The following is a 57,671-nucleotide window of genomic DNA, read 5'->3' as shown; positions in this document are numbered from 1 at the left end:
TCCTTACCCGCAAGGCCGAACAGGTACCGGCGCTGGTCCTCGTCGAGGTGAAGGGCCTCCGCCAATGACTCCAGGACCGGAGCGGACGCCGGCAGTCGACCCTGTTCCAGGCGGGTGTAGTAGTCAGTGGAGATCGCTGCCAACTGAGCGACCTCCTCCCTGCGCAGCCCGGCAACCCGGCGCGGGCCCGAGCTGTCGGGCAGGCCGACGGCACGCGGGCTCAACTCCGCCCGGCGCGCCTTCAGGAAGTCGCCCAGCTCATTGCGATTCGTGCTGCTGCTCATACACCCACTCTCCCACCCGGCGCCCCGCTGCAGGGAGGGAGAGTTTCTTCCCCGGATGCTTTCCTCCCCGGAAGAAAGCTTCCCCTGTACGGCTGGTGGGCGGCTGCAAGCCTGGTCGCGTTCCGCCGACTCGACTCACCCGTGGTGGACACGGCAGGAGATCCGGCGTGCGCCGAGAATCGGAGGAGGAAAGCCGTGCAGAACATGATCGCGAGGAATTCCCGTCTTCTTCCTGCGGCAGCGTCGGACGAGGACAGGACGACGAAGCCGGAAACCGATCGGCGTTTCTTCGCCTTCGACGCGATCGGTACCCGGTGAAAAATCGAGACCCCCGATCCCCTGTGCGCCGGGCTGCGCGAGCAGATCCTGGAGCGCATCGACATCACGTACGACAACGCGACGTCCCGGGCGCTTGCCTCCTCGCTTCCGGTGACGGTGCAGAGGAGCGACATGCTGGACCGGGAGCTGTACGGCGGACCGCCCGAACCGCTTCCCACCGCCGAAGGTGACCGGCAGACCGACTACCGGGCCGGCCAGCTGGTGTACTGGCCGCCCGGCCCGGGCCTGGCCGTCTACTACGAGCATGCCGGCCCATCTGTCCCGGGCCCCGGCATGGTGGTGCTGGGCACCATCGACTCGGGCACCGACGCCTTCACGGGCCACGACGGCTCCGCCGAATTCACCATCGGCCGCGCCGACTGATCCAAAGGCGCACAGCCGGCACCGGCAGCCGTTCCAAAAAAGGGGGGAAGGATCCCTCCCAGGAAGATTCCCTCCTCTTTTCGGGCGGGTAAACCGGTGCCAGTCTGGATGACGTGGCAACGAGGCGGCCCGACGGGAACGCCGGAAAAAACACTCCGGCGAACGGCCGGCATCCATCGCCAAGGAATTCTGTACATAATCCGGCGTGCGGCGCCGGAAACGCTTTCCAGTCTTTCCTGGAGAACGGAGAAGAAGAACCGGCCATGCAGCACATCAAGCTGAGGGATCTCGACGTCTCCCGTATCGGCCTCGGGGCCATGGGAATGTCCGACTCCTACACAGGCGCCGGATCGGACGACCCGGAGTCGATCCGCACGATCCACCGCGCTCTCGACCTGGGCGCCACCTTCCTGGACACCGCCGAGAGGAATACGGGCAGCTCATCGACAACTGACCGTCACCCCCCCGGCCCCGGAATCGCCCTACCGATCCGGGCAGGAATGGAGCTAAGTAATGCCGCAGGAACCGTCCGCCGCGCAGAAGTCCATCGGCGACGTCACCCCCAAGCTGGCCGATCTGACCGACAAGGTCCTCTTCGGCGATGTGTGGGAGCGCGCGGGCCTCTCCCCCCGCGATCGCAGCCTGATCACCGTCACGGCCCTGATCGCCCTCTACCGCAGCGACCAGCTCGGCTTCCACCTCGAACTCGCGATGGAGAACGGGCTGACAAAGGAAGAGCTGAGCGAGGCCATCACCCACCTGGCGTTCTACGCCGGATGGCCCAACGCAATGGGCGCCGCCGGCCGGCTCAAGTCGATCCTCTCGGACGCTGGCCAACCAACCACACGCACAAGGAGCAGTTCTTCATGAGGAAGGTCGTTTTCGTTACCGGTGCCGGACGTGGTCTGGGTACCGACATCGCCCGCCGAGCCCTGGCCGCCGGTCACCGGGTGGTGGCCACCGCCCGTGACCCGCAGAAGGTGCTCGACGCCCTGGGCGGTGAGCGGGAGGACCTGCTGGCCCTGTCCCTGGACATCACGAGCGCGGATGCCGCCACCGCCGCGGTTCAGGCGGCCACGGACAAGTTCGGCCGGATCGACGTGCTGATCAACAACGCCGCGATGTTCCAGGCCGGGTACTTCGAGGAGATCTCCGACGCCCAGATGCGGGCGCAGATCGAGACGAACCTGTTCGGCCCGATGAACGTCACCCGCGCCGTCCTGCCCGTCATGCGCAAGCAGCGTGCCGGTCACGTCGTGACGATCTCCTCGCTGGCCGGTGTGATCGGCCAGGAGTTCTGCGTCGCCTACGCCGCGTCCAAGTTCGGCGTCGAGGGCTGGATGGAATCCCTGCGCTTCGACCTGGAGCCCTTCGGCATCCGGACGACGATCGTCGAGCCCGGCTTCTTCCGCACCGAACTGCTCGTGGACGCCTCCACCAGCTGGGCGCAGGACTCGATCGAGGACTACGCCCAGCGCACCGCGGAGACGAAGAAGATGTGGCAGTCGATGAACGGGCAACAGGCCGGCGACCCGGCCAAGCTCGCCGACGCCCTGATCGAGGTCATCGCCCTCGATGAGCCGCCCCTGCGGTTCGTCGCCGGTGACGACGCCGTACCCGCCATCGAGGCCAGGGGCAAGGAGATCACCGACCAGGCCACCGCTTCACGCGCCCTGGGCACCGGACTCTCCCACGACAACGCGGCCTGATGGTCCCGGTATCCGAGGGCTGGAGCAGGCGCACCGTCCTGCACGGCGCAGCCGCTCTGGCCGCAGCGGTCCCGCTCTCCACATCCTGCCCCCCGGTGCGCCACCCCCTCCCCGATCCAAGGAGAACCCGCAATGGAATTCGTCAAGCCCCAGCCCACCGGCAAGGGACCGGCCAACTGGTTCAACGGTGACGTCTGGTTCGACGTCATCCACGCCGGCCAGGAACCCTCCCGCATCCGCGCCAACATGGTCCGCTTCGCCCCCGGCGCCCGCACCGCCTGGCACCACCACGCCGTCGGCCAGACCCTCCACGTCACCGCCGGCACCGCCCTGATCGGCACCCGCGACGGCACCGTCTACGAAGCCCACCCCGGCGAGACCGTCACCTGCCCACCCGCCGAGGAGCACTGGCACGGCGCCACCGAAGACCGCTTTATGCAGCACATAGCCCTCTGGGACGGCATCGCACCCGACGACGACCGGCCCGAGACCACGTGGCTGGAGCACGTCACCGACGCCCAGTACGACGCCGAGCGCACCCGCAGCAACCACTGACCCCGCACACCCTCACGCAAAGGGAGCCCCCGCTCATGCCCGAGACGATGACCGCCCTGATCGGCGGCACCGGCCCTGACTGGACCGTCCGCCAAGTCCCCGTACCCCAGCCGGGCCCCGGCCAGGTCCTGGTACGCAACCGTGCCGTGGCCCTGAACAACGCCGACGTCTCGATGCTCGCCGAGGCCGACCCCACCGCAGGGGGCACGGGCAAGGAGTACCGAGCCGGGTACGAGTTCGCCGGTGTCGTCGCCGCCGTCGGCGACGGCGTGGCCACGCCCGTCGTGGGTGACCGGGTGATGGGCACGACACCGGAAAGCTTCGCCCAGTACGTCCTGGCCGACCACCGGCACATGGTGTCCATCCCCGCCGGTCTCGGGTACGAGGACGCCTCGGCCCTGCCCACCGGCCTGCTGACCGAGCACGGCGCCATGATGACCGGCGGCTTCCGGAAGGGGCAGTCGGTCCTGATCACCGGAGCCACCTCCAGCATCGGCCTGATCGGCGTACAGATCGCCAAGGCCCTCGGAGCACGGCAGATCATCGCCACCACCCGCTCGGCCGCCAAGCGGGAGCTGCTGGAAGGCGCGGGCGCCGACGTGGTGGTGGTCACCGGCGAGCAGGACCTCACCAAGGCGGTGCTGGACGCCACCGGAGGCGACGGCGTCGACCTGGCCCTGGACCATGTCGCCGGCCGGACGTTCGCCGACTGCCTGCCGGCCACGCGCGTCGACGGTGCCGTCGTCAACATCGGACGCCTGGACACGGCCACCTCGACCATCGACATCGACGCCCTGTCCTACCGGCACCTGCGCGTGTTCGGGGTGTCGTTCGGCTTCACCCGAGCCGCCGAACTCGGCGCGGTGCTGTCCGCCGCGGTCGACCAGGTCGGTCCCGCCATCTCCGAGGGGCACGTGCGTGCCCTCAGGGACAGCACCTACAGCCTGGAGGACGCGGCTCCCGCCGCCGAGCGCCTGCGTTCCCACCAGGCCCACGGAAAGATCGTCCTGACCGTGGCGTGACACCGGGCAGACGCCGGCCGGGACAGGGGCGAGCCCCCTGTCGCCCTGAACACTCGCAGTCAAGCAGCCGGACATCACTGGAACCGCTGCGTGCCACGGGAGAGACGGCTCCCGGGCACGCAGCGGTCAGCAAGCACATCGAGAGCCGATGCGGCCCTCGTCCACAGATGCGGATGCGTCAGTCGGCCATGGCCTTCGTCATACGCGCCCCGGTCATCGTGACCGACTCGGTTTCGGAGTCGCTGTGGCGTGAAGCCCAGTTCTCGAGCGCTGTCCGGCACGCGTGGTCCAGGTGGTGCAGGCCTGAGAGGTCGAGTCCGATCGGCCGGTCCTGGGGCAGCTTCTCCAGACTGTCGAGAATCTTCGGCAGCCGCAGGAAGGTGGCGTTGCCGGAGAGGTACACCTGAAGTGGGCCGGCCCCCTTGTCGACGACCTCCAACTCGATGTGTGAAGCGGTCCAGGCGGTCTTGGCGACGGATAGGGCCAGGCCGATCAGAACGCCTTCGAACATGTTCACCGTGACGATGGAGACGGCAGTCACGACGAGGATCAGTGCCTCGCCCCGGTGTTCACGCCACAGGGCCCGGATCGCGCGCAGCGGGATGAGCTTCCAGCCCGCGTGCACGAGGATGCCGGCGAGAGCGGGCAGCGGAATCAGCGCGAGAGCGGACGGAAGCAGTGCCGCGAAGAGCAGCAGCCATACGCCGTGCAGGACACGGGAGGCCTTGGTCCGCGCACCGGCCTGGACATTGGCGGAGCTGCGGACGATCACCGCGGTCATCGGGAGCGCACCCAGGGCACCGCACACGGCGTTGCCCGTTCCCTGAGCCATCAGTTCCTTGTCGTACTGAGTACGCGGTCCGTCGTGCAGCCGGTCCACGGCCGCAGCGCTGAACAGCGACTCGGCTGAAGCGATCAGTGTGAACGCCAGCACAGTTCCGAGCGCGCTCACGCTCACCATCTCACCGAATGCGTCGAGCCCGGGAGGCTGGATGGCGCCGAGCAGGCCCTGCACCTCCACCGTGGCGACCGGCAGGTCGAGAGCAAGGGTGGCGAGCGTGGCCAGCGCCACGGCGGCCAGCGCGCCCGGAACGACCTGCACCTTCTTGGGCGTCCGCCTCCAGAGCACCATGACGCTCACGGTCGCGGCTCCGAGCACCAGCGAGGTGAGCGCCGTGGTGTCGCCGACGGCCTCGATCAGCATCGACGGCAACCCGGCCAGCTTGCCCAGCCCGGAGGCAGGCGCCTCCTGGCCGGTGGCCGCGTACATCTGCCCCGCGATGAGGACGAGCCCGATCCCGGCAAGCATGCCCTCGACGACAGAGACCGAGATGGCGCGGAACCAGCGGCCCAGCCTGAGCGCCCCCATGGCGAATTGCAGCACTCCGGCTACCAGGACCAAGGCGCCGAGCGCCGGCAGCCCGAATTGCCGTACAGCCTCGAAGACAAGCACGGTCAGCCCGGCCGCGGGGCCCGAGACCTGAAGGCTGCTTCCCCGCATCAGGCCGGTGACGAGGCCGCCCACGATGCCCGTGATCAGGCCCAGTTCGGCCGGTACACCTGAGGCGACCGCGACACCCACGCACAGCGGCAGTGCGACGAGGAACACGACGAGCGAGGCGGCGAAGTCCTGTCGCAGGTGAGGGAATTTCATCGAGAAGCCCACGGTGTCCCTCACAGCGCCTGGAAGGAGTCGGAGTGCGCGTCATGGCGGCGTACGGAGCCCGTGTGGACCTCGTAGAACCAGGCGTGCAGATTCAACCTGCCGTCGTCCAGGCGCTGCTTGATGCACGGATAGGCGCGCAGACGCAGCAGCTGTGTCAGCACATGGTTCTGCACGGCCTCGGTCACGGCTGCGTCCTCGACCTCTCCTTCAGGGCACGGTGTCATGTGCGTGAGCCAGTCGCGCACCGCGGGCACCGCGGTCAGATCCTCCCCACGGACCAGTGCCCCGACGGCCCCGCAGTGCGAATGACCGCAGACGACGATGTCCTGGACCCCGAGCACCTCCACCGCGTACTCCACCGTGGCCGCCTCGCTCGTGGGGTGCCCGGAGTCGTGCGGCGGGACGATGTTGCCCGCGGTGCGCAATTCGAAGAGGTCACCGGGGCGGGCGCCGGTGATCAGAGCGGGGACGACGCGGGAGTCGGAGCAGGTGATGAACAGGACCTGCGGCGACTGCCCCGCGGCCAGCCGGGCGAACTCCTCGGGACGCACGGCGGAGCGTATGGCCAGCGAGCGAGCGTGCTCGATGAACGGTTGCATGACAGATGTTCCTCCTGGCGCGCCATCAGGGCGCGTCGGGTGTACGGACGACTACGAAGGCGAATACGGGCACGACGACATGACCCCACGTCGACGCGCGAGGCGGACGTGGCGGGTGGGTCGTCGGGCGCCGGGACCTGCGGGTCAGCTCAGCAGCGGAACACCTGAAGTACTGCGGGAGAATGGGCCGTCGCGGCTCTCAGCTGGCAATGGGAGTGGCCGAAGGCGGGGAGCACGGCCGTCGGAACGCCGAAGGCCGGGGCTGATACCGCCGCGGAACGCGCGCGTGTGTCGTCCAGAACGGGACCTGTTGCGGGGCGGTGCCGGTCACGTGTACGCCGGAGGCCGTGCGGGTCGGCTTCCCCGTGCGATCCGCACGACACGGATTCCTGATCGGTTGCCGCTTCCGCGTAACCGGCCGGGAGCATGGTCGCGTCCGCGTCCGAGGCACCGGCGAGGGACACGGATGTACCGTGCGCGGACGCCGGCTCCGAGAATGACGCGATGAATGGCAAGGCCAGTAGAAATGTGGCGAGAAGCACAAGGAATTGCGCGCGGATGCCCCAGGGGGTTCCAATCCTCATCCGCACCCCCACCGCATCTTGCATACCACCCGAGCCGACCGACTTACCTGCAGAAGACGCTAGCAGAGCAAATCCTTCGCGATGTTAATTCCGTTTTACGGGCATGAGGAGGACCTGCGAAATATTCGAGTATGACAGGTGAATTCAAGCCGGTCGGTTTTCGCCATGCGCAGCGTGGACACCTCAGCGGAATTCATCCGGGGCGTAATTCAACCTGGGGGAAAGTTCTCCCCATGCCGAGCGGACGCTCTGGAGAGGACAGCACGGCCTGGGGTGCCGGCGGACGACGGCGTCCGACGGATGGCTGCCGGGAAGATCTGATGCCTGACGCCCTGCCCTTCCATCGCAGCCGATGTCCTGGCTGGGCCTCGCTCACCACGGTGCCCCGGAACAGCTCGATCAGGTCGAAGTGGCGCCCCAGCAGGACCCTGGTGATCGCGGCCAGCACCAGCTCGGCGCGCAGCCGCGGCCGGTCGACCCCTTCACTTGCACCGCGACCCGGAATGCGGCGAGGACGTCGATGGCAGGACAGGCGTGCCGAAGCGATGCCGCGCAGAATGGGGATATTGACCACCCCGCGCGACCCCTCGGCCCGGCGCTCCGGGCGCAGCGCGGAGCCGGTCAGTAGGAGGTTCATGAGCTACTCCTTCGAGCCGAACGGCGGACTCGGTCCGCGGGGCCGTCCTCAGGCCGCCGCCCGTGTCGCTCTGGCGGTCAACGGCATGGGCAGCTTCACCTGGGACCTGGCCAGCGGCGAGATGCGCTACGACCGCGGCGGCCTTGCCGTGATGGGGTTCAGGCCGGGTGAGTTCGACGGACGTCTCAGCACGCTCGGTGAGCGGATGCTCCCCGTGGAACTGCCCGCGATCGAGGAGCAGGTGGAACGTGCGCTGAGAGAGCGTTCCGGCTTCAGCCTCTACTTCCGGATCCGCCGGCACCAGGGCGACGCGCTGCGATGGACCCACACCCAAGGCCACGTTGTCTGCGACCCGGGGGGACGCCCGGTCCGCGTCATCGGGATCATCCGTGACGCCACCCAGGAACTGCGTGCCGTCGACCAGACCGAACAGCTGCGCATCGCCAGGAACGAGCGACGCCGCCAGGCCGACATCGTGGGACACGTCAGCGACGCCCTCGTACCGACCCTCACCGTCGAGGACGTCGCCGAGGCGCTGACCACCACCCGGCTTCTGGAGCAGATCGGCGCCTCCAGCATCGTCCTGGGCCTGGTCGACAACGGCCGTATGGGACTGGCCGGAGCGAACGGCGTGGCCGACGACCTCATCCGCGACTTCCACCTGTCCCGTCTGAACGAACCCCTTCCCCTCACCGATGCGGCCCGCACCCGGGAGGCGGTCTTCCTGACCGACCGAACGGACTTCGTCGAGCGGTACCCGGCCGTCGAGCCCTACCTGACGAAGTTCCCGCGGGCCGCAGCAGCGGCCTTCCTCCCGCTGATCGCCCACGACACCCCGATCGGCGCCGTCGGGCTCACCTACGAGGGGAGGGCCGGCTTCCCGCAGGACGAGCGGACCGTACTGACCGCGTTGGGCAAAGTCATCGCCCAGTCGCTGCAACGGGCTCTCCTCTACGACCAGGAGCACGAGCTCGCCGCCGGACTGCAGACGGCGATGCTCCCAGGGCACCTCCCCGACGCCCCCGGCCTGACCCTCGCGACCCGGTACCGGCCCACCCGTGCCCGGGGAGGCATCGGCGGTGACTGGTACGACGCCCTCACGCTGCCCGACGGCCGGATCGCCGCGGTCATCGGCGACGTGCAGGGCCACGATGTGACAGCCGCTGCCATCATGGGGCAGCTCCGCGTCGCCCTGCGGGCCTACGCCGCCGAGGGCCACCCACCGACCACCGTCATGGCACGCACCTCTGTCTTTCTGACGGAGCTTGCCACCGACCGCTTCGCCACCTGTCTCATCGCCCTGCTCGATCCACGCACGGGAATGACCTCGATAGTGCGCGCGGGGCACCCGGAACCCCTGCTGCGGCGCCCGGACGGGAGCAGCGTGTGGCTCGACATCCCCGGTGGGCTCCCGCTCGGCCTCGCGGCTCAGGGTGCCCAGCCCGTGTACCCGGCTTCGGAGGCGGTCCTGGAGCCAGGCTCGACGCTCGTGCTGTGTACGGACGGGCTCATCGAGGCCCGCGCGGAAGACATCGACGAGGGGCGCAGTCGGCTCCTCCGGGCCCTGCGCGCCGGGCCTGAGCAACCGGACGACCTCGCCGACCGCCTGCTGCACAGCATGGCCGCCTACACGGGAGGGGAGGACGATGTGGCGCTGCTGATCCTGCGGCGTTCCCGGGGAAGGCCCGTCCCGGCCCCGCAATGGGAGACCGACATCGCGCCCCAGGACCCCGACGCGCTACGGGCGGCACGGCTCGCACTGCGTGCAGCGCTGAGCAGCTGGTCGATGGAGGCCCTCAGCGACACCGCTGAGCTGCTCGCCTGCGAACTCGTCACCAACGCCCTCCTGTACACGGGCGGCGCCACCACGCTGACGGCCAGGCCCGTACAGAACGGCGGGCGAGCCCTGCGTCTGACCGTCAGCGACACGTCACCAGCCTCCCCGCGACGCCGTGCCGCCACGGGACTGCACACATCCGGCCGGGGCCTCATGCTCGTCGAAGAGCTCGCTGACGCCTGGGGGATCGAACCCCGCGGCAATGGCAAGACCGTGTGGTGCGAAATACCCGTCGCCGTGCCCTAGGAGGGCCCTCGAAGCACGGTGGCGCGGCTCACGACCCCACCGGCACACGGCCGGGACGCGCGTCAGGACGGCGTACAGGATCGAGGCGACGACGACGCCTACGGGCGGCGCCAGGTCCCCGCACGTACTGCTGCAGTGTCAGCCCACGGGATCCGGAGGCCGTCAGGCCGCGACGAGTCCTTCCGCGAGGAACTCCTCCACGAACTTCCGTGTCCGACGGTCGAATTCGGTGTACTGCGCCTCCCGCTCGGCGCCGGCGACCGCATCGCCGACCAGCAGATTGCCCTCGGCGTCGATGCGCTGCGGCCGCTCCTCCGCGTCCAGGAGCAGGCCTACGGTGGAGCGGGAGAAGCCGCAGTAGTAGGCGATGCCGTCGCTCAGGTTGGCCTCGAGGACGGATTGCATCGACTCCGCGATGGGGTCGTCGGCGGTGGCGCCGGCCAGGGCCAGCCACAGCATGCGTTTGCCCGCCAGGCGGGGCTTGCTGCGGCCGTAGGCGAACCCGTAGTTCCATACGCGGTCGATCCATCCCTTGAGGAGGGCGGGCACGCTCTGCCAGTACACCGGGAAGGCGGCGACGACGAGATCGGCGTCGAGGATCCGCCGCATGTGGCCGTGCGTTTCGTCCGAGTACGGCTTTTCCCGGTCGCCCCAGTCCGGCTGGTCCTCCACGTTCATCCGCGGGTCGAACCCCTCGGCGTGCAGGTCGAGCAGGTCGATGCGGTATCCGGCGGCCTCGAGCTGGGCAGCCGCGCGGCGGGCGGTGAGGGCGGTGAGGGAATCGCTGCGGTGATGCGCGACGACCACAAGGGCTGTCCTGGTGTCACTGCTGTGCTGCGGCACGGTGTCTCCCGACGGCTCGGTCTGGTGCGGTGAGTCCAGTACAACCGCGGCACCGTAGATGATCCATGGGAGAAACCCTCCAGGACATAGGAGATCGTCTACGATTGCGCTGTGGATCCTCTGAGTTCACTGCTGAGCGGCATCCGGGCCGAGGGCTCGGTCGTCAGCCATGCCGTGCTGACGGCGCCCTGGAGTATCACCTTCGCCGACGCAGCTCCGCTCACCATGGTCAGCGTGCTGCGCGGCGGCGGCACACTGCTGCTGTCCGACGGCACCGAGCGGGTGATCGGCGCGGGTGACACGGCTATCGTCCGGGGCCCCGCACGGTTCCGCCTCGCGGACGAGCCTGCCACTGTCCACCGCCCCCACGCCACGTACGAGATCAACTGCTTCACCGCGGACGCCGCTTGCGCCGGCCAGGAACTCGAGGGCATCCATTGGGGCACCGGCCCGAAGGGAGCGACCGCGCTGATCGTGGGCGCCTACCGCGCCTCGGGGCACCGCCACGAACGGCTCCTGCGCGCCCTGCCGCCCGTCCTGGTCGTCGCCGAGGACGCCGAGGTCTGCGCCTGGCTGGAGGACGCCGCCGCCGATGCCGCCCGGCTCTCCGCCGGTTCGCAGGCGCTGATGGACCGGCTCCTCGACTGGGCTCTGGTCTGCACGCTGCGCACCTGGTTCGACCGGGCGGGTGCCGACGCGCCCGGCTGGTACCGCGGCCTCGCCGACCCGGTCCTCGCCCCCGCCCTGCACGCCTTCCACGGGCGGCCCGCCGAGAGCTGGACGGTCGCGTCGCTGGCCGCTCAGGCCGGCGTCTCCCGGGCACTGTTCGCCCGGCGCTTCACCGAGCTGATGGGCCGTCCGCCCCTCACCTACCTCACCGAGTGCCGCATGGACGACGCCGAGGCACTCCTGGCCGACACCGACCTCAGCATCGCCCAGATCGCCAAGACCGTCGGCTACGCCGACGCCTTCGGCTTCAGCACCGCATTCAAACGCCACAAGGGACTCAGTCCCAGCACGCTCCGCACCACGGCGGCGTGAGTCACGGCACGCGGCCGCAGAGACACGGGCCTGCTTCTCCACCAGGCGAGCCACGGTCACCAACCGGCTCCACGGCCTACTCGCCCAGATCCACCCGCCGCTGGAACGGGCCGGGCCCTGCGGCTGCAGCACCCGACAGTTCTGGCCCTGCTGGAACGGTTCGGGTCCCCGTCGTGGTCCCCGGCGCCTAGGAGGCCGCGCTGATCGTCCCAAGCCTCGCGACCTCGCGCCAGGCGGTGCTCGACAGCGCCAACTTCTGGCCGGGCGGATCTTCAGATCGTTTCCGCCGGGCGGGGCGGGCGCGCGCATACGTACGTGGCCGCGTAGATCGTGGCGGCCTAGTGCGGGCTGTCGGCTCAGCTCAGCAGTCCGGTGTCCGGCCGACAGACCTGGCACGGCTCGATGTCCGGTTCCGCCAGTGCGACCATGGCGTCCTCCCGGGAGATGAGCCCCGCCTGGTCCGGGGAGGTGGTGCAGCCGCCACGGTGCAGCAGCGCCACCGAGGAGGAGCGTTGCGGCTGGATCCTCCACGACATCTCCGCCCGGGCTCGTTCCCGTCGCGCCCGTTCCTGCGCTTCCTGGATCTCCAGTTCACGGATGCGTCGTTCGGTCTGTCCGACCTGCCAGCGCAGCCAGTCAAGGAGGACCCGGTTCTTCTCCAGGTCGCTGATGGTGCCGGAGTGCGGGGTGCCCTCTGGCATGGCTATGCCTCGGGGCCGCATCGAGTCGGCAGCCGAATCACGCCGCACCCTCCGTCCGCCGGCCGCCACCGGTCCGCCGCCGGAGGTCCACCCGGGACGCAGGCGTGCGGCCGGGCGGGGTGGACCAGAACGGGTGCCAGTGGATCCGGACGGACAGGGCGAGCAGACGGCGGCGCAGCTCGGTGGCACGGCGCGGGCGCGAAAGGGCAAGTGCACGGTACGTGTCGTGCCATTCCTGCTGGGCTCGTACGAGGTCGTCGGGGAAGGGGATGCGCTCCATCCACCAATCAGATCGCATGTTCGATTTTCGGCGCCAATCAGACACCCCGGTCACTTCAGCGAGACGCACGTCTTCGTGGACAGCCCTTGAACCGCACGCACACCCGGGTCCCGCGCGGGTACACCGGGCCCGTGTGCCGGTCCCGGCCCCAGGGCGTTTCCACCGCACACCCTCCCGCGATGCGTACACCCAGCCCACCCCACGGGCCGAGGAGCCGCGCTTGTACCAGTAGTGGGCCACAGCCCCCGGCCGGCAGCCAGGCCCCTCCCCCGCACAGTCCCTGGCACGCTTGTCCGCATAGGCCCGAACCGCCGTGGGAGCAGACACCTCAGGGGCGGCGGCCAGGGGGACGAGGACAGCGGCCAGGGCGCAGAAATGATCATTCGTTGCATGGGCGGCTCAACGTGCCTGGCCGTCCCCGCCGTCACGGGCAGAGGGCCCGGTTCACTCGAACTCGTAGCCCCCTGCCGGGCCAGGTGGACCACGAGATCACCGAGTTCCTCACCAGCTGACGGGTGACCGCGGCAGGACGCGGAAGGGCCCCGGCCGCCGGACCCTCAGGTGGTCGGGATCCGGCGGCCAGGGCCTTCCCACACGCGGCTCCGCCGTCAGCGCACGTCGATGAAGTCGCCCGCGGCCGTGGCCGGCGGGGTCGTGGTGGTGCCGGCGAAGGAGTAGCGCCAGTACCCGTCGACCGAGGCCTTCACCGTGGTCTTGAGGTTCCCGACGCTGTCCGTGTTCACCGTCTTCACCGTGGAGTAGGTCGTCGTCCCGTTCCTGCGGAACTGGAGCCGGACCGGCTGGGTGGAGTAGCCGTGGTAGCCGCCCGTTTCCCAGTTGGCACGTGAGAGTTTGCCGGTGACGGTGATCGTCTTGCCCTTGGCCACGGGTTCCGGCGCGGCATTGGCGGTCTGGGCCGAGTCGCGCTGGACGTTCACCGATGCGGCGGCGTGGAGGTCGGTGAGGCTCTTGCCGTTCGCCGACTCCGCCCAGGCCGCGAGCTTCCAGGTGCCCGCCAGCGCGTTGAGACCGAGGGTCCAACGGGGGGAGATGTAGGCGAAGTGGGTCTCGCACGAGGAGGTGGTTGTGCTGACCTTGGTGCAGGTCGCCGGCCAGGAACCGTAGAGCACCCCGTCCGGGGCGTCGTACGAGCCGTGGTACAGGTACATGTCGCCGCTCGCGATGCCCGCCGGATCCGTGGCGGTGAACGTCGCCTTGAACTCCTGGAGCGGCTGGTCGGACAACTCGACCGCCTTGCCGCCGTTGACCACGACCTTCGAGATCCGGGTGGAGCCGATGGTCTCATCGCCCCCGGTCCCCGGCCCTGCGAAGGCGCGCTCGATGGTGCGACGCAGGCTGCCGCCCTGGTCGTCGGTGGCAGTGACGCGCAGCGAGACGTGGGCCGCGGTGGCCGGCACCGTGAGGGACGCCGTGGTGCCGGAGAGCGGCAGAGAGGTCCATGCCGAGCCGTCGACGGAGTACTCGATGCCGGTGACGGACGCTGCCGCCGAGGGCGCGAGGGTGCTGGCGGTGGCGGTGACGGTCACTGGGGTGCCGGCGGCACGGTTCGAGGAACTGAGCCCCGTGAGCTTCACCCGGGTGTCGACCAGTGGCAGTGCGGTCGCCGAGGACGTGGTGCCGGACGTGAACGTCCACTCGTTGCGCACCGTCGTGGACAGCTTCCGGTACGGCACGCGGTGCCTGATTGTCTGTTCCACGGCGTACGTCTTGGAGCCGGAGGGGAGCTGGGCCGCCAGGGGCTGGTTGATCGTCGCCGCGGTGGTCTCCGCGTAGGTCACGCCGTCACCCGTCAGCCGGTAGGAGACCGCCGACCGGCTGTCGGAGCCGTAGTGCCCGGCGGCGTCGCCGAGACCGCCGGATTCGTTCAGCCTGACGGTGTTGCCCCGCCGCTCGGACCCTGTGCCCTCGATCCGGACCGGCTGCAGCGGCGCCGCTCCGACGGTCTCCGCGGGAGCGGTGCCGGCGGCCAGGGTACGGGCCGGGAGCTGCAGGGAGTAGTCGCCGGTTCCGTAGGAGAGGAACCTGCTGTAGGAGACGCCCGGCGTGACGTACTCGGTGACCGAGCCCGCCACGGGCACGGCCGTGCCCAGGTAGACGCCGGTCCACTCCCCGACGTCAGGAACCGTCTGCAGCACGGCGGTGGTCCGGGTGCCTGGAGCATTCACGCGGGTGACCGTCTTCGCGAGCGAGGCCTGCTTCACCGATGCGTACGGAGCGGCGGGCACCGTGTTACGGAAGGCGTGCGTGAGGTCGTACCGGAAGGGGCTCGGCGTGCTCGCGGTGCTGCCCTTGCGGCTGAGTACGTCGTGGATCCGCAGCGCCGTGCCGGTCTGCGAGAACGGGGTGACGTACACCTTGTCCGCACCCGACCCGGCGAATCCGGCGAGCTGGTTACCCGGCACCGAGATCCACACGGCGGAGGACTCGCGGCTAGCCGTCGTGTCGTCGACCTTGATGCCGGTCTCCTTCGCCGCACGCTCGTCGAAGGAGACGGTCGTGGCGGCCGTGCCGACCTTGAAGGAGCGGGTCAGGAGGTAGGACGGGCGCTGCCAGTCGCTGTGCAGCGCCACGGAGAAGTAGTCGCCCGGCGGAAGCTTGACGGACGCGGACGGGCCGACGGCATCGCTGTCGACGGCGTACGACGTCCAGGTCTTGCTGTTCCAGACGTAGAAGCTCTTGGACATCACGTCGGCGTTGGTGATGTTCAGTTTCACGGAATACGTGGCCGCCGCAGCGGGCGTGGCCGCCTTGGCGGTCGGGACGGGCATCTTGGTGGGCCGCACCGGTCTCGGCAGAGAGGTCGGACGCACTTCGAGCGCGCCGTTCGCCGAACCGAAGGCATAGGTCCTGGCGTCGGCCGCGCCGCTGTTCGTGATGCGCACATCACCGTCTACCAGGCTGAGCCGCTCGCCGTCGCCGAGAGCGGCGCTCCGCGACGTGTCCGCGGCGGCCCCCTGCACGGACGGCACCCGGGCCGTCGATACGGGCTGCGCGTCCGAGGCGGTGGCCGCCCCTGGAGCCAGCAGGATTCCCCCCACCACCGCGGTGCACAGGCCCGAACCGATCGATCTTCGTACGTTCCACTTACTGGTCCCGGACATCGGTCCGCCCTCCCCATGGTTCTTCGCGCAACACCCCGCAAGGTCCTGGGGTGTTGATCGTCGACAGCTTAGACGCCCGTTCCCGCGGTGACTCCGCGGCCAGGGGCTGCTCACACATTGACGTAGGGGGGTCCGCCGAGGTCGAGGAGTACGGCACGCTGCGACTGTTCGTGCGCGAGGCTGCCTGTACTCCGCACCACGGCGGCCCGAGCCACGCGCAGCCGCCCGCCGGTGGGTCGGCGGAGGTCACCGCCGCCTACGTGACGCGCTGCCCGGGCGCGGCAGCAGGCACTCAATGCGCCGCTGGACAACGGTACGGGCTGGCAGGCGCGGTTCAGTCGCGGCCAGGCTCAGGCGTTCGCTCTGTGCGTCACCCCCCACCGGCTGACAACCGCTGTACGCGGAGCCGGTGGGCAAACCTGCAGGTTTGGCGGCCCTTGTCGGAGCACAGGATCAGCTCGGGAGTTGACGCAGTCGGCGGCGTCGATGACGGCCTGCTTCTCCCCCGTGGCCTGGTCGGCACGGAACATGTGGTCTACGAGCATCGGGGGCAGGAACAGGCCGAGCGCACCGTAGATGAGAGCGAGCATCAGCAGACCTGCGAAGATCGAGGCGCCGCCAGAGGAGGGCTTCAGGCTCAGCGCCGCCAAAAGGGCCGCGGCCACGAAAATGAGCCACCGCAGGTATCGGAACAACCCGGTCGCAGCAAGGGCCTCGTCGAACTCCTCCCTTGTGTCAGGATTCCGCCGTGGGTGATGGCTGTCTGCCGTATGTCGTCCACGGGCGCGGAGCCCACAGGGCCGCGCCTGGGCCGCATGCACCTGGTCGGGAACCGAAACCTGAGCCTCGGGTTCGGCAGCAGACCTCAGGTCAACTGGTGATCCTTCCGGAGTAGACGCGTACTTCTGCTCTGTCTTCGAAGGCTCCTCCACCTGTGCTCCGGATACCCGTGGCAGTGGGTTCGGTCAGTCGCCCTCCCCGTAGTTCATGAAGCAGTGCGTGTCGAAACAGCGGGCCATCGTGAACGGGTGGGCGGGTCGAGGACGATGCGACAGACGAACTGCGCAGTCTGGTAGTCGAAGCGGAGATCATTCTGGCCGTCGAAGGACCGGACGACGACGGGCCAACGGCCGGGGCCGTCGCCATCGACCCGCCAGCAGTACAGGCCCTCGTGCTCCGTGCCCCGCCCAGATGAGCAACCGCGGGTGTAGTCGACCGCCAGGGCGGCGAACCACGTCTCGATCCTGGCGCGCGTCAGGTCGGCCGGCGCGGCGTCCGGTGGCAGATGCCGGGAGAGATGGTGCAGGGAGCGCAGGTTCTGCGCGACGGTGTTGACGCTGATGTTCGTGCTGATGCTCCAACGGCCCCATCGTTTGCCCAGTTCGCGCAGCCAGGGCTGAACTATCAGAGACGGGGAAAGTGTTGACGCGGGAGGGCTGCGGCTCGGTCCCGTCCGCAGACGGGACCGAGCCCTCCCCGATCAGCTGGTCTTCACGGGGAGCTGCAGGTAGGAAGCATGCTCTCCCCCGGTGTGGATGATGTGCTGTCCGCTGTTGGCGGGGGTGTACTCGCGGTTTCCGGGCATCATCGTACCCAGGAGCGAGCGGCTGCTGATGACGAATCGGAGCTGTTCGCCCGCGTAGAAGGTGAGCCCCACCGGGAGCAGGTCGATCTCGACCTCGGCGACATCGCCGGGTGAGAGTTTCTCGACCCGGTCGAAGCTGTGAACAGGGACGCCCTCGGTGGAGAGCGCCTTGTCCAGGTGTCGCATCGAGACGCGCAGCCGTCCGTCCGAGCCCTTGTACCGCAGGATCGAGGCGCCCCGCTCGGTGACGTCCTGGATCTGTGCACCCTGGTTGGGGACGGTGAACTGCTGCAGTGGCGTGCCGTAGGCGTCGAGCTTCTGGACGAGGACGAACAGGTCCATGTCGTCGGATCCCTGCGCCTCGACCCAGAGGTGGGCCTTCGGGTAACCGACCAGGACGGTCTCCTGCTCGAAGCGTGTCACGAACGACACCGTGTCGGGGTTGGCCCCCGCTGTGTAGCCCACCGTCGCCTCGGCGGCGGGCGCTGCGGTCCCCAGCGTCCGCGAACGGCCGTCGAGGTAGTACTTCGCCGGCGTTACTCCTGCGGGCGGGAACTCGTCCGCCGGGATGTTCACCCGGTCGCCGCCTTCGAGGTCCAGGAGGGAGTAGCGCACGCGGGGCGTCTGCTCCCATCCGTTGCCCTCCCCCTTGAGGAAGCGGTCGAAGAACCGGCGTAGGTCCTCCGTGTTCGCCTCGTCGTAGTAGTCGGGCCATTCCTGGCTGTTGTGGATCCGCAGCCACTTGTCCGTGGAGGCGATACGGCGCCAGGCACGGAAAGTACCCGCGGTGTGCAGCGTGTTGGAGTAGCTGGCGACGACGTAGGCAGGCACGGTGATCCGGTCGAACTGAGGAATCTTACTCTCCCACAGGTCGTCCATCAGCGGGTGGCTCTCGGCCTCCGTGACGATGTCCTCCCTCTTGCCCTTACCCCAGTAGCTGTTGTTCTGGAGCTGCTCGGCGAACCCGGTGTCGGGCATGCCACCGCGCATCACCAGGTCGCGGTAGACGTCGCTCACCCCCTCCCACGGGTTGATCGCCGCCAGGTGAGGAGGCTGCTCCGCCGCGGTGAACCACTGCGAGACCGCGAGGTACGACGTTCCGCTCATGGCGACCTTGCCGGTGCACCAGTCCTGGACGCCCAGCCACTCGACCAGGTCGTAGCAGTCCCGGCCTTCCTGCCGGTCCCATACGACGCTGTCGCCCTCGGAGTCCACTACACCCCGGATGTCCGGGTTACAGATCGCGTAGCCCTGCGCGCACCAGTACGCCGGGTCCGGCCCCTCGAACTTCGCGAGGCCCGAGACGATCTTGTTGTCCAAGCCGACCATGCCGAAGATGCCCATCACGCTGGCGGACGTGCCCTGCCCCTTGCCGTACGGGCTCCACGCCACGATGACCGGCACCTTCTCCGATCCGACGGGGCGGAACACGTCGACGTGGATCGTGACACCGTCACGCAAGGTAACCGGCACGTCCTTCTCGAAGACGATGTCGACGGGCAGCGGCTTGAACGGCGGAGCGATCTGGAAACCCGCCTCCAACGTTCGGGTTCCGGGCTCGAAACCGCTCAGGATCCCGTATCGGGGACCCGGCTCCAGCGGCCGGGACGGCGTGAATACCTTCTGGTCCTCACTCATGGAGAGCTCCTCGCATCTACTTCATCCGCTGGTCAGGCTCTGGCCATTCGAGCGTACGTCTGCGGAATCCATAACTCAACCCGTGTTGAGTTTCGTGTCAGGGAGGTACTTTTGGACCATGACCGCTGATACGAATCCCGCAATGGCCGCACGCCGCGGCCGCCGGCCGGGGACGAACACCACCCGGCAGGCGGTCCTCGACGCGGCTCGCACCCGATTCGCGACCGACGGCTTCACCGGGACCACGATCCGACGGGTAGCAGCCGATGCCGGTGTGGACGCGTCGCTGGTGATGCAGTTCTTCCGCTCGAAGGACGAGCTCTTCGCTGCTGTCATGTCCGTTCCCGCGGACGCGTTGACGCGCTTCAGCGCGGCCTTCGAGGGGACCGACGACCTGCTCGGGGAACGCGTGGTCCGCGCCTTCGTCGAGGTATGGGAAGTCGACGCCCGGACTTCGGAGCCGCTCATGGCGATGCTCCGCGGCGCGATCGTCAACGAGCAGGCCAACAAGCAGCTACGCGAGTTCCTCCAGGAACGCCTGCTCGTCGACGCTATCGCCTCACGCGCAGTCGACGGTGCGACGCTCCGGGCGGGCATCGTGTCGTCGATGCTCGTCGGGCTCATGGTGGGTAGAGGCATCGTCGGTGTCCCGACGCTCACGGAGGCGGAGCGTGAAACGCTGGTCGCGCTCATCGGGCCCGCCGTACAGAGTGTGCTGGTCCCGACACCACCGGCCACCGACGGCAAGGAGTAGGGCGATGACGGCGATCGACGGCCGCATCTACGTAGAAGGACGCCCCACCACCTGCCCGCCCGACCTGCACGACGCCGCCGACGAACTGGAGCAGTCGGGAGGCGTGGCCTGGATCGGACTGATGGACCCCAGCCCTAATGATCTCGAGACCGCCGCTGTCCGGTTCGGTCTGCACCCACTGGCCGTCGAGGACGCACACAAGGGACATCAACGCGCGAAGCTCGAGCGATACGGCGACACCATGTTCGTCGTACTGCGGCCCGCTTCGTACGACGACCGGAACGAGCGCGTCGACTTCGGCGAGGTCCACCTGTTCGTCGGCCCTCAGTTCGTCATCACCGTCCGGCACAGCGCCGCCCCGGACCTGTCAGTGGCCCGCGACGCCCTTGAGGCCGAGCCGCAGTTCCTCAGCACAGGACCTGAGGCGATGCTCACGGCGTTTCTCGACATCGTCGTCGACGGCTACGCGCCCGTCGTCGCAGGGCTGGTGAACGACATCGACGAGGTCGAGGACAGTCTCTTCGGGGAGGGGAACGCCGATCCCGCACTCTCGAAGCGGATCTACCGGCTGCTCGCCCAGGTGATCGCGCTGCAGCGCGCGATCGGTCCGCTGCCGGACATGGTGCAGGGCCTGCTCCGTGGCGCCGGCAGGTACGGAACCGGTGACGAGGTGCAGAACCGGCTGCGCAACGTGCTCGACCACACGATCCGGGTGACGGAACGGGTCGACGGGTCCAGGTCCCTGCTGGAGAACGCGCTGACCGTCCACTCCACGCTGGTGACGGTGGAGCAGAACGAGGCCATGCGGCGCATGTCGAGCGCGAGCCTCGCCCAGGGCGAGGAGAGCCGCCGCCTGGCGGAGGAGACCATCGAGCAGGGCGAGCAGGTGAAGAAGATCTCCTCGTGGGCGGCGATCCTGTTCACTCCGACACTGGTCGCCTCCATCTACGGCATGAACTTCGACCACATGCCGGAGCTCCACTGGGTTGCGGGGTACCCGTTCGCCGTCGCGCTCATGATCGGCTTCGGGGTGGGGCTCTGGGGCGTCTTCAAATGGCGCCGTTGGCTTTGAGTGACCGTTTGCGGCCAGTTCGTGCGGGAACAGCTTCGCGCGAGGCCGGTCCGTCGTCGCCATGACTCGAAGGCTTACAGCTCTGACGCGGAGAGGAGGGTACGCCGCGGCCGGCGAAAGCCGCTCAGCCGTGGGCGGCGCCCCTGCGGTCGGGGGTGAGGAGGTAGGCGATTGCCATGTCGCTGAGTTCGTCGGCGTAGCGGCGCCTGGCCGTCTCGCCCGTGACGGGGTCGGGGCGCACCGAGTTGTGGAAGCAGGCGCCAAGGACGGCGCGGGCCGCGGTGTCCAGCGCCTCCTGCGGGTGGGAGCGCTGGATCTGCCCGGTATAGGGGGCCGCCGCTTCGAGCAGGAGGCGGTGGATCTCGGTGATGGTGTGGGCCCCTCGGTCCATGGTCTTGTTCCTCCCGGCGCGCAGCAGTGCGGGGAAGAGGCTGTTGCTGTCGGCGAAGGATTCCAGCAGGGCGTGCGCGTAGGCGCCCAGGACGCCGGAGAGTGAGGGCTCGGCCACGCACAGCCGCTCGGCCATGTACTCCTCGCGGCGTTCCAGCATCCGCTCGGTCAGGGCGCTGATCAGCTGTTCCTTGTCTTCGAAGCGGCGGTAGATCGTGCCGACGGAGACGCCGGCGCGCTCTGCGACGCCGGTCATCGTCATCTCCTCCAGGCCGGATGAGGCGGCGATCTCCTCAGCGGCCTTCAGGACGCGAGCCAGCGTCGCGGCGCTGCGTGCCTGCTGGGGCTGCCGGTAGCTCAGCGGGCGGTCGGGCTCCTCAGTCATGCCCAGCATCGTAGTGGGGGTCGTTGCGGCAGGTTCTTTTGACAAGTGGTCCACGCCTCTGGGTATCCTCGTTACGCGAATGCGAATTCGCATTCACATACTACGTGGAGGTTCGACCATGACCGACAACCAGATCTCGCCGCCGGTGACGGTGACCCTCGAGTCCGGCCCCACCGGTGGGAGCATCGACGACTTCGAGCTGTTCTACGCCCGCCGCGCCGTGGACCGCTTCCGGACGCTGCTGGGCCGCCAAGGTCTGCTCGACCTCCTCGCCGCTGACATCGAGGAGGGCAATGCCTTCCTGCGCGAGAGCGCCCGCACCTCCGACGGCCGCTTCAAGGGGGCCACGACCGTGCTCGCGACGAAGGGCCTCACCTCGGGTGCGTTCCTTGCCTGGATGGACAAGGCGTTCGCCGGCGACGAGCAGCCGCTTCTCGCGGCGCATCCTGAGCACTACGTGATGGGCACCGATGAGATCGGCGCGCGCGTGGTGGAGAACATCGGCCCCCACGTCGCCTCCTTCTACATGGGCGGATGGGGATCGGACGCCGTGGCGTGGGCCGCGGACGCGGACGCTCTTCTCCCGGAGTCCGAGTTTCCCCGCAAGATGTCCTCGAACCTGTTCCTGGCGGACGGCACCGTGGTCGGGCGGGCGCTGATCCAGTTCGGTGACACCACTGACGGCTTCACGGCGAACCTGACCGTCTACTTCCCCGTCTCGTGTCCGGACGAGGTCCTGGACCACCACCTTCGGCACTACGCCGTCGAGTTCAGGAACTGGATCGTCGCCGCAGCGGCTGCCCAGGCCTGAGGCTTCGCCCCGACATCTGGTCGGCAGCCGCAAGGCTGCCGACCGCATGAGCGGGTGCCGGGCCCGATGGGCCAGCCCCTCTCGAAGAGATTGATCTTGGGCTTGGAAGGCCGCCTGGACTCGGCATCGCGCCTTCATTTCACGGTCGTACGGCTGAATGTTCTCAATGGATGCCCGAACTGCATGCCGATGAGGGCGGCCCGGACCGTGCTTCAGCGTACGGGGACTCGGGTGCGCGGCACCCGTCCCGCCGTCTCCACCGCCCCACCCCGGACAGGGCTCTGCCCTCTCCGCACACTGCAGGAAGCACAGAAGGGCTCAACGATGCCCAAGCACTCCACGCCGCCCGGCACGAAACGCAAGCTGGTCCTGGTCGTCCTCGGCCTGGCAGCCCTGATCACCACGATGCTGTGTGCGTTCGCGCTGCCCTCGCTCCACAGTGGCCCGCACCATGTCCCCATCGGCATCACCGGGGCACAGTCGACCGTGGGCGACCTCCGACAGAACATCGACGAGGGCGCGTGGGACGTCCGCGCATACGAGACGCCGGCGGACATCCGGTCCGCGGTCGAGAACCGCGATGTAGCCGGTGGGATCGCCATCACCGAGCAGAGGGTCGACGTATACACCGCCACCGCCGGCGCCCCTTCCGCGACTAGCGCCGTGACAGCACTCGGTGAGACCGTCGCCTCACAGCACGCCAAGGAGGCATCCGTTCACGACCTGGTGCCCTTCACCGAGGACGATCCCCGGGGCACAGGGCTGACCTCTGCGCTCATGCCCATGATCTTCGGCGGCATCTTCCCCGCCCTGATACTCAGCAGCTTCTTCCCGGGCCACCGTGGACTGCGCACCCGCATCGCAGGGGCTCTGCTCTTCTCCGTAGTGGCGGGCGCAGCCGTCGCTGCCGTCCTCCAGTTCGCCACACACTCGATCGAGGGCAACTACGGGATGACCGCCCTCGGAGTCATCCTCGGCATGGCTGCCATGTCCACTACCCTCCTGGGGCTCCAAGCCCGGTTCGGGATGGCGGGGTTCGCCTTCGGCAGCGCTCTGATGATGCTCCTCGGCAATCCCCTCTCAGGAATCGCCACCGGCCCCCACTGGCTCCCCGACGGCTGGGCAACGCTGGGCCAACTACTCCCCCCGGGCGCTGCCGGCAGCCTCCTGCGCACCAATGGCTTCTTCGACAGCGCAGGTGCAGGCCTTCCGACCCTCACCCTCACCGTCTGGGTCGCTGTCGGTATCGCCCTCGCCTTCCTGGCAGACCGGCGCGGTAGGCGCTCGACCTTCCTTCAGCCCGAGACCGCTACCGCGGCCATCGCCTGAAGTGAAGGCCAAAAAGTGATCAGGGGCGGCTCGTGCAGTACGGCCGATCCGACGAGGTCGGGATACTGCGTGGCCAGTTGCAGCAGGGTCACGGCCCCGCCGCTCGTGCCGACGAAGTTTGCCGGCGCGCCGGTGAATGTGTCGACCAGTGCGGCAGGTCTCCAGCGAGGACTTCAGGCGTCAGCGCAGCCATTCCGCGCGTCACGCGACTGGCCCCGATGCCGCGAGGATCATGGGTGCCGACGGTGAACTGCCTAGCAAGCTCGTCCGCGAGAGCTGCGAACCCAGCTCGCCCTGCCGGCGCGCCGACGAGCAAGAGCAGTGGTCCCTGCCCCTGGACGCTGTAGGCGATCGTTGGTTCGGGTCGCTCAAGAACGTCCAGGGAGTCGGATACGTGATGGGTACAGCCCGCGATCTTGCAGGTGACCACATCGAGGGCACGGTCCAGTGCTTCACGGCGTTGCTCTACTCGACGGCGATGCGCAGTGAGCAGCTCCAGCCGCAACCGCGATGGGTCGGTGGCTTCGGAGTCGGCGCCGGTGAACTGCGCGATGTCGCCCAGCGGCATTGCTGTCTCGCGCAATCGAACCAGCATGCGGATCAGGTCGACATCGGTAGCGACGTACTGACGACGCCCAGCAGTGTCACGCCGTGGGGCAGGCAAGATCCCCTGTCGCTCGAAGTACCGCAGTGTGTCGGGTTCAAGACCGGTACGCGCGTCGACCTCTCCGATGCCGAACTGCGGCCTGAGTGGGAGCTCGATCGATGCCTCCGGTCAGTACATCTGGACCCGGAGGTGATCGCGGCTCCCGAGACCAGCAGCCTCGCACAGCGCAAGCTCGACGGGAGACGACGTCGGCAGCCTGGGGCGCTCAACGACCGCTCGGGTTGATCACCCCACGTCTAGCAGCGCAGTCAGATGACCTTCGGACGATGGCTTACGCCTCCTCGTCGACCCAGCTCATGAGCTTACGGAGCTCCTTGCCGGTGGTCTCCAGCAGGGACTCGCTGTCGGCCTTCTTGTACTCGTTGTACTTGGGCAGACCGTTGTGGTACTCGGCCATCCACGCCTTGGCGAAGGTGCCGTCCTGGATCTCGGACAGGACCTTCTTCATCTCGGCCTTGGTGGCGTCCGTGATGATGCGCGGGCCGGTGACGTAGTCGCCCCACTCGGCGGTCTCCGAGATGGACCAGCGCATCTTCTCCAGGCCGCCCTCGTACATGAGGTCGACGATGAGCTTCAGCTCGTGGAGGCACTCGAAGTACGCGATCTCCGGCTGGTAACCGGCCTCGGTCAGCGTCTCGAAACCGGCCTTGACCAGGGCGGCTGTACCCCCGGCCAGGACAGCCTGCTCACCGAACAGATCGGTCTCGGTCTCCTCGGTGAAGGTCGTCCTGATGACGCCCGCCCGGGTGCCGCCGATGCCCTTCGCGTACGAGAGGACCAGCGGAAAAGCGTCCCCCGTGGCGTTCTGCTCGACGGCCACCAGGCACGGGACGCCGCGGCCTTCCTCGTACTGGCGGCGGACCAGGTGGCCCGGGCCCTTCGGGGCGACCATGCAGACGTCGACGTTGGCCGGCGGCTTGATGAAGTCGAAGCGGATGTTCAGGCCGTGGCCGAAGAACAGCGCGTCGCCGTCCTTGAGGTTGTCCTTGACGGACTCCTCGTAGACCTGGGCCTGGATCGGGTCCGGGACGAGGATCATGATGACGTCGGCCTCGGCGGCGGCCTCGGACGGGGTCACCACGCGCAGGCCCTGCTCCTCGGCCTTGGCCTTGGACTTCGAACCCTCGTGCAGACCGACACGGACGTCGACACCCGAGTCACGCAGCGACAGCGCGTGGGCGTGCCCCTGGCTGCCGTAACCAAGCACCGCGACCTTACGGCCCTGGATGATGGACAGGTCGGCATCGTCGTCGTAGAACAGCTCGGCCACTGAGTCTTCTCCTTGGTGTGCAGGTGTCGCGCCCCACCGCGTGCCGGCGAGGAGGAAGGGAAGGGAAATCTGAGGGGTGCTCGAAGGCCGCCCCTGGTCGATTGTCCCGAAGCCACGGGCCTGGCAGGGCGAAACATGCGGATCGCCCTGCCAGGCCCGTACCGCCTCTTCGGCCCCAGGGGGATATGCCGTCGTGGCACGGCGCGTGGGTGACGAACCCGGGGCTCGAGGCCCGAGCACGTCACACGGTCAGCCGCGAGCCGCCGCGGCCGCGATGATCCAGTTCCTGAACTCCACGGCGAAGTGCCGGAGGTGGTGTTCCAGGACGTCCCGCGGGCACGACGTGGGCAGGTAGACGGTGAGACTCGAGGTGAAGCCCTCGTCGGTCTCCCCGAACTGGATCAGGACCCGCCCGACGACCGTGCCGTCGGAGAGGAAGAGGTTCGTGGCCTTCTTGTACGGAAAATCGGCCTTCGGGAGCAGCTCGTCCGCGTCGTCGGCCCAGGCCATCGCTTCCGCTGCCCAGTCCCCGAGGTAGAAGGAGCAGATGTGGGGGCCGACGTTCTCCACCACATGGACCGAGCCGTTCGCCTGGCCGACCATCACGTAATGCTCCGGCTGTGCCGAAAGGAGCACCTCCTCGTCGGCGAACGCCTTGTCCATCCAGGCCACGAACTCACCCGCCCCGAGGCCCTTCGTCGAGAGCACCGTCGTCCCCCCGGCGAAGCTGCCGCCCGAGGCTTGAGCGCTTTCCCGCAGGAAGGCGTTGCCTTCGTCGATGTCTGCGGCCAACAGGTCGAGCAGTCCCCGCCGGCCCAGCCGCGCACGGAAGCGGCCCAGTGCTCGGCGTGCGTAGAACAGCTCGAAGTCGTCGATGCTCCCGGCGCCCGTCGGCCCTGAAACGAGTGCCACGTCTGCCGGTGCTGAAGTAGGACTGTCAGTCATTTTCAGAACCTCACTCGGATGCGAACGTGTACTCACATTCGCAATAGTAGAAGTGCGTGCTCGACTCCTGTCAAGGACTCGGACGCGGCGATGGTCGATACGACATGCGCGTCGCGAGGGATGAGCCGACCCACCGCGCGCAGTGCCAAGAACCCAGCAGGCGCGCAACGCCGCGGCCCTGGCCTGCATCCTGCACGCCTCCGAAGAGCTTGTTTCAGAGCTCGGCCTGCTGGACGTGACGATCAGCGGCGTCGCGGGGCGCTCGCCATCACCGCGTTCCACCGCCTGCCCCTCGATGCGGAACTGCCCTGCACCGGTCAGACCCGGCGCGCCGACCCGGACACGGCGCTGGACAGGTTGGCACACACCGTCCTCGGCGCCTGCTTCCACCACTCGATCCGCCAGAACCGCCCCACCGACTAGGCGGCCCGGCGCCGATGCGCGGAGGACCTCAGCGAAATGGCGATCCCCTGCCTCCTGACCGGCCGCCGCCGCGCCGCTCATACCTAGGCCGAGACAGGGCGCCAGGACCGCCGCCCGCGACTTCGGTCGGTCGGTACAGCTGCTCGCCCGGGCCGGCCCGCCGGTCACCTACTTGGCCTGGATGGCCTTGAGGAAGCCGACCCTCCCCGCCTCGCTGTGCTCGCGCAGCACATTCGTCTTCATGTCGGGGTGGTGCTCGGCGTTCGGCTCGGGCACCGAAGGGTTGCCGGTCCACGACATCAGCCGGCAGACGCGGTGCCGGATGCGCCACCCCTCGTCGGTGCGGACGAGCTCGTCGTCGTACCAGCCCGTTCCCTGCCAGGTCGGACCGCCCTCGGCCCCTTCGCGCACGAGAAGCCAGTTGCCGTAGCTGAAGGCGTAGGCCTTGTCGCCGTCGACGTGCACCAGATGACCCATCATCGTGTGCTGATGACCGGTCAGGCTCTCGTGGAACTCCGCGAAGGAGCGCTTGAAGGTGGCGAGGCCTGACCACGCGTTCCCGGCAGGACCGAATTCGGCTGTCACATCCTCCGCGAAGACGCGGTCGAACAGGTCCCATTGGTGGGCGTCGAGTGCGAGGCCGTAGAGGTTCAGGACCTCGATGATCGCAGCCTTGTCGTGTTCAGCCATGCTTGCGCTCCTCGTCGTCAATAAGCGAATGCCGGCCGAGACCGCCACCCGCCGCACAGGGGTTTCATCGCGTCGCCTCCGCGCCGGCAGCTCGCGACGAGGCCGGTCGAACCGGCCTCGCGACACAGGGACACAACGCTGAAGGGGATCGCACCTCGCCGACCGGACGCACACTCCTCAGCTCGGCGTCCGCACGCACCGGCGGGTGCCATCACGCTGACCGGACGGCGGGTGATGTCACTCTCGGCTCTTCTCTTCCACCTCGGCCGCCCGGCACCCGGGCTGCACCTTTCCCGCACAACGACCCAGGGGCCGGAGCGAGTGGCGGAGATGGGGACCATCATCAGGAGCCACAACAGGCCTGTCAACACTTTGCGCCAGGCCGAACAGTCAGACCTCCCGGGTGAAGGACAGGGGGGACATTGGCACACACGAGCATCGCTCGACGCCCACCCAGTCGTGAGCAAGCATGAGAGATAGAGTCGCAGGTGACCCGACGGGCTGGACGCCACCCCGGCTCATCCGCACGCGACGGATCAGCTCTGGCCGAACAAGAGAAAATGTTGACACTCTGTCCTACCTTCTCTTACGGTGCCGGTGGTGGGCCCTACGACAGAACCGACCTCGTGATCCAGGCCGAGGGTGCCGCAGACGACGACACCCGGCCCCGGGAGCCGCCGATCGTCCGCGCCGAGGACCGGACCGGGCACAACGGAATCAACGTACGCCCTGGTGTCTCCCACCCTGAGCCGCCACCCGTGCGCGCCACATCGCGACGAGTCCGACGTAGCCGTACGACCGCCTTGGTCCAGGTGGGCACGCGGAGCACCTCCACGACACGGTCTGCACCGTGGGAGCGCCCCGAAAAACGGCCACGGCAGCCCGTAGCGGCCTCGGGAAACAGGCACCGACCGCACCTGGCGTCGCAGACCCCGGCCTTCCACCCACAAGAACGAAGCACAGGAGATGACCACGATGGTTGCGAGCCACGACACGTCCGAGGCACTGGCGTCGATCCTCACCAGGGTCCGCGCGCTGGGACCCACCTTGCGCAAGCGTGCGCTCGACGCCGAGCGCGCCGGACGCCATTCGGACGAGACCATCGCCGACCTGGACGCCACCGGTGCTTTCGCCATCGGCAGCCCTGCTGAGTTCGGTGGCTACGAGTTGACCGTCCGGGAGCAGCTCGACGTCGTCTCCGAGGTCTCGAAGTGGGACGGTTCGTGTGGATGGAGCGTGTGGGTAGGAGCGTCCACGAACTGGATTCCCGCCGGTTCGGGTGCGCGCGTCGTCGAAGAGGTCTACGGATCCGGGTGGGTGGGACCGCGGGTCGCCGGCTCGAGCCACTTCCCGGCCTCCAAGGGGCGCGCACAGCGGGTCGAGGGCGGTTGGGTCATCACCGGCGGCCCCTGGACGTTCGGAAGCGACTCCCTCTGGGCGCCCTTCACCAATCTAGGCTGCATAGCCGACGACGGCGACGGCCCCTACCTCCTGGCCGTTCAGGTTCCGCGCGACGAGCTGCGCTCCCTCGACGACTGGCAGGTCGCCGGAATGCGCGCCACCGGAAGCGTTTCTCTCACCCTCGTGGGCGATGAACTCTTCGTGCCCGAGCATCGTTGTGTCGACTTCCGTCACATCGCGGGCGGGACGATCGACAACGGCCTCAAGGGCTCCCTGTGGAAGGCGCCCTCACTCGGCTGGGCCTTCAGTCTGATGGCGGGGATGTCCATCGGCCTCGCGCACGGCGCGCTGGAGAGGTTCCTCGAGCGTTCCGCCGGCCGGCCGATCCGCGGAACCACGTACAAGAACCAGTTGGAAGCGCCCTCCACGCACCTGATGCTCGCCGAGGTGCATTCCAAGATCCAGTCCGCGACTCTGTCCGCTCGTGCCAATGCCGAGGAGACCGACCGGCTCGGGGCGCTCGCTGCAGCGGGGACACCAGCCGATCCGGAGTACATGCAGATGTTCAGTGCCCGGGTCCTCGTCGAGACGGCGTACGCGGCCAAGTGGTGCGCGGAGGCGATCGAGCTCATCCAGAGGAACTCCGGCTCGACCGCGATCATGGAGAGCGAGCCGATCCAGCGGGCCTGGCGCGATGCACGTGTCATCACGCTGCACGGTGCCCTCAACCTCGAGGCTCTGTCCGAGAACTACGGCAGGCTGATGGCCGGGGTCCAGCCGCACAAGTTCGCGGGGATCACGACACTCGATCGCTTCACCCCGGTCGCGCCCGGCAAAGTCTGAGCGGAGGGGGCCGGCTCCTCGCCGCGTCGGACCGGCCCTCATCCTGACAGTTCCTGCTCCGCCCAGATGGTCTTGCCGGTCAGTCCGTACCTGCTCCCCCAGCGGCGACTGAGCTGGGCCACCAGGAACAGCCCGCGACCGCCCTCGTCGGTGGTGCGGGCTCGGCGCATGCGTGGCTGGGTGTTACTCGGGTCGGTGACCTCGCACAGGAGTACATCGGCGCGGATCAGGCGCAGGCCCACGGGGCCGCCCGCGTACCGGACGGCATTGGTGACCAGTTCACTGACGATCAGTTCGGTCGCGAAGGCCTGCTCCTCAAGTCCCCATTCGGCCAGCTTCCCGGTCACTGCCGCTCGCGCCGAGGCCACCGCCGCCGGGTCGGCCGGGAAGTCCCAGCAGGCCACGGCATCCTCCTCCAGCGCGGAGGTACGGGCGAGGAGAAGGGCGGCGTCGTCGGGCTGCGGTGGCCCGCCGGCGTCGTTCATCAGGGTCTGAGCAAGCGCGGGAAGGCTGTCCTCCTGGCGCCGGAGCTCCGCGAGCCGTTCCGCGAGGTCACGTGTGGAGCTGTCGATGTCGGGTCCGTACCGCTGGAGCAGGCCGTCGGTGTACAGGGCCATGACGCTGCCCGGGGGCACGTCGATGGTGGTCGTCTCGAAGGGCAGGCCCCCGACGCCGAGCGGCGGCCCCGGTCGGACGACCACCCGCACGGCACGGTCGTCCGCCACGGCCAGGATCGGCGGTGGTTGGCCCGCCGCGGCCATCGTGCAGCGTCCGGTGACCGGATCGTGCACGGCGACGAGACAGGTGGCGCCGACCATGTCGCGGTGTGCGGGATCCGCCTCGCCGGCCAACCGGGTCACCAGGTCGTCGAGATGGGCCAGCAGTTCGTCGGGGGCCAGTTCCAGGTCCGCCAGCGTCTGCACGGCGGTACGCAGTCGCCCCATGGTGGCGGTGGCGTGGAGTCCGTGGCCGGTCACGTCTCCGACGACGAGGGCGGTCCGGAGCGAGGGGAGCTCGATCGCGTCGAACCAGTCGCCACCGATCTCGGCTCCGCCTCCCGCGGGCAGATACGCGCCCGCCGTCTCCATGACCCGGGTGGAGGTGTGCGTCTGTGGCAGCAGGCGCTGCTGGAGTGCGGCGGCGGCACGCTGCTCACGGGTGTAGCGGCGGGCGTTGTCCACGCCCAGGGCCGCGTGAGCGGCGATCTCGGTGAAGAGGGCCGCGTCCTCCTCATCGAAGGGCTCGGTCCGATCGATGCGCCAGGCGACCACGGCTCCCAGCACCAGGCCGCGCGCGAAGAGCGGGGCCACGGTCATCGAGTGGCCGCCGTCGGGTGCTGCGAGTCGCACATGGGCCGGATCGGCCAGGCCACGTTCCAGGGTGACCCGGTCGGTCACGATGGTGCGGCCTTCCTGCAGGTCACGGATCATAGGCACATCAGGGAAGGGCGGCACCGGTTCGCCGAAACCGAGCATGCCGGCCGGCCACGAGCCGTGCGCGACGCGGCCCGCCGCCCTGCGCAGGTGGAGATTGCCCCCGCCGAAGGTCTTCGGCGGTTCGTCACCCTTGAGCACCACGTCGGCCAGGTCGACCCACGCGAGATCGGCGAAGTCGGGTACCAGCGTGTCGACGATCTCCTCCGCCGTCCTGCTCGCATCGAGCGTGCCGCCGATGTCCGCCGCCGCACGGTGGCGCAGTTCGCGCCGGCGTTCGGCCGCCCAGTGCTCCGTGGCGTCGGTGAACAGGACGGCGACGCCCGTGGGCCGCCCCCGTTCGTCCTCCGTCCGTACGGCGGACACGGACAGCGACCAGTCGCCGTGCGGCGCCCGGGCGGACCTCACACGCTGCTCGCTCGCGACCAGGGGCACGCCTGTCTCCAGGACGCCCCGCAGGGCCACTTCGACGTCGGCCGCGTCGGCCGGGTGCATCACGTCGGCCAGGCGGCTGCCCTGGGGGAGACCCGGTCCGGCGAACGCGCCATGCCTCACGTTGGCCCGCACCACCGCGAGATCGGTGTCACGGAGGACGAAACCGATGCTGTCCTGGCCGAGCAGGGCCCGCGACAGGGCCCCGTCCCACTGTGCCTCGGAAGCCTGGTCCGCCGGGGCGGCCAGGATCAGCGTCGGCTCAGGGATCCGTAGCCTTTCGGCGCGGTAGCAGACGCTGATCGCCTCGCCGGAACCGCACAGCAGGCTGATCTCACCCGTGTCCGGCAGCCCGGCGGAGGGGTCGGCGGCGCTGGGCTCGGCCAGCAGCCGGAGAACGGAACGCCCCAGGACGTCTGCGGCCTGTTGCTCCAGAAGATCCTCAGCGGCGCGGGACAAGCCTGTCACGACACCACGACGATCGATGAGTACAGCCGCCACCTCGGTCGGCGACGCGCGGTCTCCCGCCCTGCTCACTCCCATGATGCCGTCACCGCCTCCCATCGGGTCGGTGGACCCATCATGTCGCGACGCCGGGCCCTTCGCCTTCCCGCGGCATTCCCGTACCGCGCTCGGGAGACGTGATCGCCCATCAGCCTGGAATGCCAGTATAGAACCCATTTATACGCATTCCACAAGCCCGGTCGGGCACGATGTGCGGAATCATGCCTCGGCCCCGTGGATCGGTGTGCCTGGCGTCAGTACCAGGTCGCAGGCGACTTCGAAGTAGGGGCCGGGCATCCCGTTGGCCTCTATCACGACCGGGTCCTGGCCGAGATGGAAGTCAAGCACGAGGCCGTCGGCGACACCGAAGGAGACGTCGAGCGCGAGAAGGGGATCGTCGGCGGCGAACAGGCGCTTGGTGAGGAGGTGGTGCCCCTCGGCCTCGACGCGGACGAGGATGTTCCCCGGACGCACGGGGCGACGACCGGTGGCGCGCAGCCACTCCCCGCCAGGGCCGTCGGTGGGCAGGTGGTAGCTCCGGGGCTTGACGGTGCGGAACCAGAAGGCGCCGTCGGTGCCGGTGGTGAGGAGTGCTCGCGAACCTCTCGGCGGGCTCGACGGCTCCCCCGCGCCATGGGCCTGCCAGAGACCGATCCGGGCGCCGGCCACCGGGTTCCCCCCGGCGTCGAGAACGTGCCCGTGTACGCGTGTCCAGTCACCGCCCGCCCACTGCTCCTCGGTGGCGAGCACCTCGCCCATGGGGCGCAGTGGTGCGTTGCTGAGGAGCGGGTGCTCCGGCGTTGCGGGCCCGTCCGGCGCCGGTCTGTGACGGTTCAACGCGTTGAGCAGGGTGGAGCTGCCCGTGGTGTCCGACATGAGAAGGAGCTCGTTGCGAGCAGAGGTCGTCCACTGTCCCGCGCGGGCGAGGAAGTCGAGCCCGGCCAGCCATTCTTCCCAGGTGACCTGGTTCTCGACCAGGAAGGCGTGCACGTGCATGACAAGCGATTGCGTGAGCCGGCCGATGCGTGGGTCCGGTGCGTTCATCTCGGAGAGCACGCTGACCGTGACGGCGTCCGCGCGGCTGTGGTCCGGACCGGCGGCCGGTCGGCCGGTCATGGGCGTGGAGTCAGGCGTCGCAGGGGGCGGGTCACGTTCATGTGCTCCTGTCGTGTCAGGTGTAGGCGGGCCCTCGGAGCTGCGCGGGGCACACCGGCGACCCGCCGCCGGCCCGCGGCGGGTCGCCGGTGGCAGGTCGGCATGCCGGACTTACCACCGTCCGGGCCCACATCAGGCGGTGAGGGTTCGAGGGCGTCGGCGTGCTGCGCCGCCACCCGGCGTCGCTGTCCTACGACCGCCGTTCGAGCACGCTCGTCGAGGCGGGATCGGCCTCGACCCCGCACAGCTCCCGGCCCATGTTCTCCATCCAGGTATCGATGTTGTGGGCCGCGTGCAGGCTGCCGGCACGGCAGTTCCGGGCGATCAGCTGCAGCGGCTGGCGCTTGATGATCGCCGAGGCTCCGGACGCCCGGAAGAGCGTCTCGACCGCGGCGCTGCAGGCGTCCCAGACGTAGGCGACGTCGGCGTGGAAGCGGACGACCTCGCGCTCCGTGGGATCCACCCCCGTGGCGTCGAGCCGGTCGAGCTCGGCCACCGCCGCGTCGGCCACCAGGCCCGCCGCGTGGATTTTGGCGTGGGCACGGCCGACCGTGAGGTGAGTGATCGGGGCGTCGAGCTGCCTGGCGTACGACGAGTACGGGATGCTGCGCTTTCCGAGTCCTCCGAGGAACACCTCCATGGCGTGGTCGGCCATCCCGAGTGCCACCCCCGTACCCGTCACGAGCGAGCGGGCGAGCCCTCCGCGTCGCGGCCCCAGCCCCTGCTCCGTGAGCTCGGCGATGTGGGCCGTGAGCCGCTGAGGAGTGCTGAAGCGCTCGTCCGGAACGAAGAGTTCGCCGTCGGTCGCGACGGTCTGGCTGCCGGTGGCCGCCATACCCATCGCGTCCCAGTCGTCGCGGGCGACGAGCTCTTCCTTCGGCACGAGCACCATTCCGACCTTCGCGTCGTCGGTCTCGTCGTAGAAGACGGCGAGGAAGCCGTGCGAGGCGTGCACGCTTCCCGTCGCGAACGGCCAGGCGCCCTGGACCATCCAGCCTCCGTCGACCTGCCGTGCCGTCCCCGACATGCGACGGCTGGTGCCCCCGACCGCGAAGGTGCGGTTACCGGTCCACGGCGAGGCGTAGACCGGTGCCATGACGTCGTCGGCGAAGGAGAAGCTCCACAGATTGCCTCCCGCGGCCGCCCACACCATCCACGCCGTCGCCCCGCACCCCGCGCCCAGCACCCGGTAGACGTCATGCAGTTCGCGCGTCGTGAAGTCCGCGCCGCCGTACCGCCTGGGCGTGGTCAGAGCGAACAGGCCGGCCGCGTCGAGACGTTCGACGGTCTCCTGAGGGATGCGATGCTGCTGCTCGGCGTCGGCCTGGTGCTCGCGGAGCCAGGGGCGCAGCTCCTCCAGGCGGGCGAGGATCTCCTGAGCTTGCGGCCGATCGGTGTCTGTCCTGGGTGTCATCGTCATGATCTCCTGGGTCGCCCGGCCGCCGTCACCGGATGAGGTCTCCGGCGGCCGGGCATGCTCGAAAGGGTTCTGTGTCCTGCCCGACGCCGTGTCGTCGTGTGTGTCCCGTGGACCGGGCGTCGGCGGGATGCGCATGGCTGTCTCTTGACGGAGAGGGCGCGGTACGACTCTCTGCACGCGCCGAAATGTTTCGAGTCAGGCGGGCCACGCACGGTCCGTCAAAGGCGGCCCACCGAAGCCACCGACTCTCCGGAGGCTGGGGTCGCTTCCGTCGCGCCGTCCCACCGATGCGTCGGGGTGATCGTCGAACCACCCGTCCGCCGGGTACCTGTACATCCACTCGACGAGCATTCCGCGGCGCGCGATCAGCCATTTCCCGTCCCGCCGCTCGAACCTGTCGAGGTAGCGCGCCCACAGCTTGACGGTTTCGCCCTTCCACTGATGCTTCTCCGAGCCCTGGTGGTCGGCTTGGAAGTAGGTCTCGACGTGGGCGGCGTCGGGGCCGTCGAACTCCACGAGGCTGTTCCCGAGGAAGTGCATGGTCCGGACGAACCGCGGCATCTCACCCGCGAGGAACTCCACGAAGCCGTCCACCGGGCCGACATGCAGACTTTCGGGAAACTGGATCCACGCGTCGGGGTGGAAGGCACCGCGGACCAGGCTTATGTCGACACGGTCGAGGCCGCGGCAGTAGCGCAGCAGTACGTCGTGGATCTCCGCTCGGGCGCTCAGTTCCTCGATCTTCATCAGGTTCTCCCCACTCCGATTTCGCTCTCTCGGCTGCTCAGGACTATGTGTGGTGCGGTGGCGGTCGGTCGGAACCGGGCGCGGCCGGCGCACGCTGTTCCTCCGCGTCTTCCTGTCACTGCCGTCACTGGGGCGGCAGCACGGGCAGTTGCAGATAGCTCGGATGCTCCGGGCCCGTGAAGACCGTGTTCTGCGCGCCGTCGTGGCAAGAGGCGTCGTACGCGTGCCGGTTGCCGTGGCCGACCCCGGTGTACGGCTGGATGTCGAGCCGGATGCGGTGGCCCTTCCTTACCAGGCCCGTGTTCGGGATGATCTCCACCTCCACCGGTACGATCTCGCCGTCCCGCAGCGGGGCGTGGTCCGCGCGCAGGTGCGTGTGCTTCGGCCGGAAATCGGTCGACCGCTCGGTGTCCAGGGCGCGGTGCGACACCTTGAGCCAGCCCTTGGCCAGCGGATAGAGATGGGTGGAAACGCCGGGGATGACCGCCGGGCCGCTGAAGTCGACTTCCCTGTTCTCCTTGTCCAGCACGCGCAGAGCCACGAAGAGGTCCATGTCCTCACTGGTGGATGCCACCCACACCACGAGCTTGCTGTAGCCGGCAAGCACGGTGTCCTCCTCCAGCGGCGCACTGATGAAGGTGGCGCCGTGGCGGCAGGGGGCGATGGTCATGGCGTTCTCCCCGGCGACCGGTGCCTGCGGCACCACCGGGGCCAGCGGGTCCACCTGGGCCGAATAGGTCACGGACCGCTCGGCCTCGGGGACCGTGGTCGCCAGTCGCAGCGTGTTGCCGCTGGGGACGCGCCCGTCCAGGTCGGAGGGCGACGCGTCCAGGTACCACTTGACGTACCGGGTGCGTGCGACCGGCCACTCCTGCTCCTCCTGGACGTACGACGCACCTCGCCCTGTCCGTATCTCCAGGCGTACGGGCGGCTTGTCCATGATCCCGTTGTCGATTTCCTTGAGCCAGTGGTCGAAGAACGCCACGTGCTCGTCGGCCGCTGCGGCGGAGTAGGACTTCATGAACCAGTCCTCCCAGAAGTCGATCTTCTTGTTCTTCGTGGGAGTGTTCAGATAGGTCTCGCTGCTTCCGAGTTGGTGGAAGTGGGCGGGGTGCGTCGTCACCGCGACCGTCCAGAGAGGCACCGTCACCTTGCTGAGGTCCGGACTCATCAGGACCTCGGACCGCGGGCCGAAGACCGCTGAGGGGTCGGAGTCCTTGAAGGGATTGGCCCTGGCCATCGCCAGGAAGTCCTTCGCGTCGACCTCGCCGCAGACCGCGGGCGCGATCCCCTTCTCGAACCAGAAGGGGAAGAACTCCTCGTTGAGGATGCCCCCGGTGTAGATGACCTCCTCGTAGAGGTCTGCATCCGTGCCGATGGCGATCATCGCCTTGAGGTGCGGCGGTCGAAGGCTCGCCACCGCGTGCTGGTTGACCGCGTAGTACGACATACCCCACAGACCGACGTTCCCGTTGGACCAGGGCTGCACCCCGGCCCACTCGATCGCGTCGTAGAACGCCTCGGCCTCGTCGATCCCCCAGATGCCGAGGGTGCCCGGACTCTTGCCCGCCCCGGGGCTGTCCACGCGTACGAGGGCGTAGCCCCGGGGGATCCATGTCGCCGTGTTGATGCTTTCGTGGTTCTCGTACTCGTATCCATCGGGATTGCCGGAGAAGTACCGCTCTTCCATCACCTCGTGCCGCTCGGCGTCCCGCTCGTCGCAGATGGTGTGGTGGACGAACGCCCTGCCATACACACCGCAGTTCATGACGACCGGGACCGGATCATCGTGGTCCGGACGGTAGACGTCGGCATAGACGAACGAGCCGTTCCGGAGAGGGATCTTGACGTCCCGGTATCGGCGGATTCCGAGTAGGTTCCGGCGCACCTCGTTGCGCGCGGCGGCTGCCGATGTGAGGGTGCGTGGCGTGGCGTCCCTGAAGGCCTTGGCCCGGTTCAGGTCGTCGAGCAGTCCCGAGACGGCCGGATCGTCGGTGAACGCCTGGATGAGGTCGGCCGGCCCCGGTGCGAGGGTCGTCTGGTTACGGAAGTGATGACCCGGTCGCCCACGAGCGCGTGGATTCCAGGCGTCAGGGTGACCCCGCCGTCCAGGTCACCGTCCCTGTCGAGCGAGTACACGAAGCGGGCGATGTTGGTCAGGCCCGGATCGGCGAGTTTGCCTGGATTCCCGGCGACTCGCGCGACGATGTCGGCAAGGGTGAGGCGTGCGGCGCCTCGCGCGGCGCCTATCAGGACGGACCCGACCGAGAAGGCGATGATCTCGCCGTCCCGGTAGGCGAAAGTCCCGTCCTGGTCCGTGAGTCCCGCACACGTGGGAGTCTCGAATCGCAGCCCTGCGATGGGGCCTGCGAACCTTCCTGTACGCAGCATGATCGTCTGCTTTCGGGGTTGGAGCGCCGGCATGGCCCGCCTTGACCGGAACCACGCCCTGCGAAAGCCGTGTCGAGGGAAACTCGTGACAGCTGTGGTGGTCGGCGGCTGTCCACGTCGCCCTGACCGCTCTGCCGAGGGGCTGCATCGCCCATGAGGCCTTCAGAACAAGGCCCCGCATGTCCTGGGCAATTCGAAGCCTGCTGGACTGATACTCGAATACACCGTACATTAAGAGGTATGTCAAGTAGCGGAGCACTTCCTGTCCCTCAGGAGATCGTCGATGCCACCATCCGGGCCGCGGACGCGCGAGGCGTTCCTGCGGCGGAGGTGACCGTGCGCGACATCGCCCAGGAAGCCGGAGTCTCCCGCAGCACGCTGCTGCGCCGGCTCGGCGGCACCCGTCAGGCTCTGGACGAGGCGCTGCGCGCCGCAGGCGTCGAACCGGGAGGGCGGAAGCCAGTGAGGGAACGCGCCATCGAAGCCACAGCCGCCCTGATCAGCGAGCAAGGGCTGGGGACAGTGACCTTCGAACGGGTGGCAGCCGCGGCCGGGTGCTCCGTGCCGAGCCTCTACGCGACGTTCGGCGGGCGGGACGAACTGCTGCGCGCGGTGTTCGAGCGCCACAGCCCCATCGTCGACATGGAGACCGTCCTGGCCGGACGGACCGGCGACCTGGAGGACACCGTCCGCCGGCTCTACCGACTCCTGGCCGACGCCCTCGAGCGGGAGCCCCGCGTCCTGCCGGCCCTCCTTGCGGAAGTGTTCGCCCGCCCTGGTGACGAGAACGTCCAGATGGTCTTCCGGAGCGTCACTCCTCGCCTGCTGGCCGGCGTGGGGGCATGGCTCGCCGAAGAAGCCGCCGCCGGCCGCATCCGCGACATGCCACCGCTCCTGCTCACGCAGCAGATGACCAGCCCCATTTTCCTGCATTTCCTGCTACGCCCCGTGACGAGCCGCGTGGCCGCGGCGGACCTTCCCACGGCGGACGAGACCATCGAGACGTTCACGCAGGCCTTCCTTCGGGCCGTGGCCCCGCCCCCTTCCGGGGACGGGGCTGCCTGACTCCTCTCGGCGCCGTTCGGCACCTGTCACATCCGGGACGTCGGGGGCGGAGATGCGAAGCCGCTCCAGGCTCGCCCCTCCTCGCCCGGCTCCTCCGAGTGGGTCATGCGCTTCGTGGACGATCTCGACGCCAGGCTCGCCACCCACCCGAGGAGGAAGCCCACCGGGACGGACGCCAGGCCTGTCGTGTCCAGCGGGAACCAGGCGAAGTCGGCATCGGGCAGGATCGAGTCGGGGCTTCCCGAAACGGCCGGCCCGAACAGCTGCAGCACGGCGCAGCAGCCGATGCCGCCGTAGACACTCCAGAGCATGCCTGCGCGCGTGTAACCCGACCAGAACAGGCCGAGGACGAGCGAGGGCAGGATGGCCGCCGCCGTGGCCGCAATGGCGAAGTGGGAGAGGGAGACGACGTTTCTCCCTTGCAGCCCGACCGCGAGCACCACGGCCAGCGCTCCTACGGTCGCGCCGGACCAGCGCATCAGCTTGATCTCGGTCGCCATCGACCGTCCACGGCCGAAGATGTCGTGTGCCAGTGACGCCGCCGACGAGAGGGTCAGGGCCGCCACGACCGTGAGGCTGGTGAGGAAGATCATCGAGACCGTCAGAGCGAGAATCGCGCCGCCGCTGGAACCGTCGGCAGCCAGCTGGAGAGCGAGGAGCGGGATCGCGGCCAGACCCTCCGGGTCGGCGGCCGCAAGACTCTTGGCCCCGATGAGCGCCGTCGCACCCAGGCCCAGCAAGATCGCCAGCCCGGAGAAGGCGGCGACCAGGCCGATGGAGTACGTGACCGTGCGGCGCGCGGACACGTCGTCGGCGGCGGCCTTGAGACGCATCAGGATGTGAGGGGCCGCTCCGGCGCCGAGAACCACGGTGACCAGTGCGGAGATCTGCGACAGGGTCCCCGCAGGTCCGTCGCCGCGGAGGAGTCCCCCCAGGTGGAAATGCCCGGGATCGGTGCTCCCACGCCCCGCCGCGTCGAGCAGCCGGCCGGGATTCCAGCCGAACTCGTCCAGCACCTGTCCCGCCAGGACCGTCATGGCCAGGAGCAGCACGACGGTCTTGATCACCTGGAGGGCGGTGTTGCCCCGCATTCCGCTGACGGACGCGGCACTGATCATGATCCCGCCGATGAGGGCGGTGCAGAACTGCGCGGCCGGCCCGATGTCGGACAGGCCGAGCAGGAAGGAGACGGCGGAGCCGGCCACCACCAGTTGGACCACCGTCAGCGGGAGGCAGAAGCAGAGTGTCGCGACGGTACCCGCCACACGCGCGGCGGCACCGGGAAAGCGGGCGTCCCACGTGTCACCGAGAGTGAACTGGCCCGCGGTGCGAAGCGGTTGGGCGAGCAACAGCAGAACCCCGAGCGCCCCGACCCCTCCGACCGCCAGGGCGATGCCACCGAACCCGGTGAGTGCCACCGAACCCGTGACGGAGAGCAGGGTGACGACCGAGATGTAATCACCGGTGAGCGCGAGGGCGTTGGGCAGTGGCCGTAGGGACCTGCCGGCGACATAGACGTTTCTGGTGCCGTCGGCTTCCACTCCGTACAGCAGGTACAGGAGCACGGCGAGACAGACGATCAGGAGGAAGGCCACCAGCGGCAGGGCCCCGAGGGCCTGCCCGGCGGCGAGTTGACCGGCCAGGTCGGTCATCGCCCACCCCCTGCACACCCGGAAGGCGAGAGCCGCCGTCTTCGGTGCTGCACACCCACGCACGGGGTGGCGGCTTGGCGTTGCTCGTCGCGCTCCTGACGAGGTGACGGCACGGGCCCGGACCTCATCTCGAAAAGCGGACGCCGGGACGGATTCATGAATGCTCCTGTTGCTTACCCAAGGGAGAGCCGGCCGGGAGTGGCCGGCGCGAGAGCCGGCGATCGGTGCCGAAGAGGGCAGCGATGTGGGCGGCGTGAATGAGTGCGGCGAGAAGCGGCGTGGCCGCTGGAATGTACGGCAGTGCGCGCGGGGTTGCCGTCGGCGCAGGAATAGGCGACGCCCCCAGGGGCAGCGGCCTGGGGTCAGCATGAAGGTTGACGGGCGTCAGTGCCAAGACCTGAGTGACAGCCAGAAGCGATCTCGTGACCTTGCATATGTCAAAGGCACATGACCGGAGCCGCAACCCTGGACTGATACCTGGATACACGCTACATTTACGCGAATGCCATCCTGGCGAAACGGCGGAAGGCACGACCACCCACGCCGTGCGGAACGTCGCTCCACCGGGAGCCTCCGCCGCACTCCCGGCCTCCGGCCGAAACGGGGCCGACGGGCCCGGGGCGAGGTGCCGCATTCCGCCGGGGCCCGGTCGGCCGTGGTCCGCACCTCGCACGGGAGCCCAAGCATGGAGTCGACGGAGAAAGTGAGCGGATATGTCTGCATCACGGGTCGCTGACGCGGCCGGTGACGGTGTGTCGATCGCGAGCCTCGCCAAGGAGGAGCGGCGGTTCGCACCGCCTGCCGATCTGGCCGCGAACGCCAACGTCACGGTGGAGGCGTACGAGCAGGCCGAGGCGGACAGGCTGGGCTTCTGGGCCGAGCAGGCCCGCCGCCTGACCTGGGCCACGGAGCCGACCGAAACGCTCGACTGGAGCAATCCACCCTTCGCGAAGTGGTTCGCGGACGGCAAACTCAACGTCGCGTACAACTGCGTCGACCGCCATGTCGAGGCGGGCAACGGCGACCGGGTCGCGATTCATTTCGAAGGCGAGCCCGGCGACAGCCGCGCGATCACCTACGCCCAGCTGAAGGACGAGGTCTCCCGCGCCGCCAACGCGCTGACGGAGCTCGGTGTCGGCAAGGGCGACCGGGTCGCCGTCTACCTGCCGATGATCCCGGAAGCCGCCGTGGCGATGCTGGCCTGCGCCCGTATCGGCGCAGCCCATTCGGTGGTCTTCGGCGGCTTCTCCGCGGACGCCATCGCCGCCCGCATCCAGGACGCCGACGCCAAGGTCGTCATCACCGCCGACGGCGGCTACCGCCGCGGCAAGCCCTCCGCGCTCAAGCCCGCGGTGGACGACGCAGTCTCGCGCATCGACAGCGTCGAGCACGTCCTGGTGGTCCGCCGCACGGGGCAGGACACCGCATGGTCCGAGGGCCGGGACGTCTGGTGGCACGAGATCACCGCCCGGCAGTCTGCCGAGCACACGCCCGAGGCGTTCGACGCGGAGCAGCCGCTCTTCATCCTCTACACGTCGGGAACCACGGGTAAGCCGAAGGGCATCCTGCACACGTCCGGGGGTTACCTGACCCAGACGGCCTACACCCACCATGCGGTCTTCGACCTCAAGCCCGAGACGGACGTGTACTGGTGCACCGCCGACATCGGCTGGGTGACCGGACACTCGTACATCGTCTACGGACCGCTGGCCAACGGCGCGACCCAGGTCATGTACGAGGGCACGCCCGACACCCCGCACCAGGGGCGCTTCTGGGAGATCGTCCAGAAGTACGGCGTGACGATTCTCTACACCGCGCCGACGGCGATCCGGACGTTCATGAAGTGGGGGGACGACATCCCCGCCAAGTTCGATCTGTCGTCGCTGCGTGTGCTCGGCTCGGTGGGTGAGCCGATCAACCCCGAGGCCTGGATCTGGTACCGCAAGCACATCGGCGCCGATGCCTGCCCGATCGTGGACACCTGGTGGCAGACCGAGACCGGCGCCATGATGATCTCGCCGCTTCCCGGGGTCACGGCGACGAAGCCCGGCTCCGCCCAGCGGGCCCTGCCCGGCATCTCGGCCACCGTCGTCGACGACGAGGCCCATGAAGTGCCGAACGGCGGGGGCGGCTATCTCGTCCTGACCGAGCCGTGGCCGTCGATGCTCCGCACCATCTGGGGCGACGACCAGCGCTTCCTCGACACCTACTGGTCGCGCTTCGAGGGCAAGTACTTCGCCGGCGACGGTGCCAAGAAGGACGAGGACGGCGATATCTGGCTGCTCGGCCGGGTGGATGACGTCATGCTCGTGTCCGGGCACAACATCTCGACCACCGAGGTCGAGTCGGCCCTCGTGTCGCACCCCTCCGTCGCCGAGGCAGCCGTGGTCGGCGCCAACGACGAGACGACCGGTCAGGCCATCGTCGCCTTCGTGATCCTGCGCGGGACGGCCACCGCCTCGGAGGAGCTGGTCGCAGAGCTGCGTAACCACGTCGGCACCACGCTCGGGCCGATCGCCAAGCCCAAGCGCGTCCTGCCGGTGGCGGAGCTGCCGAAGACCCGCTCCGGCAAGATCATGCGCCGCCTGCTGCGTGACGTCGCCGAGAACCGCGAGCTGGGAGACGTCACCACGCTCACCGACTCCTCCGTCATGGCACTCATCCAGACACAACTGCCCTCGGCAGCGAACGAGGACTGAACAGGGCGTCCCCCTGCCGTACGGCAGGGGGACGCCACGGAGAAAGAGAGCTGGCAGCGCCGCAGCTACTGACCGGAGGCGACAGCCAGGGCCCGGCGGATTCGCGCGGGTTCATACGTAGGTGCCGCGATGGAGAGCACGACGAGAGCAGTACGGCCCAGATGAGCCGCCAAGGCCTGGGAAGCGGCACTGGCATCACGCGCCTTCACCGCATCGGCGATCACGCGGTGCTGTGCGCTCGTCTCCGCCCGCCATTCGAGCGGGTTCCATGAGACGAACGCGAGGCGGTAGCGCGTGGCGTGGTCCGACAGCAAGGCGAGCTCCCGTTCCATGCGCGGACCGGACGGGTGCACCAGGGCCCGGTGGAACAGCTCGTGCGGGCATTCCCACTGCTCGACGTCGCCCGTGCGCGCCTTCTCGTCCATCTCCTCCAGCAGTTGGTCGAGCTGCTCGAGATGCGCTTCGCTCATGCGCGGTACGGCGATCCCGACCGCGAGCGCTTCGAGAGTGATGCGCATCGCGTAGAGCTCGTCGAGGTCCTCGTTGCTGAACGTGGTCACCCGGGCGCGGTGCTGGGACTCCTGCTGGACGAATCCCTCGCGCTGCAGGATCCTGAGCGCCTCGCGCAGAGGGCCGCGGCTCACTCCCAGCTTTCGGGCGAGCGCGACCTGCGACAGGGGATCGCCGGGGCGGAGGTCGCCGTGCATGATCTCGCGTCGCAGCGTGTGATGGGCCCTGCTCACCTCGTCGGGGTGAGCGAGGTCGTTCGCCACCTCGGCTGACTGAGCTGTCATGTTGTGTCGACCTTTCGTGCGTGTCCACAGGGCGCCTGGATGAGCTGCAAGGACAACCGTAGCCGACAAGCCGCTACCGCTTTGCCGACACTTCGGGTGACGTCCCACTCCATCCGCGACTCCGCCGGCCGCACCGCCTGGGAAATACAGGCTGCCCGAGCCGGACAGCACCTCTCTCCTAACTGAAACTGTCGACACTTAGGACTCGAACTGGCCCGCTCCCCCAGCGTCGACGGACAGTGCTCCTACGCGACGTCTGGCCGTGTCACAAGCGGCGACCGCACATGCAATTCCAGGCTGGGGCCGGTCAGGGGCAGGGTGCTCCAGGTCGCCGTCGCGGTTCCCGCGTCGGCGTCGACGGCCAGCCGAACGCGGTGCGGGGTGGTGATGACGTATAGATCGGCGACGTAGGTGCTGCCATGCCAGGCGCCGGCCGCGACGATCGGCCGGCCGAGCGGGGCGCTCTCCCGCCAGTCGCCGTGGCCGACCTCGATATCGAGGAGCGACTCGAATCGTACGAGCCATCCGCCGTCGGTGGGACCGACAGTGACCGTCGTTCCGTCGGGCAGGGCCGATCTCTCGGCCGAGGCGTCGAGTTTCGCGCTGACCGCCCGCCCCGGGCCGGCCGAACCCGGCACCGGCGACAAGGAAAGCTGCCGCAGCCGGTCGGCGAGGATCTCGTCGTCCTGGTTGCTTCCCGCGTGACCCACGCCGGGCAGCAGGCACTCCCAAACTGCGTCGAGCACGTCCTGGGACTCTCCTTCGGCGGTCACGGTGACAACGAGGTCGTGGGACGGGACGACCACACACTGCTGCGCATAGGAACCATGGCCGTGGAAGCCGTGCCGCGACATCCAGAACTGGTAGCCGTAGCCGTAAGAGAAGTCCGCCTGGCCCGATCCGTCCAGGATCCACTCGCTGTCGACGTGCCGTCTGGTCGCAAGCTCCACCCAACCGCGTGGGACGAGTTGTTGGTCGCCCCACATGCCCCCGCGCCGCAGCAGTTCGCCGAAGGCGGCGACGCCTTCGGTCGTGAGGTGCAGTCCATGAAATCCGAAGGCGGCGCCACTGGCTACCCGGTCCCATTCGGCGTGGTCGATGCCCATCGGCGTGAACAGGCGCTCGTCGAGGAACTCCGGGAGACCGCGGCCCGTGACCCGTTCGACCATCCGGGCCAGGATGTAGGTGGTCGAGTTGTCGTAGACGTGCCGCGTTCCCGCGGCCGCGGCGAACGGCAGGCTCAGGAAGCCTTTCACCAGGTCGTCGGGTTCCCGCTCCCAGGCTTCGGCGAGGCTGTCGGTGGAGTGCCCGGCCGTCATGGACAGCAGGTGGTGAACGGTGATGTGGCGCCCTTGCTCCGAGACGTCGGCCGGGACGCGGTCGGGCAACACGTCCACCACACGGTCGTCCAGCGAGAGCAGCCCGTCGCCGATCGCGAGCCCCACGGCGATCGACGTGAACGACTTGGTCAGCGAGTAGAGAAGGTGCGGGCGGTCGGCCGAGTACGGCGCCCACCAGCCTTCGGCGACGACGTGACCATGGTGCACGACCATGATGGAGTGGCTCTCGCCTGATCGTGCTTCGAGCCGATCCAGAAGCGCGACGATCGAGCGGGACGACATCCCCGAGGCGGCCGGTGTCGAGCGCGGCAGAAGGGAACGCTGAGAAGCCATCCGGGCACCGTACACAAATCCCTTTTCGGGCCACAGCGAATTAAGGGCGACGGTAGTAGACGCCGAGATCCCAGTCTGATTCCGGCCAGTGCTCTCCACGTGCCCGGCTGCCGCCGAGCAGTACTCCGATCACGCCCGGCACCTCGGCCAGGCGGTTGGCCATGTCTTCGATGATCGCCCGCCTGCACTGCTGCCACATGTCACAACCCGCCCTACCTACTGGCGGACGCTCTTAGTAGGTCGATGGTGTGGACCCGCCCCTGGACCGTGCCGCGGGGCCTTCGGATCCGGCTGTGCTGCGGACGGCAACGGCCCATGGGCACCCCCTGAACCCGACCGTTCATGGGGTCCCCATCGGGCGGACCAGCCGGGCCAACGGCGCCGGCGCACCTCACGGTGCCCGTGCGCCCTCGGCACCTGGCTGGCCCGGGCTCAGTGCCTCGAGGTGAGCTGGTTTTCGACGCCCCCGAAGGAAGGGCGACGCAAGGAGGAGTCACCCGCCGATCGATGCCGGTTGTCCACGACGGTGTTGCGCACCTTCCCCAGACGTTCCACCTCGACCTCGACCGTGTCCCCCGGCTGCAGTAGCTGAGGGGGCTTACGGGCGTAACCGACTCCCGACGGCGTACCGGTCGCGAGGATGTCGCCCGGGCGCAAGGACAGGGTGTGCGAGATGAGGGACAGCGTGTCTCCGACCGGGTAGATCATCTGGTCGGTTCGAGCATCCTGCACCGTCACGCCGTTGACGCGCGTCTGCAGCCTGAGGCCCTGGGTGAGGTCGCCGACCTCGGCAGCGGGCACCATCGGGCCGATGGGCCCGGACCGGTCGCCGTTCTTGCCCAGAATCCACTGGGACGTCAGCTTCTGCGCTTTGCGCGAGGTCAGGTCGTTGAACGCGGAGTACCCGATGACGGACCCCAGGGCCTCCTCGGGTGTCGCGTCGACGAGCGGTGCCCCCACCCAGGCGACGACCTCGCCCTCCCAGTCCAGGCCCTCCTCGTTGGAGGGAACGGGAACCTCCGCACCGTCAACGGTGAGTGACTGGGTCCACCGGGCGAACAGGGTGGGATAGGGGGGCAGCTCCTGGTCGCGGAAGGCCCCTTCCGCGGCGTGCTCCGAATAGTTGAGTCCGATGCAGAACACACGTGCGTCGGGAAGCACGGGCGGCACCTGCTCGACCGACGCGGCGTCGAGTGTCGGACCCCCGGGCGGCCGAGAGAGATGTCCCGCCGGGTCGGCCCAGAAATCCGCCAGTGAGGCGATGACGGTGACCCCGCCGTCGTCGGCCAGGGCCGCGACCTCCACCCCGTAATCGGCACGCGGTCGCCTGATGCCCACGATCCTCATGTGTTTTCCCTTCCTGGTCCTCGGGATGTTCCCCGGGACCCGTGTCGGTCATTGCTGTTATCGCGCCTCAGGCACCGGGCCGTCAGTCGGCCGGCGGTCCTGCACCGGACGGCGTCACTGCCGTCCGGGTTCCGGGCGATCAGGAGATCCTCCGGAGTCCGCCCGCCGGTCAGTCGGCGGTGTCTTCGCGTCCCCCGGTGTGGTCGTGATCGAGGAGGTGCTGGATCAGGAGATCGGCACCGAAGTCATTGGAGGGGTCACGCCAGACGCTGTGCACGTGGTTGGCGTCGTCCTCGGCGTTGTCGAATTCCACGAGTGTGACCGGGCCCTGGATGCGGAAGTAGTGCGGCTGCTCGATGGATGTGCCGCCTGCCCAGGCGAAGTGCAGATCCTCCACTCCCCCGGCAGCCGCGATCCGGTCCATCTCGAAGCCCACGAGGCCCGGCCGGGCGCGCTCGACGAACAGGGCCAGCAGCTCGTCGAAGTGCTTGCGCTGGGCCGGTGAGAGGTCACCGGCACGGAAGCCCCGGGGGTGGGCGCGGAAGTAAGCAAGGGCCTTGCGGTCCTCGTCGGTGATCATCGCGTCGCGGCGGCCGACCCCGTGGTAGGCGGGGTACTCGACCTCTCCGACGGTCGCGACGGTCCGGGTGACGAAGTCCGCCGGCGGCCTGGAATGGATGAGGGTCCGCTGCTGCTGGGAGGCGGTGAGACTGTCCAGAAGGACGAAGGCCGCGTCCTCCTCCTCCCCGAGGATCCGGAAGGGACCGAAGCGGGCGGGTTCGGCACCGAGCAGGAACGGGGTGGCGTTGACCAGGTCTCCGTCGACCACGGTGATGTTGATCGACAGATGGTGGCCCACCAGGCGCCAGCCCCAGGTGGTGTCCGGCTGCGGCTGGCCGAAGAAGACGAGGAAGTAGCCGCGCGCGTCGCGGAGCGTGGCTGCGACGTGCCCGAAAAGGGACTGGTTCAGTTCGCGGAGCACGTGCTCGTTGGACATCACCTGGACCACACGAGCGTACGCCGCGGTCGACATCGACTCGGCGATCAGCCGGTGCGCCAACACCTCCTGTCGCCGGTCCAGGTCTCCGAGCGCCACGCCCGGGCGGCCGGATTCCGGCAGGAAGTTCCAGTGCGTACGGTCTGAGCTCGTCCAGGGCAGCAGCGCCCGCTCACGCTGGTCCGCACTCAGTCCGTCGAAGAGCCCCATCGCCGCGAAGGTGACCGCCGTCGCGTCGAACGAGCCACCCGTCCGCGGCCGGTGGGCCTCCGGAAGCGCACCGTCAGGATGCTGATGTGGCGTTGCCCTCATGACGTTCCCTGCCTTTCTTCGTGGGGTGGGTCTGTGTGTGTGGGGGGGGGAGTGATGCTGCTCATTCGTACGACAGGGTGCGCTGTCCGTACGCCGGACCAGGACAGTGCCTCGGTAGTACTGCCGAGTCGGGGGCGTCGTCGGCTCGGCACCCTCCTGCGCCCTCGATTCGTGTTCACTTGTGCGCCGCGTCGTACCGGTACGGGCCGAGGCACATGAACATGCCTGCACAGACCATGCACACGACGGCCAGCGTGAGCATCGCCGGAGTGTAGGAGCCCGAGCTCTCCCGGCTCGCGCTCACCGCTGACGCGGCGATCGCCCCGCCGATCTGGAACGCCGAGAACGCGATGCCGTAGATCTTGCCGTAGGCCATACGTCCGAAGTGCCGAGGCACGAGATAGCTGAGGACGTCGAACTCGGCCCCGATCAGCAGACCGGCCAGCGCCGCGGCGATGAGGCCCGTCACCACGTTCGGTCCCGCCGCGAAGAGCAGCACCGATATGAGACCGCCGGTGAGGTTGAAGGCCATGACCACCGATGCCTTGAAGCGGTCGAGCAGCCACCCGGTCACGACCCTGGCCACGATGAGCGCGAGCCCGAGCGCGACAGGCACGAGGTTGGCGACGTGCTCCGGGACGCCGGCATCGAGCAACAGGGGAATCTGGTAGACCGTGATGGACGAGCCGACCAGCCCGAGCAGGAGGAACGCGCCCAGGATGAGCCAGAACGGCCGCCTACGCGCTGCGACCTTGAGCGTATCGCCACTCGTACTGACATCCGTCCTACGTGGGCTCGGTTCCGTGATGAGGAAGAACGCGATCGGGAAGGCGATGAGCGCAACCGCTCCCAGCCCGAGGAAAGCCGCTCGCCAGCCGAACGCCCCGATCAGCCACGCCGTCAGTATGGGGACGATCACCGTGCCGACCCCGATGCCAGAGTTGGCGATCCCCAGCGCGAACCCAAGCTTGCGCTCGAACCAGCCTGCCGTGAGCCGGAGGTAGGAGACCGGCCAGAGGCCCAGGCCGCAGACCGGGATGAGGGCCCAGGCCAGGTAGAACACGGACAGGTTGTCGGGCAGGAAATACATCCCCATGAGGGAGAGCCCGAAGACCGGAGAACTGCATAGGATGACTCGGCGGCCCCCGTACCGGTCGACCAGGTAACCCTGCAGGGGCGAAATGATCATGACCGTGATGCTGAGGAAGGAAGCAGCCAGGCCGATGTCGGAGACACCCCAGCCGAACTCACGGTGAAGCGGGGCGATGAACGCCCCGAACGACATGACCGTGAGAACACTGGGGCCGACGGTGAGCCCGAGCGCGGACGCTATGGCCGTACGCCACCCCGTCGCCTCCCTGCCCTTGTCGGACGGGTCTTCGCCTGCCCGGATGAGCGTTGCCGACTTGTCCATGGTCATGCGGAATCCTCCTTGATTCCCCTTGTGGAAGCGCCCCTTCTCCCGCACCGACGTGTCCGGTCACCGGACCGTCGGCCTGACTACGAGAGAGGGGGAGCCGGATCCACCCTGGCCGCCCGGCGTGTGAACCCTGGGTCCCGGCGGGCCGAGCGAGCCGCGGGCCCGTCGTCGATTACCTCGATTCCGCCGCAGGCTGGAGCGCTTGACGCAGACGTGAGACGAAGCGTGGGATGTCCTCGTGCTCGCCGGCCGCGAAGACGTAGAAGTCCGGCCGGGCGAGAAGCACCTCGCACCCGTGCTCGGCGAACCAGCGCTCGTAGGTCCCGTCGACATCCTGGAGGCCGCCCCCGCGCGAAACGTCGGCGATCACGCCACCCCTCTCGCGGAACCAGGCAGTGTCCTCGTCACTCAGGTACTCCGCAGGGTCCCCGGTACGGCTGATCAGCTGCCAGCCGCCACCGACGACATCGTCGAAGAGCCCCTCCCGGTCAGCGATACGAATGCGCCCTTGCGGTGCCAACCGGCCTTCGGCGTCCCTCCCCGGGATCGTCAGCGACGGCTCGCCCAGACGCGGGTGCGGGGGCTCCCGCGTCACGGCGTCGGGATCGGACGACCGCTTCTTCATGTCGGCGTCCCGTGTGGCCGCTCGGTCGACGTCGAGTTCGCAGATGACGCGACCGGCGGCCACCGCCTCGTCGATGATCTCCCGCACGTGGCCGGAGCGCTCCGGCCCGTAGGTGTCGAACACCGCCGGCGTCGCCAGCCCCTGGTGGACCATGATCAGCCGCCAGGTGAGCGCACGGGCGTCCCGCAGGCCGGAGCACAGCCCCTGCCCGAGGAAGGGAGGCATCAGATGGGCCGAGTCGCCCGCGAGGAACACGTTTCCCTTGCGCCAGGTGTGCGCCCAGCTCCCCCGGAATGTGTAAACGGCGTGGCGTTCCAGGCGGGCGGTCTCCGGTGTCACACCCCAGGGCGCCATGAGCCGCCAGGCCGTGCTGTCCCGGCCCAGTTCCTCGACGGTCATGTCCGCGCGGCGCATGAACTCGAAACGCCGTCGCCCCGGACCGCTGTTGACCGCGGTGGCGGGTTGCGCCGGATCACAGTACTGGGTGACGAAGGCACTCCAGTCCTCCTCCGCGAGCGGCTGGTAGTCCACCACCAGCCAGTCGGCCTGGAACCCCGAGTCGCCGGTCTCGATGCCGAGCTGGGAGCGCACCACGCTGTTGGCCCCGTCCGCGCCGATGAGCCACTGAGACCGGAGCTGCGCGGTTTCGGCCGGATCCTCGGTGCGGGCCACCCGGACGGACACTCCGTCGGCGTCCTGCGTCACGTCCTGGAAGGTCCATCCGCGGTGGACCCGCACGCCCGGCGTCGCGACCGCCATGTCTTCGAGGGCCGCCTCAAGATCGGGCTGGTAGAAGCCGTTGGTGTTCGCCCATCCCGACTCGGAGGCACGGTTCCAGTCGATGGCCTGCAGGAGTTCGCCTTCACCGTTGCGGAACTCGTACCCGCCCCGCTCCCCCTGGGATGCTTCGAACAAGTCGGCGTGGTCGTCCATGAGGCCCGCGAACTGCAGGATGCGGAGTGCCTCGTGGTCGATGGTGCACGCCCGTGGCAGTGGATACCGCTCCGGCCAGCGCTCCACGACGGACACCTGCAAACCGGCCCGGCCGAGGAGGAGAGCCGTCAGCAGCCCCACGGGACCACCGCCGACGACGAGGCAGTCCACCACAGGCCGGAAGTGCGCGGCGGGGATGGGATCCGGGCGCGTGGTCATGCGTCCCGCCCTCCTGCCTCGGTGCGGTCCGCAGGGGCGATCGGCGCGTGGTCGAACGGAGCGGGTCGGCCGCTCGGGTAGGTGAGGGCAGGCCGCCCCACCTCGTGGCCGTGGGCGTCCTGGGGCATGACGACACACTTGTGGTGCGGTGAAGCCGCCTGTGCCCGCCATGCCGTCGGCAGTTCCTCCAGCGCGACGGTGCGCACGTCGATCTCCAGCTCGTCACGGGCGAGGGCACTCCAGAGCCAGGTGAGCGCCGGCTGCTTCTTGGACAACGGGGTGTGCAGGCCCGCGAAGCCGGACAGCGTGAGTTGCTTGCCGCGCAGCAGCCCGGCCGGCACCTGTGCGGTCGGCCCGGCCGGGTTGCCGATGTTGATCACCCTGGCCCGTGGTGCGCATACTTGGAGTGCCGCCTCCAACGGCAGTCCGTAGACGCCGTCCAGGACGACGTCCACAGGTCCGGCCACCTCTCGCAGCCTGGCCGCCAGTTCGTCCACGCTCTCGTCGGGGCGCAGATCGACGACGGCGTCGGCGCCGAGCTGGAGAAGGCGTCCGAGGGCCGCGCGGTCGCGGGCGACGCCGACCACCCGGCTCGCGCCGCTGCGGTGCGCCACCTGGACCGCCAGCTGCCCGACCGAACCGGTGGCTCCCAGAACCAGCACGGTCTCGCCGGGGCGCAGACCGGCGTTCTCGACGAGCGGCATGTACGCGGCAGTGCCGGAGTTGCCGACCGCCGCTGCGAGCACGGGGTCGAGGCCTTCGGGCAACAGCAGGAGGTCCTCATCGACGATGAGCGCCTGCGTCGCGAAGGAACCCGGGGTGTCCGGCGACGCGTCGCACTCGCCGTAGACCCAGGAGCCCGGCGCATAGCGGTCCGAGTCGAGCACGACGCCCACGCACTCACTGCCCGGGACGTACGGAGCTTCGTGGCGAGCCGAGTGGAACGTCCCGGAGGCGATCACCAGGTCCAGCGGATTCAGCGGCGCCGCGACCACTGCCACGAGCGTGGTGCCAGGCGTACGCGGCCGCAACGTGACCGAACCCAACCGCGGTTCACTTCCGGGAGCGTCGACGACCGCTGCCGGAACCCCTCTCCGCCGCGCGCCGTCCGGCGCTTGCATGCTCTCCATCGTTAGCCTCAATTCCTCACAACCGTTGGCCGGCACGCTTCGTGCTGCCGCTGCGTATCGGTCGTCCGGGAAGGACGACGCCTTCCCCCGTCAGATGCTGGCCAGACGCCGGAAGCGGCTGCCGTGGAACACGAGGGGGGAGGTGTCGAGGACCGCGCTGAGACCCTGGATGCCGAGCAGCACGATGTCGTGGTCCCCGCACGGCACCTCTTCCTGGATCGTGCAGTCCAGCCACAGCGTGGCGCCCTCCACGAAGACGCTGCCGTCGTCGGAGGCGAACCAGTCCACGCCGGCGAACCGGTCTCCGCCCTTGCTCGCCAGCCGGGCGCAGATCTCGTCCTGGCCCTCGGCCAGCACGCTCAGCCCCAGCCTGGGACGCTCCCGCAGCTTGGGCCAGGTCGTGGAGGTGTGCTGTATGCACACCGACACCAGTGGTGGGTCCATCGACACGGAGGTGAATGAGCTTGCGGCGAGCCCCACGGGCTCGCCGTCGCGGTAGGCACACAGGGCGGTGACTCCGGAGGGGAAACATCCGAACGCCTGCCGCAGCTGCTGAGCGGCCTGCACCGGCTCGATATCTCTCACCGAGATCTCCTTCTCGGTCTGCGTGCGGGCCGTCCCGGCCGACGCAGACGTGATGGGTGTGGGCGTATTGGAAGGTGGTGCTGTGTGAAGTCGTCAGAAGCTCTGCTCGGGAGCTTCGGAACCTCGGCTCGGGTTTCGGGGCTCTGCTCGGACGGGTCCGCGCCAGCGATCCGCTCTCAGGCCGAGGGAACGCCTGCCACGGTGTCCAGCCAACCCCGGACGGCCTGGGCATCGGCGTCGAGGACGGGCGGGGGACGGTGGCTGACGCGGGTCGTCTCCGTCTCGGCGCCGTCGGCGTCGACGGTGTACGTCCGCAGGGCCGATCCCGGCAGCGAGATCTTCCCCAGACTCTGGTGCTCGACGTCGACGAGAAGCCCCTGGGAGCGGGTCTGCTCCCACTCGTAGACCTCGTCGAGGGTGCGGACCCGGCCGGCCGGTATGTCGATGTCGGCGAGCTGGTCCAGGAGTTCGTCCGGCCCGAGCTCCAAGAACGCGTTCTCGAGCAGTGCGGTGAGGCTCTCCCGGTTCGCCAGGCGGTCGGCGTTCGTCGCATAGCGCGGGTCGTCCGCCGCGAGGTCGAAGGCCACGCAGAGGCGCCGCCACATGGCGTCGTTCCCGCAGGCGATCTGCACGCTTCCACCCGCGCAGCGGAACAGTCCGTACGGAGCGATCGTCGGGTGCTGGTTCCCCTGCGCCCGGCCGACCTCGCCGGCCACGGTCCAGCGCGTCCCCTGGAAGGCATGGGCGGCGACGACGGAGGCCAGCAGCGACGTGCGCACGATCTGCCCCCGGCCGGTGCGGTCGCGTTCGCGCAGGGCGGCGAGCACGCCGAAGGCGCCGTTCATGCCGGCGAGCAGGTCGGCGATCGGTACGCCGACGCGCTGGGGGTGCGCGGGATCCGGTCCGGTGAGGGACATCAGGCCACCCTCGCCCTGCGCGATCTGGTCGTACCCGGCACGGCTCGCTTCGGGTCCGTCGTGGCCGAATCCACTGATCGACAGCACCACCAGCCGGGGATTGAGCTCTATCAGCCGTGCGGTCCCGAATCCGAGTCGCTGCAGCGCGCCCGGCTTGTAGTTCTCGAGCAGGACGTCTGCCTGTTCGATGAGCCGGGCGAGCACCTGTGCGTCCTCGTCCCGCTTCAGATTGAGCGTGATCGATTCCTTGTTCCTGTTGCACGACAGGAAGTACGTCGACTCCTCGGTGCCGTCGTCCGCCTGGACGAAAGGCGGCCCCCAGGAACGGGTGTCGTCCCCCGCGGGACTCTCAACCTTGATCACACGGGCGCCGAGGTCACCGAGCATCATGGCCGCCTGGGGCCCGGCGAGCGCGCGGGTCAGGTCGACGACGAGCAGTCCGGCAAGTGATCCGGTCATGAACGGGCCTCCGGGGCGCTGAACGACGGGCTGGCCGGGTTCGGTCGGATCACGAGCATGCTCGCTGCGAGATTGGTGTGGTTCTCGACTGCCCGGAGCGTTCCGGTGGTGAGGCGCGCCCCGTCGAGAGCGTGCAGGACGTGAGTGGTCCCGTCGCCTTCGGTGAGGGTCAGGGCGCCGGTCAGCACGATGTAGAGCGTCTCCAGCGCGACGGGCGACATGTCCGCTCGCCCACCGGGAACGTAGTGCGACAGGGCTGCCGTCACGGCGCCGTCGTACTGCTCGCCACCGAAGAGATGGATGGGGCCGACGCCGTGGTGGCCTGGGGGCTGGAAGCGTGCGGCCTCAGCGAGATGGGTGATGTCTATCGGCATGGTGGTCACTCGATTCTGGCTGGGCGTGCAGGCCAGGTGCTTGCGATGGCAGACAATGACGACAATCAGCCGTGTCCGCAGCGGCCGTGCGGCGCATACGGAGAGGGCTTCACGGGCCTGCTGCTCCGGGCGACCGCCGGCTGGCCGGGGTGACGCGATGGAACGTTGCGGTCAGGAGCACCATGCGGGAGCCGAGGCAAATCTGTCAACATTTTCTCGCCGCCTCTCTACAGGCCACCACATAGGAACTGCAGCGCGTCCTCCAAGGCGATCCATGCACTCCCTTATCAACCTGGCTCGGCCGACCTGAGGCCGATCAAGGTGACGAGGAACCCTTCTCGGGTGACCACTCCGTAAACTGTTGACATTTTTAGAGCGCCTTTTAGTATGGCTCCCGAAGCCAGACGCCTCCTGAGCGGGCTCGCCACCCACCCAGGGGCATCACACAGGCAGGGAAGGAACCGGCCACGGCCGACATCGCACGGAGCGAACCCCCGACGCGACAGCGCCTTGCTCGGGACCTCGGCTCCCGTCGACCGCAGTCGACCGCACATCGGCCGGGCACGGCGAAACGACCTTGCGAGGCCCGTCCGCCCCCACGCCTCGTCCCACGACCTCGTTAGGGCCTCCATGACCGTTCTGCCTGACGACGGGCTCCCGCTCGCCGCCGAGTTCCCCGACGCCTCACATGAGCAGTGGCGCAACCTCGTACGGGATGTCCTGCGCAAGTCAGGTGGAAGTATCTCCGCGACCTCAGCGGAGGACGTCCTGTCCACCGAGCTGGAGGACGGGCTGCGCACCCGGCCCCTCTACACCGAGAGCGACGCCGCGCCCGACCCGGGCCTTCCCGGCAGTGCGCCCTTCGTGCGCGGCGGGCGGGCGCAGGGGAACACGGTCGGCGGCTGGGACGTGCGCCAACAGCACACGGTGGCCGACAGCAACTCGGTCCTGACCGACCTTGAGAACGGGGTCACCTCCCTCTGGCTGGTCGTGGGCGACACCGGCATCCCGGTACCTGCGCTCGAAGGGGTACTGAAGGGCGTCCATCTCGACCTGGCACCGCTCGTCCTCGACGCCGGACGCGACGTACCGGCTGCCGCGGAGGAGTTGCTGCGGCTGTACGAGGAGCGAGGCATCGCCGGGACAGTCGCGCGGGGCAACCTGGGAGCCGATCCGCTGGGCCACGAGGCGCGTACGGGCGAGGCGCTGGATACCGCACCGCTGCTCGGTCTCGCGCGGCAGTGCGCCGCGCAATACCCGGGACTGCGGGCGTTCACCGTCGACGCGCTGCCCCACCATGAGGCAGGCGGGTCCGCGGCGCAGGAGCTGGGCTGCTCCCTGGCGACGGGAGTCGCCTACCTGCGCGAGCTGACGGCGGCGGGCCTTGACGTCGAGGCAGCATGCGGACAGCTGGAGTTCCGTTACGCGGCGACGGCCGACCAGTTCCTGACCGTGGCCAAACTGCGAGCGGCGCGACGGCTGTGGTCGCGGGTTGCCGACGCCTGCGGGGCAAGCCGGGCGGGGGCACAGCTCCAGCACGCGGTGACCTCGCCGGTGACGATGACGCGCCGGGACCCGTGGGTGAACATGCTTCGCACCACCGTCGCGACTCTGGCCGCCGGGGTGGGGGGAGCCGACTCCGTCACCGTGATGCCCTTCGACAGCGCGCTCGGTCTGCCGGACGCGTTCGCGCGCCGCGTCGCCCGCAACACCTCCACCATTCTCATCGAGGAGTCCCACCTGTCCCGGGTGATCGATCCCGCCGGCGGCTCGTGGTACGTGGAGCGGCTGACCGACGATCTGGCGCAGGCGGCCTGGGCGTTCTTCCAGGAGATCGAGCGGGCAGGCGGCCAGCAGACGGCCCTGCGCTCCGGGCTGGTCGGCGAGAGACTCGCCGCGACCTGGTCCGTACGCAGCGCGAAACTGTCCACACGGCATGAACCGGTGACGGGTGTCAGTGAGTTCCCGCTGCTGACGGAGAAACCGGTCGTACGCGAGCCGTTCCCGGAGCCACCGTCCGAAGGGCTTCCCCGGGTGCGCCGCGACGAGGCGTTCGAGGTGCTCCGCGCCCGCTCCGACGCCCACCTCGCCGCCACCGGCGCCCGGCCACGCGTCTTCCTGGCCGCGCTGGGCCCGGCAGCCGCGCAGACCGCGCGCCTCGCCTTCGCCTCGAACCTGTTCCTGGCCGGCGGTATCGAACCCGTCGTCGACGGCACCTTCGAGGAGAGCGGAGCCCGGGAGGCGTGCCTCTGCTCCAGCGACGCGCTCTACGCGGAGCAGGCCGAGTCCGTCGCCGGACAACTACGGATCGCGGGCGCCGAGCACGTATCCCTCGCCGGCCCCCCGGGGCACCACAC

At 68.9% G+C, this 57,671-nt stretch carries 47 protein-coding genes and 1 pseudogene (2 of these 48 only partly in view); 16 read left to right on the top strand and 32 right to left on the bottom strand.

Annotated elements, in window-relative coordinates:
• A protein-coding gene (locus ACIQM3_RS19490) for a helix-turn-helix domain-containing protein (protein ID WP_401625717.1) crosses the window boundary here: on the bottom strand, window positions 1-284 show its 5' end (the start). Its footprint begins 589 nt before the window's first position; the window shows 284 of its 873 coding nt (coding positions 1-284); the start codon lies at window positions 282-284; the stop codon falls past the left edge of the window.
• A 195-nt stretch (window positions 285-479) separates the two neighbouring features.
• On the opposite strand from ACIQM3_RS19490, the gene ACIQM3_RS19485 reads away from it, so the two are divergent.
• The 6 genes from ACIQM3_RS19485 (at window position 480) to ACIQM3_RS19460 (ending at window position 4,272) form a co-directional block, all read left to right on the top strand.
• Window positions 480-602, top strand: coding sequence for a hypothetical protein (locus ACIQM3_RS19485; RefSeq protein ID WP_401625714.1), 123 nt, complete (start codon window positions 480-482; stop codon window positions 600-602).
• 3 nt (window positions 603-605) lie between these two features.
• The gene (locus ACIQM3_RS19480; protein WP_401626469.1) at window positions 606-986 is read left to right on the top strand and encodes a cyclophilin-like fold protein; all 381 of its coding nucleotides are present in this window, start codon (window positions 606-608) and stop codon (window positions 984-986) included.
• A 513-nt stretch (window positions 987-1,499) separates the two neighbouring features.
• Window positions 1,500-1,856 carry a carboxymuconolactone decarboxylase family protein gene (locus tag ACIQM3_RS19475; RefSeq protein WP_401625711.1) on the top strand — a complete coding sequence of 119 codons (357 nt, stop codon included), beginning with the start codon at window positions 1,500-1,502 and terminating at the stop codon, window positions 1,854-1,856.
• Window positions 1,853-2,695 (top strand): SDR family oxidoreductase, encoded by an 843-nt coding sequence (locus ACIQM3_RS19470; protein WP_401625708.1) that lies wholly within the window; start codon window positions 1,853-1,855, stop codon window positions 2,693-2,695. Before ACIQM3_RS19475 ends, ACIQM3_RS19470 begins: the two co-directional genes overlap by 4 nt.
• Window positions 2,696-2,827: 132 nt before the next feature.
• Complete coding sequence (locus ACIQM3_RS19465) at window positions 2,828-3,250, top strand: cupin domain-containing protein (protein ID WP_401625706.1); 423 nt, start codon at window positions 2,828-2,830, stop codon at window positions 3,248-3,250.
• 35 nt (window positions 3,251-3,285) lie between these two features.
• Window positions 3,286-4,272, top strand: coding sequence for a zinc-binding alcohol dehydrogenase family protein (locus ACIQM3_RS19460; protein ID WP_401625703.1), 987 nt, complete (start codon window positions 3,286-3,288; stop codon window positions 4,270-4,272).
• Window positions 4,273-4,450: 178 nt separating this feature from the next.
• Here ACIQM3_RS19460 and ACIQM3_RS19455 read toward each other — a convergent pair whose 3' ends face one another.
• The 3 genes from ACIQM3_RS19455 to ACIQM3_RS19445 all read right to left on the bottom strand — a co-directional run bounded on the left by ACIQM3_RS19455 (window position 4,451) and on the right by ACIQM3_RS19445 (window position 7,758).
• Window positions 4,451-5,926: a SulP family inorganic anion transporter gene (locus tag ACIQM3_RS19455; protein ID WP_401625701.1), complete on the bottom strand. Its 1,476-nt coding sequence runs from the start codon at window positions 5,924-5,926 to the stop codon at window positions 4,451-4,453.
• A gap of 20 nt (window positions 5,927-5,946) precedes the next feature.
• Entirely contained in the window at window positions 5,947-6,537 is a 591-nt protein-coding gene (locus ACIQM3_RS19450; protein WP_401625698.1) for a carbonic anhydrase, read from the bottom strand.
• Window positions 6,538-7,314: 777 nt separating this feature from the next.
• A complete protein-coding gene (locus ACIQM3_RS19445; RefSeq protein WP_401625695.1) occupies window positions 7,315-7,758 on the bottom strand; it encodes a hypothetical protein in 444 nt (147 codons plus the stop codon).
• Here ACIQM3_RS19445 and ACIQM3_RS19440 point away from each other — a divergent pair.
• Complete coding sequence (locus ACIQM3_RS19440) at window positions 7,757-9,841, top strand: SpoIIE family protein phosphatase (protein ID WP_401625692.1); 2,085 nt, start codon at window positions 7,757-7,759, stop codon at window positions 9,839-9,841. The genes ACIQM3_RS19445 and ACIQM3_RS19440 overlap by 2 nt on opposite strands.
• 162 nt (window positions 9,842-10,003) lie before the next feature.
• Here the strand turns inward: ACIQM3_RS19440 and ACIQM3_RS19435 are convergent, their stop codons facing one another.
• The gene (locus tag ACIQM3_RS19435; protein WP_401625689.1) at window positions 10,004-10,684 is read right to left on the bottom strand and encodes an NAD(P)H oxidoreductase; all 681 of its coding nucleotides are present in this window, start codon (window positions 10,682-10,684) and stop codon (window positions 10,004-10,006) included.
• Between the two features lie 111 nt (window positions 10,685-10,795).
• On the opposite strand from ACIQM3_RS19435, the gene ACIQM3_RS19430 reads away from it, so the two are divergent.
• The gene (locus ACIQM3_RS19430) at window positions 10,796-11,725 is read left to right on the top strand and encodes an AraC family transcriptional regulator (RefSeq protein ID WP_401625686.1); all 930 of its coding nucleotides are present in this window, start codon (window positions 10,796-10,798) and stop codon (window positions 11,723-11,725) included.
• A gap of 356 nt (window positions 11,726-12,081) precedes the next feature.
• Here the strand turns inward: ACIQM3_RS19430 and ACIQM3_RS19425 are convergent, their stop codons facing one another.
• From ACIQM3_RS19425 to ACIQM3_RS19410, 4 genes are all read right to left on the bottom strand, one after another.
• Entirely contained in the window at window positions 12,082-12,426 is a 345-nt protein-coding gene (locus tag ACIQM3_RS19425; RefSeq protein WP_401625683.1) for a DUF6233 domain-containing protein, read from the bottom strand.
• Window positions 12,427-12,463: 37 nt separating this feature from the next.
• Window positions 12,464-12,706, bottom strand: a complete 243-nt coding sequence (locus tag ACIQM3_RS19420; RefSeq protein ID WP_401625680.1) for a hypothetical protein — start codon at window positions 12,704-12,706, stop codon at window positions 12,464-12,466.
• 608 nt (window positions 12,707-13,314) lie between these two features.
• On the bottom strand, window positions 13,315-15,828 hold the full coding sequence (locus tag ACIQM3_RS19415; RefSeq protein WP_401625677.1) for a hypothetical protein: 2,514 nt from the start codon (window positions 15,826-15,828) through the stop codon (window positions 13,315-13,317).
• A 1,480-nt stretch (window positions 15,829-17,308) separates the two neighbouring features.
• Window positions 17,309-19,051: a CocE/NonD family hydrolase gene (locus tag ACIQM3_RS19410; RefSeq protein ID WP_401625674.1), complete on the bottom strand. Its 1,743-nt coding sequence runs from the start codon at window positions 19,049-19,051 to the stop codon at window positions 17,309-17,311.
• Window positions 19,052-19,193: 142 nt separating this feature from the next.
• Between ACIQM3_RS19410 and ACIQM3_RS19405 the strand changes: the two genes are divergently transcribed.
• On the top strand, window positions 19,194-19,805 hold the full coding sequence (locus tag ACIQM3_RS19405) for a TetR family transcriptional regulator (RefSeq protein WP_401625671.1): 612 nt from the start codon (window positions 19,194-19,196) through the stop codon (window positions 19,803-19,805).
• A gap of 4 nt (window positions 19,806-19,809) precedes the next feature.
• Complete coding sequence (locus tag ACIQM3_RS19400) at window positions 19,810-20,877, top strand: magnesium and cobalt transport protein CorA (protein WP_401625668.1); 1,068 nt, start codon at window positions 19,810-19,812, stop codon at window positions 20,875-20,877.
• Between the two features lie 124 nt (window positions 20,878-21,001).
• Here ACIQM3_RS19400 and ACIQM3_RS19395 read toward each other — a convergent pair whose 3' ends face one another.
• Window positions 21,002-21,652 (bottom strand): TetR/AcrR family transcriptional regulator, encoded by a 651-nt coding sequence (locus tag ACIQM3_RS19395; RefSeq protein ID WP_401625665.1) that lies wholly within the window; start codon window positions 21,650-21,652, stop codon window positions 21,002-21,004.
• Between the two features lie 118 nt (window positions 21,653-21,770).
• On the opposite strand from ACIQM3_RS19395, the gene ACIQM3_RS19390 reads away from it, so the two are divergent.
• Together ACIQM3_RS19390 and ACIQM3_RS19385 are read left to right on the top strand one after the other, a co-directional pair.
• Window positions 21,771-22,463 (top strand): hypothetical protein, encoded by a 693-nt coding sequence (locus ACIQM3_RS19390; protein WP_401625662.1) that lies wholly within the window; start codon window positions 21,771-21,773, stop codon window positions 22,461-22,463.
• A gap of 324 nt (window positions 22,464-22,787) precedes the next feature.
• Window positions 22,788-23,792 carry a hypothetical protein gene (locus ACIQM3_RS19385; protein ID WP_401625659.1) on the top strand — a complete coding sequence of 335 codons (1,005 nt, stop codon included), beginning with the start codon at window positions 22,788-22,790 and terminating at the stop codon, window positions 23,790-23,792.
• Window positions 23,793-23,880: 88 nt separating this feature from the next.
• Here the strand turns inward: ACIQM3_RS19385 and ACIQM3_RS19380 are convergent, their stop codons facing one another.
• The 4 genes from ACIQM3_RS19380 to ACIQM3_RS19365 all read right to left on the bottom strand — a co-directional run bounded on the left by ACIQM3_RS19380 (window position 23,881) and on the right by ACIQM3_RS19365 (window position 27,787).
• On the bottom strand, window positions 23,881-24,483 hold the full coding sequence (locus ACIQM3_RS19380) for a MerR family transcriptional regulator (RefSeq protein ID WP_401626467.1): 603 nt from the start codon (window positions 24,481-24,483) through the stop codon (window positions 23,881-23,883).
• Window positions 24,484-24,730: 247 nt separating this feature from the next.
• The gene (gene ilvC, locus ACIQM3_RS19375; RefSeq protein WP_401625656.1) at window positions 24,731-25,729 is read right to left on the bottom strand and encodes a ketol-acid reductoisomerase; all 999 of its coding nucleotides are present in this window, start codon (window positions 25,727-25,729) and stop codon (window positions 24,731-24,733) included.
• 249 nt (window positions 25,730-25,978) lie between these two features.
• On the bottom strand, window positions 25,979-26,674 hold the full coding sequence (locus ACIQM3_RS19370) for a hypothetical protein (protein WP_401625653.1): 696 nt from the start codon (window positions 26,672-26,674) through the stop codon (window positions 25,979-25,981).
• A gap of 591 nt (window positions 26,675-27,265) precedes the next feature.
• Window positions 27,266-27,787, bottom strand: coding sequence for a nuclear transport factor 2 family protein (locus ACIQM3_RS19365; protein WP_401625650.1), 522 nt, complete (start codon window positions 27,785-27,787; stop codon window positions 27,266-27,268).
• Window positions 27,788-28,753: 966 nt separating this feature from the next.
• On the opposite strand from ACIQM3_RS19365, the gene ACIQM3_RS19360 reads away from it, so the two are divergent.
• Window positions 28,754-30,031: an acyl-CoA dehydrogenase family protein gene (locus ACIQM3_RS19360; protein WP_401625647.1), complete on the top strand. Its 1,278-nt coding sequence runs from the start codon at window positions 28,754-28,756 to the stop codon at window positions 30,029-30,031.
• Window positions 30,032-30,069: 38 nt separating this feature from the next.
• On the opposite strand, the gene ACIQM3_RS19355 is transcribed toward ACIQM3_RS19360, so the two are convergent.
• The 6 genes from ACIQM3_RS19355 to ACIQM3_RS19330 all read right to left on the bottom strand — a co-directional run bounded on the left by ACIQM3_RS19355 (window position 30,070) and on the right by ACIQM3_RS19330 (window position 38,113).
• Window positions 30,070-32,439 carry a SpoIIE family protein phosphatase gene (locus ACIQM3_RS19355; protein ID WP_401625644.1) on the bottom strand — a complete coding sequence of 790 codons (2,370 nt, stop codon included), beginning with the start codon at window positions 32,437-32,439 and terminating at the stop codon, window positions 30,070-30,072.
• A 180-nt stretch (window positions 32,440-32,619) separates the two neighbouring features.
• Window positions 32,620-33,516 carry a dioxygenase gene (locus ACIQM3_RS19350; RefSeq protein WP_401625641.1) on the bottom strand — a complete coding sequence of 299 codons (897 nt, stop codon included), beginning with the start codon at window positions 33,514-33,516 and terminating at the stop codon, window positions 32,620-32,622.
• A gap of 229 nt (window positions 33,517-33,745) precedes the next feature.
• Window positions 33,746-34,969 carry an acyl-CoA dehydrogenase family protein gene (locus ACIQM3_RS19345; RefSeq protein WP_401625638.1) on the bottom strand — a complete coding sequence of 408 codons (1,224 nt, stop codon included), beginning with the start codon at window positions 34,967-34,969 and terminating at the stop codon, window positions 33,746-33,748.
• A 201-nt stretch (window positions 34,970-35,170) separates the two neighbouring features.
• Window positions 35,171-35,722, bottom strand: coding sequence for a nuclear transport factor 2 family protein (locus tag ACIQM3_RS19340; protein ID WP_401625636.1), 552 nt, complete (start codon window positions 35,720-35,722; stop codon window positions 35,171-35,173).
• Between the two features lie 124 nt (window positions 35,723-35,846).
• Window positions 35,847-37,610: a CocE/NonD family hydrolase gene (locus ACIQM3_RS19335; protein ID WP_401625633.1), complete on the bottom strand. Its 1,764-nt coding sequence runs from the start codon at window positions 37,608-37,610 to the stop codon at window positions 35,847-35,849.
• Between the two features lie 68 nt (window positions 37,611-37,678).
• On the bottom strand, window positions 37,679-38,113 hold the full coding sequence (locus tag ACIQM3_RS19330) for a hypothetical protein (RefSeq protein WP_401625630.1): 435 nt from the start codon (window positions 38,111-38,113) through the stop codon (window positions 37,679-37,681).
• 240 nt (window positions 38,114-38,353) lie between these two features.
• On the opposite strand from ACIQM3_RS19330, the gene ACIQM3_RS19325 reads away from it, so the two are divergent.
• Entirely contained in the window at window positions 38,354-39,178 is an 825-nt protein-coding gene (locus ACIQM3_RS19325; protein WP_401625627.1) for a TetR family transcriptional regulator, read from the top strand.
• A gap of 26 nt (window positions 39,179-39,204) precedes the next feature.
• Here ACIQM3_RS19325 and ACIQM3_RS19320 read toward each other — a convergent pair whose 3' ends face one another.
• Complete coding sequence (locus tag ACIQM3_RS19320; RefSeq protein WP_401625624.1) at window positions 39,205-40,830, bottom strand: cation acetate symporter; 1,626 nt, start codon at window positions 40,828-40,830, stop codon at window positions 39,205-39,207.
• A 713-nt stretch (window positions 40,831-41,543) separates the two neighbouring features.
• Here ACIQM3_RS19320 and acs point away from each other — a divergent pair.
• The gene (acs, locus tag ACIQM3_RS19315; RefSeq protein WP_401625621.1) at window positions 41,544-43,529 is read left to right on the top strand and encodes an acetate--CoA ligase; all 1,986 of its coding nucleotides are present in this window, start codon (window positions 41,544-41,546) and stop codon (window positions 43,527-43,529) included.
• Window positions 43,530-43,594: 65 nt separating this feature from the next.
• On the opposite strand, the gene ACIQM3_RS19310 is transcribed toward acs, so the two are convergent.
• From ACIQM3_RS19310 to ACIQM3_RS19260, 11 genes and pseudogenes are all read right to left on the bottom strand, one after another.
• A complete protein-coding gene (locus ACIQM3_RS19310; RefSeq protein ID WP_401625618.1) occupies window positions 43,595-44,323 on the bottom strand; it encodes a GntR family transcriptional regulator in 729 nt (242 codons plus the stop codon).
• Between the two features lie 245 nt (window positions 44,324-44,568).
• Window positions 44,569-45,945 carry a serine hydrolase domain-containing protein gene (locus ACIQM3_RS19305; protein WP_401625615.1) on the bottom strand — a complete coding sequence of 459 codons (1,377 nt, stop codon included), beginning with the start codon at window positions 45,943-45,945 and terminating at the stop codon, window positions 44,569-44,571.
• A gap of 100 nt (window positions 45,946-46,045) precedes the next feature.
• Window positions 46,046-46,195, bottom strand: a pseudogene (locus ACIQM3_RS19300) (nucleotidyltransferase domain-containing protein); the annotation flags it as partial.
• A gap of 233 nt (window positions 46,196-46,428) precedes the next feature.
• Window positions 46,429-47,343, bottom strand: coding sequence for a fumarylacetoacetate hydrolase family protein (locus ACIQM3_RS19295; protein WP_401625612.1), 915 nt, complete (start codon window positions 47,341-47,343; stop codon window positions 46,429-46,431).
• A gap of 169 nt (window positions 47,344-47,512) precedes the next feature.
• Window positions 47,513-48,652, bottom strand: coding sequence for a DUF3500 domain-containing protein (locus ACIQM3_RS19290; RefSeq protein WP_401625609.1), 1,140 nt, complete (start codon window positions 48,650-48,652; stop codon window positions 47,513-47,515).
• A 175-nt stretch (window positions 48,653-48,827) separates the two neighbouring features.
• Window positions 48,828-50,072, bottom strand: coding sequence for an MFS transporter (locus ACIQM3_RS19285; protein ID WP_401625606.1), 1,245 nt, complete (start codon window positions 50,070-50,072; stop codon window positions 48,828-48,830).
• 172 nt (window positions 50,073-50,244) lie between these two features.
• Window positions 50,245-51,849, bottom strand: a complete 1,605-nt coding sequence (locus ACIQM3_RS19280; RefSeq protein ID WP_401625603.1) for a bifunctional 3-(3-hydroxy-phenyl)propionate/3-hydroxycinnamic acid hydroxylase — start codon at window positions 51,847-51,849, stop codon at window positions 50,245-50,247.
• The gene (locus tag ACIQM3_RS19275) at window positions 51,846-52,970 is read right to left on the bottom strand and encodes a zinc-binding alcohol dehydrogenase family protein (protein WP_401625600.1); all 1,125 of its coding nucleotides are present in this window, start codon (window positions 52,968-52,970) and stop codon (window positions 51,846-51,848) included. Before ACIQM3_RS19275 ends, ACIQM3_RS19280 begins: the two co-directional genes overlap by 4 nt.
• Window positions 52,971-53,069: 99 nt before the next feature.
• On the bottom strand, window positions 53,070-53,564 hold the full coding sequence (locus ACIQM3_RS19270) for a flavin reductase family protein (RefSeq protein WP_401625597.1): 495 nt from the start codon (window positions 53,562-53,564) through the stop codon (window positions 53,070-53,072).
• Window positions 53,565-53,740: 176 nt separating this feature from the next.
• Entirely contained in the window at window positions 53,741-54,940 is a 1,200-nt protein-coding gene (locus tag ACIQM3_RS19265; RefSeq protein ID WP_401625595.1) for a CaiB/BaiF CoA transferase family protein, read from the bottom strand.
• Complete coding sequence (locus tag ACIQM3_RS19260; RefSeq protein ID WP_401625593.1) at window positions 54,937-55,314, bottom strand: cupin domain-containing protein; 378 nt, start codon at window positions 55,312-55,314, stop codon at window positions 54,937-54,939. The genes ACIQM3_RS19265 and ACIQM3_RS19260 overlap by 4 nt, the downstream gene beginning before the upstream one ends.
• A 630-nt stretch (window positions 55,315-55,944) precedes the next feature.
• On the opposite strand from ACIQM3_RS19260, the gene ACIQM3_RS19255 reads away from it, so the two are divergent.
• A protein-coding gene (locus ACIQM3_RS19255; protein ID WP_401625590.1) for a methylmalonyl-CoA mutase family protein crosses the window boundary here: on the top strand, window positions 55,945-57,671 show its 5' portion. Its footprint extends 82 nt past the window's final position; only the first 1,727 of its 1,809 coding nucleotides appear in the window; its start codon is at window positions 55,945-55,947; the stop codon falls past the right edge of the window.

Source organism: Streptomyces sp. NPDC091271 (assembly GCF_044757505.1).
Classification (GTDB): domain Bacteria; phylum Actinomycetota; class Actinomycetes; order Streptomycetales; family Streptomycetaceae; genus Streptomyces.
The sequence above is the reverse complement of the archived record's forward strand: the minus strand, read 5'-3'. Positions and strand labels throughout refer to the sequence as shown.

Coding starts and splice junctions, on each gene's coding strand:
- ACIQM3_RS19475 (WP_401625711.1), top strand. CDS start 1,500: ATGCCGCAGGAACCGTCCGCCGCGCAGAAGTCCATCGGCGACGTCACC.
- ACIQM3_RS19470 (WP_401625708.1), top strand. CDS start 1,853: ATGAGGAAGGTCGTTTTCGTTACCGGTGCCGGACGTGGTCTGGGTACC.
- ACIQM3_RS19465 (WP_401625706.1), top strand. CDS start 2,828: ATGGAATTCGTCAAGCCCCAGCCCACCGGCAAGGGACCGGCCAACTGG.
- ACIQM3_RS19460 (WP_401625703.1), top strand. CDS start 3,286: ATGCCCGAGACGATGACCGCCCTGATCGGCGGCACCGGCCCTGACTGG.
- ACIQM3_RS19455 (WP_401625701.1), bottom strand. CDS start 5,926: ATGAAATTCCCTCACCTGCGACAGGACTTCGCCGCCTCGCTCGTCGTG.
- ACIQM3_RS19450 (WP_401625698.1), bottom strand. CDS start 6,537: ATGCAACCGTTCATCGAGCACGCTCGCTCGCTGGCCATACGCTCCGCC.
- ACIQM3_RS19440 (WP_401625692.1), top strand. CDS start 7,757: ATGAGCTACTCCTTCGAGCCGAACGGCGGACTCGGTCCGCGGGGCCGT.
- ACIQM3_RS19445 (WP_401625695.1), bottom strand. CDS start 7,758: ATGAACCTCCTACTGACCGGCTCCGCGCTGCGCCCGGAGCGCCGGGCC.
- ACIQM3_RS19425 (WP_401625683.1), bottom strand. CDS start 12,426: ATGCCAGAGGGCACCCCGCACTCCGGCACCATCAGCGACCTGGAGAAG.
- ACIQM3_RS19420 (WP_401625680.1), bottom strand. CDS start 12,706: ATGGAGCGCATCCCCTTCCCCGACGACCTCGTACGAGCCCAGCAGGAA.
- ACIQM3_RS19415 (WP_401625677.1), bottom strand. CDS start 15,828: ATGTCCGGGACCAGTAAGTGGAACGTACGAAGATCGATCGGTTCGGGC.
- ACIQM3_RS19410 (WP_401625674.1), bottom strand. CDS start 19,051: ATGAGTGAGGACCAGAAGGTATTCACGCCGTCCCGGCCGCTGGAGCCG.
- ACIQM3_RS19405 (WP_401625671.1), top strand. CDS start 19,194: ATGGCCGCACGCCGCGGCCGCCGGCCGGGGACGAACACCACCCGGCAG.
- ACIQM3_RS19400 (WP_401625668.1), top strand. CDS start 19,810: ATGACGGCGATCGACGGCCGCATCTACGTAGAAGGACGCCCCACCACC.
- ACIQM3_RS19395 (WP_401625665.1), bottom strand. CDS start 21,652: ATGACTGAGGAGCCCGACCGCCCGCTGAGCTACCGGCAGCCCCAGCAG.
- ACIQM3_RS19390 (WP_401625662.1), top strand. CDS start 21,771: ATGACCGACAACCAGATCTCGCCGCCGGTGACGGTGACCCTCGAGTCC.
- ACIQM3_RS19385 (WP_401625659.1), top strand. CDS start 22,788: ATGCCCAAGCACTCCACGCCGCCCGGCACGAAACGCAAGCTGGTCCTG.
- ACIQM3_RS19370 (WP_401625653.1), bottom strand. CDS start 26,674: ATGACTGACAGTCCTACTTCAGCACCGGCAGACGTGGCACTCGTTTCA.
- ACIQM3_RS19365 (WP_401625650.1), bottom strand. CDS start 27,787: ATGGCTGAACACGACAAGGCTGCGATCATCGAGGTCCTGAACCTCTAC.
- ACIQM3_RS19360 (WP_401625647.1), top strand. CDS start 28,754: ATGACCACGATGGTTGCGAGCCACGACACGTCCGAGGCACTGGCGTCG.
- ACIQM3_RS19355 (WP_401625644.1), bottom strand. CDS start 32,439: ATGGGAGTGAGCAGGGCGGGAGACCGCGCGTCGCCGACCGAGGTGGCG.
- ACIQM3_RS19350 (WP_401625641.1), bottom strand. CDS start 33,516: ATGACCGGCCGACCGGCCGCCGGTCCGGACCACAGCCGCGCGGACGCC.
- ACIQM3_RS19345 (WP_401625638.1), bottom strand. CDS start 34,969: ATGACACCCAGGACAGACACCGATCGGCCGCAAGCTCAGGAGATCCTC.
- ACIQM3_RS19340 (WP_401625636.1), bottom strand. CDS start 35,722: ATGAAGATCGAGGAACTGAGCGCCCGAGCGGAGATCCACGACGTACTG.
- ACIQM3_RS19330 (WP_401625630.1), bottom strand. CDS start 38,113: ATGCTGCGTACAGGAAGGTTCGCAGGCCCCATCGCAGGGCTGCGATTC.
- ACIQM3_RS19325 (WP_401625627.1), top strand. CDS start 38,354: ATGTCAAGTAGCGGAGCACTTCCTGTCCCTCAGGAGATCGTCGATGCC.
- ACIQM3_RS19320 (WP_401625624.1), bottom strand. CDS start 40,830: ATGACCGACCTGGCCGGTCAACTCGCCGCCGGGCAGGCCCTCGGGGCC.
- acs (WP_401625621.1), top strand. CDS start 41,544: ATGTCTGCATCACGGGTCGCTGACGCGGCCGGTGACGGTGTGTCGATC.
- ACIQM3_RS19310 (WP_401625618.1), bottom strand. CDS start 44,323: ATGACAGCTCAGTCAGCCGAGGTGGCGAACGACCTCGCTCACCCCGAC.
- ACIQM3_RS19305 (WP_401625615.1), bottom strand. CDS start 45,945: ATGTCGTCCCGCTCGATCGTCGCGCTTCTGGATCGGCTCGAAGCACGA.
- ACIQM3_RS19295 (WP_401625612.1), bottom strand. CDS start 47,343: ATGAGGATCGTGGGCATCAGGCGACCGCGTGCCGATTACGGGGTGGAG.
- ACIQM3_RS19290 (WP_401625609.1), bottom strand. CDS start 48,652: ATGAGGGCAACGCCACATCAGCATCCTGACGGTGCGCTTCCGGAGGCC.
- ACIQM3_RS19285 (WP_401625606.1), bottom strand. CDS start 50,072: ATGACCATGGACAAGTCGGCAACGCTCATCCGGGCAGGCGAAGACCCG.
- ACIQM3_RS19280 (WP_401625603.1), bottom strand. CDS start 51,849: ATGACCACGCGCCCGGATCCCATCCCCGCCGCGCACTTCCGGCCTGTG.
- ACIQM3_RS19275 (WP_401625600.1), bottom strand. CDS start 52,970: ATGCAAGCGCCGGACGGCGCGCGGCGGAGAGGGGTTCCGGCAGCGGTC.
- ACIQM3_RS19265 (WP_401625595.1), bottom strand. CDS start 54,940: ATGACCGGATCACTTGCCGGACTGCTCGTCGTCGACCTGACCCGCGCG.
- ACIQM3_RS19260 (WP_401625593.1), bottom strand. CDS start 55,314: ATGCCGATAGACATCACCCATCTCGCTGAGGCCGCACGCTTCCAGCCC.